Annotated in this window: 37 protein-coding genes and 1 pseudogene; 9 read left to right on the top strand and 29 right to left on the bottom strand. The window is 71.1% G+C overall.

Annotated features, from left to right (window positions below):
• Positions 1–166: 166 nt before the first annotated feature.
• Complete coding sequence (locus tag AB0D66_RS29490; protein ID WP_362309988.1) at positions 167–1,087, bottom strand: LysR family transcriptional regulator; 921 nt, start codon at positions 1,085–1,087, stop codon at positions 167–169.
• Positions 1,088–1,157: 70 nt separating this feature from the next.
• Here AB0D66_RS29490 and AB0D66_RS29495 point away from each other — a divergent pair, with 70 nt between their 5' ends.
• Positions 1,158–2,279 (top strand): TDT family transporter, encoded by a 1,122-nt coding sequence (locus AB0D66_RS29495; RefSeq protein WP_362309990.1) that lies wholly within the window; start codon positions 1,158–1,160, stop codon positions 2,277–2,279.
• Positions 2,280–2,299: 20 nt separating this feature from the next.
• Here AB0D66_RS29495 and AB0D66_RS29500 read toward each other — a convergent pair whose 3' ends face one another.
• Both AB0D66_RS29500 and AB0D66_RS29505 read right to left on the bottom strand, forming a co-directional pair.
• Positions 2,300–3,019 (bottom strand): helical backbone metal receptor, encoded by a 720-nt coding sequence (locus tag AB0D66_RS29500; protein WP_362309993.1) that lies wholly within the window; start codon positions 3,017–3,019, stop codon positions 2,300–2,302.
• A gap of 5 nt (positions 3,020–3,024) precedes the next feature.
• Entirely contained in the window at positions 3,025–3,627 is a 603-nt protein-coding gene (locus AB0D66_RS29505; RefSeq protein WP_362310067.1) for an XRE family transcriptional regulator, read from the bottom strand.
• A gap of 231 nt (positions 3,628–3,858) precedes the next feature.
• On the opposite strand from AB0D66_RS29505, the gene AB0D66_RS29510 reads away from it, so the two are divergent.
• From AB0D66_RS29510 to AB0D66_RS29525, 4 genes are all read left to right on the top strand, one after another.
• Complete coding sequence (locus AB0D66_RS29510) at positions 3,859–4,764, top strand: 5'-3' exonuclease (RefSeq protein ID WP_362310070.1); 906 nt, start codon at positions 3,859–3,861, stop codon at positions 4,762–4,764.
• Between the two features lie 53 nt (positions 4,765–4,817).
• A complete protein-coding gene (locus AB0D66_RS29515) occupies positions 4,818–5,657 on the top strand; it encodes a siderophore-interacting protein (RefSeq protein WP_362309995.1) in 840 nt (279 codons plus the stop codon).
• Between the two features lie 274 nt (positions 5,658–5,931).
• The gene (locus AB0D66_RS29520; RefSeq protein ID WP_362309998.1) at positions 5,932–7,479 is read left to right on the top strand and encodes a serine hydrolase; all 1,548 of its coding nucleotides are present in this window, start codon (positions 5,932–5,934) and stop codon (positions 7,477–7,479) included.
• A 24-nt stretch (positions 7,480–7,503) separates the two neighbouring features.
• A complete protein-coding gene (locus tag AB0D66_RS29525; protein WP_362310000.1) occupies positions 7,504–8,484 on the top strand; it encodes an RluA family pseudouridine synthase in 981 nt (326 codons plus the stop codon).
• On the opposite strand, the gene AB0D66_RS29530 is transcribed toward AB0D66_RS29525, so the two are convergent.
• The 13 genes from AB0D66_RS29530 to AB0D66_RS29590 form a co-directional block, all read right to left on the bottom strand.
• Entirely contained in the window at positions 8,481–9,158 is a 678-nt protein-coding gene (locus tag AB0D66_RS29530) for a helix-turn-helix domain-containing protein (protein WP_362310003.1), read from the bottom strand. The genes AB0D66_RS29525 and AB0D66_RS29530 overlap by 4 nt on opposite strands.
• A 90-nt stretch (positions 9,159–9,248) precedes the next feature.
• A complete protein-coding gene (locus AB0D66_RS29535; RefSeq protein WP_362310006.1) occupies positions 9,249–12,089 on the bottom strand; it encodes a DEAD/DEAH box helicase in 2,841 nt (946 codons plus the stop codon).
• Between the two features lie 46 nt (positions 12,090–12,135).
• Positions 12,136–13,023, bottom strand: a complete 888-nt coding sequence (locus tag AB0D66_RS29540; protein WP_362310073.1) for a diacylglycerol kinase — start codon at positions 13,021–13,023, stop codon at positions 12,136–12,138.
• Positions 13,024–13,067: 44 nt separating this feature from the next.
• Positions 13,068–14,033: a twin-arginine translocase subunit TatC gene (gene tatC / locus AB0D66_RS29545; protein WP_362310009.1), complete on the bottom strand. Its 966-nt coding sequence runs from the start codon at positions 14,031–14,033 to the stop codon at positions 13,068–13,070.
• A gap of 47 nt (positions 14,034–14,080) precedes the next feature.
• Positions 14,081–14,377 carry a Sec-independent protein translocase subunit TatA gene (gene tatA / locus AB0D66_RS29550; protein ID WP_362310012.1) on the bottom strand — a complete coding sequence of 99 codons (297 nt, stop codon included), beginning with the start codon at positions 14,375–14,377 and terminating at the stop codon, positions 14,081–14,083.
• A 183-nt stretch (positions 14,378–14,560) separates the two neighbouring features.
• Positions 14,561–14,761 (bottom strand): hypothetical protein, encoded by a 201-nt coding sequence (locus tag AB0D66_RS29555; protein WP_362310016.1) that lies wholly within the window; start codon positions 14,759–14,761, stop codon positions 14,561–14,563.
• Between the two features lie 26 nt (positions 14,762–14,787).
• Positions 14,788–15,042 (bottom strand): hypothetical protein, encoded by a 255-nt coding sequence (locus tag AB0D66_RS29560; RefSeq protein WP_362310019.1) that lies wholly within the window; start codon positions 15,040–15,042, stop codon positions 14,788–14,790.
• A gap of 15 nt (positions 15,043–15,057) precedes the next feature.
• On the bottom strand, positions 15,058–16,026 hold the full coding sequence (locus AB0D66_RS29565) for a WYL domain-containing protein (protein WP_215140786.1): 969 nt from the start codon (positions 16,024–16,026) through the stop codon (positions 15,058–15,060).
• A 43-nt stretch (positions 16,027–16,069) separates the two neighbouring features.
• Positions 16,070–17,026, bottom strand: coding sequence for a WYL domain-containing protein (locus AB0D66_RS29570; protein ID WP_069919563.1), 957 nt, complete (start codon positions 17,024–17,026; stop codon positions 16,070–16,072).
• A 126-nt stretch (positions 17,027–17,152) separates the two neighbouring features.
• A complete protein-coding gene (locus tag AB0D66_RS29575; RefSeq protein WP_362310024.1) occupies positions 17,153–17,545 on the bottom strand; it encodes an FKBP-type peptidyl-prolyl cis-trans isomerase in 393 nt (130 codons plus the stop codon).
• A 31-nt stretch (positions 17,546–17,576) separates the two neighbouring features.
• A complete protein-coding gene (locus AB0D66_RS29580) occupies positions 17,577–18,518 on the bottom strand; it encodes an FKBP-type peptidyl-prolyl cis-trans isomerase (protein WP_362310027.1) in 942 nt (313 codons plus the stop codon).
• A 117-nt stretch (positions 18,519–18,635) separates the two neighbouring features.
• Positions 18,636–19,997: a Pup--protein ligase gene (pafA, locus tag AB0D66_RS29585; RefSeq protein ID WP_030655944.1), complete on the bottom strand. Its 1,362-nt coding sequence runs from the start codon at positions 19,995–19,997 to the stop codon at positions 18,636–18,638.
• A gap of 117 nt (positions 19,998–20,114) precedes the next feature.
• Positions 20,115–21,377 (bottom strand): MFS transporter, encoded by a 1,263-nt coding sequence (locus AB0D66_RS29590; protein WP_362310030.1) that lies wholly within the window; start codon positions 21,375–21,377, stop codon positions 20,115–20,117.
• Positions 21,378–21,532: 155 nt separating this feature from the next.
• On the opposite strand from AB0D66_RS29590, the gene AB0D66_RS29595 reads away from it, so the two are divergent.
• Positions 21,533–22,537, top strand: coding sequence for a LacI family DNA-binding transcriptional regulator (locus AB0D66_RS29595; protein ID WP_362310033.1), 1,005 nt, complete (start codon positions 21,533–21,535; stop codon positions 22,535–22,537).
• A gap of 63 nt (positions 22,538–22,600) precedes the next feature.
• On the opposite strand, the gene prcA is transcribed toward AB0D66_RS29595, so the two are convergent.
• The 6 genes and pseudogenes from prcA to arc form a co-directional block, all read right to left on the bottom strand.
• Positions 22,601–23,365 (bottom strand): proteasome subunit alpha, encoded by a 765-nt coding sequence (gene prcA, locus AB0D66_RS29600; protein WP_362310036.1) that lies wholly within the window; start codon positions 23,363–23,365, stop codon positions 22,601–22,603.
• Positions 23,366–23,411: 46 nt separating this feature from the next.
• Entirely contained in the window at positions 23,412–24,251 is an 840-nt protein-coding gene (gene prcB, locus AB0D66_RS29605) for a proteasome subunit beta (protein WP_150256696.1), read from the bottom strand.
• Positions 24,203–24,378: pseudogene (locus tag AB0D66_RS29610) on the bottom strand (endonuclease domain-containing protein); the annotation flags it as partial. The gene prcB and the pseudogene AB0D66_RS29610, both read right to left, overlap by 49 nt.
• A 160-nt stretch (positions 24,379–24,538) precedes the next feature.
• Positions 24,539–24,751 carry a ubiquitin-like protein Pup gene (locus AB0D66_RS29615; protein ID WP_030016348.1) on the bottom strand — a complete coding sequence of 71 codons (213 nt, stop codon included), beginning with the start codon at positions 24,749–24,751 and terminating at the stop codon, positions 24,539–24,541.
• Positions 24,752–24,926: 175 nt separating this feature from the next.
• Positions 24,927–26,438 (bottom strand): depupylase/deamidase Dop, encoded by a 1,512-nt coding sequence (gene dop, locus AB0D66_RS29620; protein WP_362310039.1) that lies wholly within the window; start codon positions 26,436–26,438, stop codon positions 24,927–24,929.
• Positions 26,439–26,690: 252 nt separating this feature from the next.
• Positions 26,691–28,457: a proteasome ATPase gene (gene arc / locus AB0D66_RS29625; RefSeq protein ID WP_362310041.1), complete on the bottom strand. Its 1,767-nt coding sequence runs from the start codon at positions 28,455–28,457 to the stop codon at positions 26,691–26,693.
• 264 nt (positions 28,458–28,721) lie between these two features.
• Here arc and AB0D66_RS29630 point away from each other — a divergent pair, with 264 nt between their 5' ends.
• Entirely contained in the window at positions 28,722–29,042 is a 321-nt protein-coding gene (locus tag AB0D66_RS29630; RefSeq protein WP_362310044.1) for a ferredoxin, read from the top strand.
• Between the two features lie 4 nt (positions 29,043–29,046).
• Here the strand turns inward: AB0D66_RS29630 and AB0D66_RS29635 are convergent, their stop codons facing one another.
• From AB0D66_RS29635 to AB0D66_RS29645, 3 genes are all read right to left on the bottom strand, one after another.
• Entirely contained in the window at positions 29,047–29,565 is a 519-nt protein-coding gene (locus tag AB0D66_RS29635; RefSeq protein ID WP_362310076.1) for a hypothetical protein, read from the bottom strand.
• A 286-nt stretch (positions 29,566–29,851) separates the two neighbouring features.
• Complete coding sequence (locus AB0D66_RS29640; protein WP_030016358.1) at positions 29,852–30,748, bottom strand: tRNA (adenine-N1)-methyltransferase; 897 nt, start codon at positions 30,746–30,748, stop codon at positions 29,852–29,854.
• Between the two features lie 18 nt (positions 30,749–30,766).
• A complete protein-coding gene (locus AB0D66_RS29645; RefSeq protein ID WP_362310048.1) occupies positions 30,767–32,221 on the bottom strand; it encodes a site-2 protease family protein in 1,455 nt (484 codons plus the stop codon).
• Between AB0D66_RS29645 and AB0D66_RS29650 the strand changes: the two genes are divergently transcribed.
• Together AB0D66_RS29650 and AB0D66_RS29655 are read left to right on the top strand one after the other, a co-directional pair.
• A complete protein-coding gene (locus tag AB0D66_RS29650; RefSeq protein WP_362310051.1) occupies positions 32,130–33,044 on the top strand; it encodes a RecB family exonuclease in 915 nt (304 codons plus the stop codon). The genes AB0D66_RS29645 and AB0D66_RS29650 overlap by 92 nt on opposite strands.
• Before the next feature lie 64 nt (positions 33,045–33,108).
• Entirely contained in the window at positions 33,109–33,780 is a 672-nt protein-coding gene (locus AB0D66_RS29655; RefSeq protein ID WP_362310054.1) for a response regulator transcription factor, read from the top strand.
• Between the two features lie 74 nt (positions 33,781–33,854).
• Here AB0D66_RS29655 and AB0D66_RS29660 read toward each other — a convergent pair whose 3' ends face one another.
• The 4 genes from AB0D66_RS29660 to AB0D66_RS29675 form a co-directional block, all read right to left on the bottom strand.
• Positions 33,855–35,438 carry an ABC transporter substrate-binding protein gene (locus tag AB0D66_RS29660; RefSeq protein ID WP_362310057.1) on the bottom strand — a complete coding sequence of 528 codons (1,584 nt, stop codon included), beginning with the start codon at positions 35,436–35,438 and terminating at the stop codon, positions 33,855–33,857.
• A gap of 70 nt (positions 35,439–35,508) precedes the next feature.
• A complete protein-coding gene (locus tag AB0D66_RS29665; RefSeq protein WP_362310059.1) occupies positions 35,509–37,113 on the bottom strand; it encodes an ABC transporter substrate-binding protein in 1,605 nt (534 codons plus the stop codon).
• A 516-nt stretch (positions 37,114–37,629) separates the two neighbouring features.
• Positions 37,630–38,331 (bottom strand): HAD family phosphatase, encoded by a 702-nt coding sequence (locus tag AB0D66_RS29670; RefSeq protein WP_362310062.1) that lies wholly within the window; start codon positions 38,329–38,331, stop codon positions 37,630–37,632.
• Positions 38,332–38,443: 112 nt separating this feature from the next.
• The coding region (locus tag AB0D66_RS29675; RefSeq protein WP_362310065.1) for a vitamin B12 dependent-methionine synthase activation domain-containing protein at positions 38,444–40,626 on the bottom strand (2,183 nt) is incomplete at its 5' end.

Here is a 40,626-nt window from a genome sequence, read left to right on the forward strand (position 1 = left end):
CACCGCTCAAGTTCGGCCTGGCCCTGCTGCTGACCGGCGCCTCCTTCGTGCCCCGCCGGCGATTGAGGCGCGGGGCCCGGGGCAGAGCCCCGGCAACGGCGCCGCACGCACCCCCCGGACCCCGACGCCCCCGATCCGGCCCCGCCCGCGGCAGCGACCGGCGGCCCTAGTTTCGGCGGGTCAGCGACAGCAAGTCGCGGGCCGGCCCCGCAGGCCGCGCCCCGGCGGGCCACACGGCCCGCAAGGCACGTCCCAGCGCGGCCCCCGCCACCGGCACCTCCACCAGCCGCCGCGCCGCCAGCTCGTCCCCCACGGCCAGCTCCGACAGGACGCACGGCCCGGCCCCGCTCAGCGCCGCCGCCTTGACCGCGGTGGTCGACGCCAGCTCCAGCAGCGGCGCGGCCAGCCCCCCGCACCCCGCCAGCGCGGCGTCCAGCACCTGCCGGGTCCCCGACCCCCGCTCCCGCAGGATCAGCGGCGCCGAGGCCAGCTCCGCCACCTCCACCCCCTTCGAGCGCCGCGCCCACGCGTGCCCCGGCGCCACCGCCACCACCAGCCGGTCCTGCGCGATCACCGCCGAGTCCAGCCCCTCGGGAACCGTCAGCCCCTCCACGAAGCCGAGGTCCGCCTCGTGCGCGAGGACCCGCTGCGCGACCACCGCCGAGTTCCCCGCGTGCAGCGACACCGCGGTGTCCGGCCGCTGCCCGCGCAGCGCGATCAGCCATCCCGGCAGCAGGTACTCCGCGATCGTCATGCTGGCGGCCACCCGCAGCCGCGAGTCCCGCCGCCCCCGCAGCGCCTGCGCCCCCGCGTCGAAGGCCTCCGCCGCCTCCACCACCCGCCGGGCCCAGTCCGTGACCAGCGCGCCTTCCGCCGTCAGCGTGGAGCCCCGCGGCGAGCGGTCCACCAGGGCCACCCCGAGCCGCGCCTCCATCGCCCGGATCCGGCTGCTCGCCGCGGGCTGGGTGATCCCCAGCCGCCTCGCCGCACCGCTCAGGCTCCCCACGCGCGCCACCGCGAGCAGCAGCTCCAGCGCCCCCAGGTCCGGCACCCGGTGCGCCAGCGGCACCCACTCCTCATTACCCATAACATCAGTTTATGGCCCTATAGCGAGAAGGCCTCTGCCGCCCGCTCCCACCGGCCACGACGCTGGATCCATGGCCACCACCCTCGTGCGACCCCGCACCACCGCCACCACCCCCGAGACCGCTCCCCGCGCCCACAAGGCCCTGCGGCAGCTCGGTCCCAACTGGTACGCCTCGATCATGGGCACGGCGATCGTCGCCAACGCCGGCGCCACCCTCCCGTACCAGGTCCCCGGCCAGCGCGTGGCCTGCCAGCTCGTCTGGGCGCTGTCCGCCTTCGCACTCGCCGTGCTGCTCACCGCCCGCGCCGGGCACTGGATCCACCACCGCGACCAGGCCCGCGCCCATCTCCTGGACCCCGCCGTCGCCCCCTTCTACGGCTGCCTGTCGATGGCGCTGCTGGCCGTCGGCGGCGGCACCCTCATCGTCGGCAAGGACCTGATCGGTACCGGCGCAGCCGTGGCCGTCGACGCCGTGCTGTTCACCGCCGGCACCGCGATCGGCCTGGCCATGGCCGTGGTGGTGCCCTACCTGATGGTGGTCCGCCACAAGGTCGAGGCCGGCCAGGCGACTCCCGTCTGGCTGCTCCCCCTGGTCGCCCCCATGGTCTCCGCCGCCCTCGGCCCCCTGCTGATACCCCACCTGCCCGCCGGCCAGCCCCGCGAGGCCATGCTGCTCGCCTGCTACGCCATGTTCGGCATCAGCCTGCTGGCCACCCTGCTGATGCTCCCCCTGGTCTTCGGCCGGCTGATCGTGGGCGGTCCCCTCCCCCTGGCCCTGACCCCCACGCTCTTCCTGGTCCTCGGCCCCCTCGGCCAGTCCACCACCGCCGTGAACCAGCTCGCCGACATGGCCCCCCAGTCGATCGGCGCCCCCTACGCCGGGGCCCTCGGCGCCTTCGCGGTCGTCTACGGGGTCCCCGTGATGGGCTTCGCCCTGCTGTGGGCGGCCCTCGCCACCGCCATGCTGGTACGGGCCGCCCGCGACGGCATGGGCTTCGCCATGACCTGGTGGGCCCTGACCTTCCCCGTCGGCACCTGCGTCACCGGCGCCGCGGGCCTGGCCCGCCACACCGGCCTGACCGCCTTCGCCTGGCTCGCGGCGGCCCTCTTCCTCGCCCTGCTGACCGCCTGGCTGCTCGCCGCCACCCACACCCTGCGCGGCCTGTTCTCAGGCCGCCTGCTCGCCGCCTAGGAGGCCGGAGGGCACGACGCTCAGCGCGCCGCGCGCAGGGCCTTCGCCAGTACTCCGGGCGCCTCGGCCAGCGAGGGTCCGTACCAGGTCAGGTGGCGCCCGCTGACCAGGGCGGCGGGCAGGCCCGGGAAGGCCTCCGGGCCGTCCTGCGCGGTGAAGCGGTACGGCTCGTCCGGGAGCACCGCCAGATCGCAGCCCGCGGCCGCGAGCTCCTCGACCGGGATCCTCGGATACCGCTCCGGATGCCCGGCGTAGACGTTGCGCACCCCCAGCCGGGCGAGCAGGTCGCCCGCGAAGGTGTCCCGGCCCAGCACCATCCACGGCCGGCGCCACACCGGCACGAAGGCCGTGCGCTCGGCGGCCGGCTCCACCCGGGCCCACGCGGCCTCGGCGTCCGCCAGCCACCCCGGCCTCGCCAGCCCCAGCACTCCCACCAGCAGCCGGTCCAGCTCGCGCAGGGCCTGGGGCAGCTCGCGTACCTCGGTGACCAGCACCTCCAGCCCGGCCGCCCGCAGCGCCGCCAGGTCCGGGGCCCGGTTCTCCTCCTCGTTGGCGATCACCAGGTCCGGGCGCAGCTCCGCGATCGCGCGGACGTCCGGGTTCTTCGTCCCCCCGATCCGCACCGCGCCGCCGAGGTCCGCGGGGTGGGTGCACCAGTCGGTGACCCCGACGAGCAGCCCGGGCGCGCTCACGGCCACGGCCTCGGTCAGGGAGGGCACCAGCGAGACGATCCGCCGCACGCCGCTCAGTGCCCCGGGGACGGCGGCTCGGAGGTCGCGTGGATGTGGTCGCCCACCGCCACCACCATGATCCGGGTGTCCTCGGTGACGGCCCGCCAGCGGTGCCGCACGCCTCCCGACAGGAACAGGGCGTCGCCGCTCTCCAGCCGGTAGGCCCGCCCCTCCGCCTCGACCTGGCAGGCGCCCGCGACCACGTACATCAGCTCGTCGTTGCGGTGCTGGTACTCGCGCCCCGCGTCCTGGTCCCCGGTGAACTCCATGGCGTGCAGCTGGTGGTGCCCGCGGACGAGGGGGCGTACGCCCGGCACCGGCGTGAGCCCGGATGCGTCACCGGCCCGTACGAGGTCCACCGTGCGCGCGGTGTCGGACGCGGCGAGCAGCTCGACGGCCGTGGTCTCCAGCGCGTCGGCGACCCGTTCCAGGGACCGCATGCTGGGCCGGGCCCGCTCGTTCTCTATCTGGCTGAGGAACGGGACCGACAGCCCGCTGCGCGCGGACACGGCGGCCAGGGTCAGGTGGAGGGCGCGGCGCCGCTTGCGCACGGCGACGCCCACCCGGAGCGGCTCCTTGCCGTCCTTGTCCTTTTCCTTGTCCCTGTCCGTGGCCATGCCCTGGGGGCTCTTGTCGTCCAGGCCGTCCGTGCCGTCCCTGTCGTTCATTTCGGGGCTGCCCTCCCCTTGTCCGTCGCACATCGGTGTGCTGTAAGCACCTTACGCAGCAACCGCCTCCCGTTTCGCGTGCACGGGTGTTCCCGTACCGGATCGCTCACCGTCCGTGGCCGCCCGGCGGGCCGTCGACCGCGTTGCGGCATCATCGTCTGCGTGACGACACGACGCCTGATGCTCCTGGACACCGCCTCCCTCTACTACCGGGCCTACTTCGGCGTCCCGGACTCCGTGAGGGCCCCCGACGGCACTCCGGTGAACGCCGTGCGCGGGCTGCTCGACTTCATCGGCCGGCTGGTCCAGGACCACCGTCCGGACGACCTCGTCGCCTGCATGGACGCGGACTGGCGGCCGCACTGGCGGGTGGAGCTGATCCCCTCGTACAAGGCCCACCGGGTGGCGGTGGAGACCGAGACCGGACCGGACGTGGAGGAGACCCCCGACACCCTGGCCCCGCAGGTCCCGATCATCGAGGCGGCGCTGGACGCCTTCGGCATCGCCCGTGTGGGAGTGGCCGGCTACGAGGCGGACGACGTCATCGGCACCCTCACGGCCCGCGCGAGCGGCCCGGTGGACATCGTCACGGGCGACCGCGACCTGTACCAGCTGGTGGACGACGCCAGGCAGCGGCGGGTGCTCTACCCCCTCAAGGGCGTGGGCACCCTCCAGGTGACGGACGAGGCGTGGCTGCGCGAGAAGTACGGGGTCGACGGCCCGGGGTACGCGGACCTGGCACTGCTGCGCGGGGACCCGAGCGACGGCCTGCCGGGCGTCCCCGGGATCGGGGAGAAGACGGCGGCGAAGCTCCTCGACGCCTACGGCTCGCTCGCCGGGATCATCGCGGCGGTCGACGACCCGAAGTCGAAGCTGACACCCACCCAGCGCAAGCGGCTGGACGAATCCCGCCCCTATCTGGCGGTGGCCCCGAAGGTGGTCCAGGTGGCCGCCGACGTCCCGCTCCCCCCGTTCGACGCGGCCCTCCCGGCCGCCCCGGCACAGCCCGAACTCGTCGACGCCCTCGCCCATCGGTGGGGTTTGGGTGGAGCCGTGTCGCGTCTCAGCAGCGCACTCCGGCCTTGAGGTGCTAACTTAGGTAATCCTAAGCTTGGTTCAGGGGAGTCAGGGGAGACACCGTGGCAGAAGGACGCGCCCGTTCCGTCGGCACCGCCGTCGTCGTTCGCACCGAGCGGCTCACACCGCACATGGTGCGCATCGTGCTGGGCGGTGACGGGCTGGCCGGATTCGGCGCGGGCGAGTTCACCGACCACTACATCAAGATCCTCTTCCCGCCGCAGGGGGTCACGTACCCCGAGCCGTGGGACCTGGAGGGGATCCGCGCCCACTTCCCGCGGGCGCAGTGGCCGAGGCAGCGCGCGTACACCGTACGGAACTGGGACGCGGCGCACCGCGAGCTGACGCTCGACTTCGTCGTCCACGGCGACGAGGGCCTGGCCGGCCCGTGGGCGGCGCGGGTCCAGCCGGGTGAGGTCGTACGGTTCCTCGGCCCGGGCGGGGCCTACGCCCCGGACCCGGCGGCCGAATGGCACCTGCTGGTCGGCGACGAGAGCGCACTGCCGGCGATCGCGGCGGCGATGGAGCGGATGCCGGCGGGTGCGCGGGTCCACGCCTTCGTGGAGATCGAGGGCCCGTCGGCCGAGCTGAAGGTGGCCACCCCGGACGGGGTCGTCCCGGTCTGGCTCCACCGCGGCGACCGCCCGATCGGCGAGGCGCTGGTGGAGGCGGTCATGGCCCTGGAGTTCCCCTCCACGGACGTCCACGCCTTCGTCCACGGCGAGGCGGGCTTCGTGAAGGACCTCCGCCGCCACCTGCGCCTGGAACGCGGCATCGCCCGCGAACGCCTGTCGATCTCCGGCTACTGGCGCCTGGGCGAGACGGACGAGGGCTGGCGCGCGATCAAGCGCGACTGGAACGCGGCGGTAGAGGCCGAACAGGACCACGCCACAGCCGCGTAGCCGCCTGCGGCGAAGCCCGGCCGACCCCGCGCCCGCAGCGGGGCCCGGCCGCAGTCCCGCCGCCGCACCAGCCACGACGACCCCGCGGAAGGCAACGGCGCCGAGCCACATCCAGCCCCGCCGGCGCTTGAGGCGCGGGAGCCCGGGGGCAGCGCCCCCGGCAACGGCACCGCACCCGAGCCCCACCCCGCCGCCACGGGCCCGGCTCCGCACCCCAGGCCGGCACGGGCGGAGCCGACGCGCGCATTCACCCGCACGGCGGGACAATCAGCTCATGCGCACGCGCACAGCAGCCGCCGGGGCAGCCCTGGCAGCCGCGGTGGCGAGCAGCCTGCTGGCCACCGCGGCGACCACGGCCCCGAGCCCCCCGCCCGCGCCACAGCCCGCCCTCACCGACGAGGCCGTGGCCAAGGCCGTGGACCGCCTGGACCGCACCATCGAGGACCTGATGCGCCGCACCGGCGTCCCCGGCGTCTCCGTGGCCGTCGTCCACGACGACGAGGTCGTCCACCTCAAGGGCTTCGGCGTCCGCCGCACCGGCGAACGCGCGGCCGTCGGCCCCGACACCGTCTTCCAGCTCGCCTCGGTCTCCAAGCCGGTGTCCTCCAGCGTCGTGGCCGGCGCTTTCACCGACCCCGCCGAGTGGGACCGCCACATCACGGTCCCCGGGTTCTCCCTGAAGGACCCCTGGGTCACCGGGCACGTCACGGCCGCCGACCTGTTCTCCCACCGCAGCGGCCTCCCCGACCACGCCGGCGACCTCCTCGAGGACCTCGGCTACGACCAGTCGTACATCTTCGACCACCTGCGCCTGGAACCGCTCACCCCGTTCCGCGCGAGCTACGCGTACACCAACTTCGGCCTCACCGCCGCCGCCGAGGCCATCGCCCGCGCCAAGGGCACCACCTGGCAGAAGCTCTGCGCCGACACCCTCTTCAAGCCCGCCGGCATGACCCGTACGAGCACCGAGTTCTCCGCCTACGCGAAGGCCCCCGACCGCGCCTCCACCCACGTCAAGAACCCGGACGGCACCTGGAGCCCCCGCTTCGTCCGCAACGCGGACGCCCAGGCCCCGGCCGGCGGCGTCAGTTCCACCGCCCGCGACATGTCCCGCTGGCTGCGCCTCCAGCTCGCCGGCGGCACGCTCGACGGAAAGCGGATCATCCCCGCCGACACCCTGGCCCGCACGTACGTCCCCGAGATCGTCTCGCAGCCGCCCGCGAACCCCACCGCCCGCACCGGCTTCTACGGCCTCGGCTGGAACGTCTCCTACGACGCCGCCGGCCGACTGCGCCTGAGCCACTCCGGAGGCTTCGAGCTCGGCGCCAACACCAACGTCACCATGCTCCCGCTGGAGCGGCTCGGCATCGTCGTCCTGACCAACGGCGCACCGGTCGGCCTGGCCGACGCCGTCGCGCTCGACTTCTTCGACTCGGTCGAATACGGCAAGGCCACCGCCGACTGGCTGGGCCTGACCGGCTCCGTCTACCAGCAGATGCGGGATGCGACCCGCTCCCCCACCGACTACTCCGACCCGCCCGCCTCCGTCCGGCCCGCCCAGGACAGCGCCGCGTACACCGGCACCTACGTCAGCCCCTACTACGGCAAGGCCACCGTCACCGCGGACGCCAAGGGCGCGCTCACCCTGTCCCTCGGGCCGAAGCCGCTGCGCTTCCCGCTCGCCCACTACGACGGCGACACCTTCAGCTTCGAGACCACGGGCGAGTACGCGACCGGCCGCACCGGGGTGACCTTCACCGACGGCACGCTGCGCGTCGAATACCTCGATGCCGACCACCTGGGCACCTTCACCGAGCAGTAGCCCGCTCCGCATAGCCTGTCCCCGATGAGACGCAGAGCCCAGCCACCCCCTTCCCCCCTCCCCCAGCGCGCCGGCATCGACCCGGTCCGGCTGCGCCTGCCCCCGGATCCGGACGGCGCCTGGCCGGACCTCGGGAGCTACCTGGTCGCGCACTACGCGGGCGGCCCCGGCGCCGGGGCCGTCGCCCGGCTGCTGGACGCCGGCCGGATCCTCGGCCCCGGCGGCCGCGTCCTGCACGCGCGGGACCCGTACGAGCCGGGCGGCTACCTGTGGTTCCACCGCGACCTGCCGGCCGAGGCGCCCGTCCCCTTCGCGGTCCGCGTCGTGTACCGCGACGCGCACCTCCTGGTCGTGGACAAGCCGCACTTCCTCGCGACCACCCCGCGCGGCAGCCACGTCACCCAGACCGCCCTCGCCCGGCTCCGCGCGGAGCTGGACCTGCCCTCCCTCAGCCCGGCGCACCGGCTGGACCGGCTGACGGCGGGGCTGGTGCTGTTCAGCGTCCGGCCCGAGGACCGCGGGGCGTACCAGCTCCTGTTCCAGCAGCGGCGCGTGTACAAGGAGTACGAGGCGCTCGCGCCCCACGACCCGGCGCTCGCCTTCCCCCGCACGGTCCGCAGCCGCATCGAGAAGGCCCGCGGGGTCATCGCGGCGGCCGAGGTCCCCGGCGGGGAGCCCAACGCGGAGAGCCTGGTGGAACTCACCGGGGCCTCGGGCGGACTGGGCCGCTACCGGCTGACCCCGCACACCGGCCGCACCCACCAGCTGCGGGTGCACATGAACAGCCTCGGCCTGCCCATCCTGGGCGACCCGGTGTACCCGCGGGTCACCGACCCCGCGCCGGACGACTACCGGCGGCCGCTGCAACTGCTGGCCCGCGTACTGGAGTTCACCGACCCGGTCACCGGCATCGGCCACCGCTTCGAGAGCGGCCGCACCCTTCGGGCCTGGCACGACCGCGCCGCCTGGGAGACGGGCCCCGGCGAGGACGACTGGGCCGGCTAGGGGGTGTCGGGCCGGCCGGCCGCCCCCGCGATGCGCAGCGCCGCGTCGGCGGTGGCCTCCGCGAAGACGGTGACCGGCCGCTGCGGGTCGGCGCGGTGGATCAGCATGACGCCCTCGATCAGCCCGAAGACGAGGTCGTTGCGCAGCGCCAGGGCGGAGCCGTCCCCGGCCAGTTCGGCGCGCGCACCGGTCCCGTCGAGCAACATGCGGTAGGCGTCCTTGAGTTCGCCGCGCATCCGGCGGAACCGCCCGAAGCGCGCGCCCGCCACCTCGGGCAGCAGGTAGAGCGCCCCCAGGTCGTACGGGCCCCCGCACAGGAGCAGCACGTCGGAGCGGCACAGCTCCCACAGCCGCCGTGCGGCGGGGCGGCCGGTGTCGGCGAGCAGCCGTCGGGCCAGTACCAGAGAGGGGGCGACGGTGGACTCCAGCAGTTCGGCGAGGAGGTCCTCCTTGCCGCCGAAGTAGTGGTACATCGTGGCCTGGCGCATTCCGGCCCGTTCGGCGACCGCCCGCGTAGTCGTCGCCGCATAGCCGTGGGCGGTGAACAACTCGGCCGCCGCGCAGAGGAGTTCCTCGCGCGGCGGCCGGTCGCTCCGCGGTCTCAGCCGGTCGGCTCGTGGCCGGCCGACCCGTATCGGTATCGGTATCGGCCCTTCGCCCGCTCCCGCACTCATGGACCGATCGTCGCACAGAGCACGCCGATTCGATCATGGCAAGAGATCAGACCACGCCGCCCCCGCCCTCGGAGGAAGCCCCAAGGGCCCCTAGCCGACGGAGCTGTAGGCCACGACACCCCGCAACAGCGCGTCGACGGCCTTGCGGGCGTTCTTGGCCACCGTGCTCCCGCTGTCGCCCGAGGCCGACGGTGCGGCCGCGGCGACCTGCCCCAGCACGTCGATGACCTGCTTGCACCAGCGCACGAAGTCCCCGGCCGGCATCTCCGCCTCGCGCAGCACCTCGTCCAGGCTCTTGTCGGAGGCCCACTGGTAGGCCGCCCACGCGAAGCCGAGGTCCGGCTCGCGCTGGCCCACGCCCTCCGCCTGGTTGATCCGGTGCTCCTCCTCCAGGGCGTCGAGCCGGCCCCAGATGCGGACCATCTCACCGAGGGCGGCCTTCGCCGCGCCGCCCGGCACCTTCGGCGCGACCGCGTCGTCGGACTGCCGTGCCTCGAAGACCAGCGCCGAGACGCAGGCGGCCAGTTCGGCCGGGCTCAGGCCCTCCCAGATGCCCGCGCGCAGGCACTCGGAGGCCAGCAGGTCCAGCTCGCCGTACAGCCGGGCGAGCCGCTTGCCGTGCACGGTGACCTCGTCCTCGCGCAGGTAGTCCAGCTCGGTCAGGAGCGCGTGGATCCGGTCGAAGGTGCGGGCGATGGTGTTCGTCCGGCCCTCGATCCGCCGCTCCAGCTGCTGGGTGTCCCGCTTGAGCCGGTGGTAGCGCTCCGCCCAGCGGGCGTGGTCCTCGCGCTCGTCGCAGCCGTGGCAGGGGTGCGCCCGCAGCTCCGCCCGGAGCCGGGCGATCTCGCGGTCGTCGGCCGCCGCGGCCCGGCCGCGGCCACGCCGTTCCGGCGTGAGGTGCCCGGCCTTGGAACGCAGTTGGGAGGCCAGGTCCCGACGGGACTGCGGGGAGCGGGCGTTGAAGGTCTTGGGGATCCGCATCCGGTCGAGGGCCTCCACCGGCACCGGGAAGTCGATCGCGGCGAGCCGCTTGACCTGCCGCTCGGCTGTGAGCACGAGCGGGCGCGGGCCCTCCGCGTACTCGTACCCGCGGTGCCCGTTGACCCGCCCGGCCGGCACGCCCGGGTCCAGGACCAGCGCGAGCCCGGCGAACTTGCCCGTGGGCACGTGGATGATGTCGCCCGGCTTGAGCTTCTCCAGCGAACTGGCCGCCTGGACCCGCCGCTGCGCCGCGCCCTGCTTGGCCAGCTCGGTCTCGCGGTCCTTGAGGTCCCGGCGCAGCTGCGCGTACTCCTCGAAGTCGCCGAGGTGGCAGGTCATGCCCTCCCGGTAGCCCTCCAGGCCCTCCTCGTTGCGCTGCACCTGCCGGGAGATCCCGACGACCGAGCGGTCGGCCTGGAACTGCGCGAAGGAGGTCTCGAGCAGCTCGCGCGAGCGGTGCCGCCCGAACTGGCTGACCAGGTTCACGGCCATGTTGTAGGAGGGCTTGAAGCTGGAGCGCAGCGGATACGTACGGGTGCCCGCGAGCCCGGCGAGCGCCGCCGGGTCCATGCCCCGCTGCCACAGCACCACCGCGTGGCCCTCGACGTCGATCCCGCGCCGCCCGGCCCGGCCGGTCAGCTGCGTGTACTCGCCGGGGGTGATGTCGGCGTGCTGCTCGCCGTTCCACTTGACCAGTTTCTCCAGGATGACCGTGCGCGCGGGCATGTTGATGCCCAGCGCCAGGGTCTCGGTGGCGAAGACGGCCTTGACCAGGCCCCGTACGAAGAGCTCCTCCACGACCTCCTTGAAGGTGGGCAGCATGCCCGCGTGGTGCGCGGCGATGCCCCGCTCCAGGCCTTCGAGCCACTCGTAGTAGCCCAGGACGTGCAGGTCCTCGTCGGGGATGGAGGCGGTCCGCGCCTCGACGATCTCGCGGACCCTGAGGCGCGCGGAATCGTCGTTGAGCCGCAGGCCCGCGTAGAGGCACTGCTGGACGGCGGCCTCGCAGCCGGCCCGGCTGAAGATGAAGTTGATGGCGGGCAGCAGCCCGTCCCCGTCGAGGCGGGCGATGACCTCGGGCCGGGAGGGGGTCCAGATCCGGCCGCGGGAGCGCCGCTCGCGCTCGCGGTCCGCCTCGCGGACCATCTTCCCGCGCCGCCGGTCCTTGGGGCTGTAGGTGCGGCTGTTCTCCTCGCGCGCCATCCGCAGCAGGTCGGGATTGACCTCGCGGCGGGCGGAGCCGCGGCCTCCGTGGTCGGACTCCTCCTCGAAGAGGTCGAAGATGCGGCGGCCGGCCATGACGTGCTGCCACAGCGGTACGGGCCGCTCCTCGGAGACGATCACCTCGGTGTCCCCGCGCACGGTGTCCAGCCAGTCGCCGAACTCCTCCGCGTTGGACACCGTCGCCGACAGCGACACCAGGGTCACCGACTCGGGGAGGTGGATGATCACTTCCTCCCACACGGCTCCGCGGAATCGGTCGGAGAGGTAGTGCACCTCGTCCATCACCACGTACCCGAGGCCGCGCAGCGACTGGGAGCCCGCATACAGCATGTTGCGGAGCACCTCGGTGGTCATCACGACCACCGGCGCCTCGGAGTTGACGCTGTTGTCGCCGGTGAGCAGGCCCACCTTGTCGGCGCCGTAGCGCTTGACGAGGTCGGCGTACTTCTGGTTCGACAGGGCCTTGATGGGCGTCGTGTAGAAGCACTTGCGGCCCTGCTGGAGGGCCAGGTGCACGGCGAACTCGCCGACGATCGTCTTGCCCGAGCCGGTCGGGGCGGCCACCAGGACGCCCTTGCCCGCCTCCAGTGCCTTACAGGCCTCGACCTGGTACGGGTCCAGGTCGAATGCGTACATCTCGCGGAAGGGCGCCAGCGCGCTGGCCTCTTCGGCGGCGCGGATCCGGGCAGCGGCGTACCGCTCGGCCGGTGAGAGTTCTTCGGTCATCTTGAGATCGAGCCTACCCGCCCCCTCTGACAACAGTCGCGATCATTTAAGTGAGCAGCCGCAGGGCCCGGGGGACGCACTCGGCGGCCACCGGCAGCGGTCCGACCGGCTCCCCGTCGGCGTAGGCGGTGAGCCCGGCGGCCTCCAGGGTGACCGTCCGGGCCCGGTGGACGGTCACCTTCGGGTGGCTGAGGTGGGTCCCCTTGTAGACCTGCGGGAACACGGTGAGCAGGGTGGTGCGGCTGCAGTCGCCGACCACGGTGACGTCGAAGAGCCCGTCGTCGGGGACGGCGTCCGCGCAGATGCGCATGCCGCCGCCGTAGGAGGAGCCGTTCCCCACGGCGACGAGGGTGGCCTCGGTCTCGATGGCCGGACCGCCGTCGAGCGTGATCCGGTAGGGGAACGGCCGGAACGCGGCCAGCTCCGCGATCATCGCCAGGTCGTACTTGAACCGGCCGGCCGGCAGCCGCATCCGGTTGCCCCGGTCGTTGACCTTGGAATCGAAGCCGGAGCAGAGCACGGTCCCGTACCAGGTGTCCGCCACCCGCCCGAGGTCGATCTCGCGGATCCGGCCCTCCTTGAGGGCTCCGGCGGCCAGCCGCCCCGCCCGCTGGGGCTCCCGCACGGGCAGCCCCAGCGCCCGCGCGAAGTCGTTCCCGGTGCCGACGGCGACCACCCCGAGGGGTACGTCCGTACCCGCCAGCGCCTGGAGGGCCAGCGAGACCATGCCGTCGCCGCCCACCGCGATCACCGCGCCGGTGCCCGCGCGGACGGCGGAGCGCAGCCGGGCCAGAGCGTCCGGCGCGTCGGTGCCGACGACGGTCCGTACCGAGAAGCCCGCCGCCCGCAACGCGGAAGCGGCCGGCTGCGCGGCGTGCGCGCCCCGGCCGCGTCCCGCGGTGGGATTGACGAACAGCGTGATCTCAGAGCTCAGCACTGGGGCCCCTCCCGGCGGTCGCTGGGAGAGAAATCTACCTGTCAGGTCGCGTCGTCGTAACCGTTGATCCGCCGGCGTCCGCCGTCCGTCTGGCCGGGCAGCTCGGTGGGAGCGGGGACCGCCTCCATCTCGCCGATCGGCGCCGGGGCGAGGTCCAGCGCGGAGGCCTCGTCGTCGTCGAGCCCGGCGTCGGGGTCGTTGCGCCGGCGCCTGCGGTCGTTGACCAGGCAGATGCCGAGCGCGATGAAGTACAGGGCCACGATCGGGGCGGCCAGCGACAGCATGGTGAGAGGGTCGCCGGTGGGCGTCGCGAAGGCGGCGAAGACCGTGATGCCGAGGACCATGGCGCGCCACCAGCTCGCCAGGCGCTTGGCCGTCAGCACTCCGGTGAAGTTCAGCAGGATCAGCAGCAGCGGCAGCTCGAAGGCCAAGCCGAAGACGATCACCATGCGGGCGACCAGGTCGAGGTAGTCGTCGACCGGCAGCAGGTTGCGCGCGTGGTCCGGCGTGAACTCGAGCAGGATCGTCGCGGTCTGCGGGAGGATCTTGTACGCGAGGACCGCGCCGGCCATGAAGAGCGGAGCGCCGACCGCGACGAAGGCGCGCGCGTACTTCTTCTCGTGGTTGTGCAGCCCGGGCGCGGTGAACGCCCACAGCTGGTAGAGCCACACCGGCGTGGACAGCACCACACCGGCCATCAGCGAGACCTTCAGGGCGATCGAGAACGCCGAGATCAGGCCGTTCACGGTCATGTCGGCGCAGGGGCGGCCGTTGCGCTGGGTCACCACCCCGTTGGTGCAGCCGACGGAATCCAGCATCGGCTTCAACAGGAAGTTGATGATGTCCCGGTAGAAGACGGCGGCGACGGCCGTGATCACCAGGATCGCCAGGACCGACTTCAGCAGGCGGTTTCTCAGCTCACGCAGGTGCTCGACGAGAGGCATGCGCCCTTCGGCGTCCTTGGCCTGTCGTCCCTTTTTCTCCTGCTTGCGGGCAGACTTGAGCAACCCACGTCCCTTGTCTCGTTGCAGATGACTGGCGTGTCCGGCTTGGGTCAGCCCTGGGTGGTGCGGTTCGGCTCGTTGACGGGCCGGGAGCTGGTGACGTCACCGGGCGCCGCCTGGATGGTGCGCGGGGCGACGGGCTGCTGCGGGGCCTGGTCGGCGGCCGGGGCCGCGGCGGCCGCGTCCTCCGCCTCGCCGTCCTTCTTCATGGCCTTGGCCTCGCTCTTGAGGATACGGGCCGACTTGCCGAGGGAACGGGCCATCTCGGGGAGCTTCTTGGCGCCGAACAGCAGCACGATGACAGCGATGATCAGAAGGATCTCAAGGGGCTTCAGATTGCCGATCATGTGTGTCTTCCTTCTCACCGAAACGGCTGGTTGTGGTGGCTGTGGACGGCTCGGACACGGATCCGGTAACCGCTCAGGCAAGGATCGTAACCCCCGGGGGTTAACGCCCGGCAATCCCCCGGGGTATCCCCGCTTGCACGCGGGACCCGAGTTCACGCCCCGTTCACACCGGTTCGTCCCGCTTCACGGCCGCACTCCACGGCCCGCCCGGGCAAGATCGGCCGCGGCCCGCTCGAGGTCCTCCGTCGCGTCCGCGATCCGGCGGCTGGCCGCCGCGACCTGCCCGGAGAGTCTGCGGACCTCCACGAAGACCCGTACCGCGGGCACGGCGAGGACGGCGATCCCGAGGAAGCCCAGGGCAATTGCGAACATCGGCCACAGCATGGGACGAGCCTAGGCCACCGGGCGGCTCAGACGCTCCGCAGGGTGCTCACGCCTCCGCCGGTCAGCAGTTCCACGATGCGCTCGCCCGCGGGCTTGCGGACGGACGCACCGCACTGCGGGCAGGTGAAGGAGTAGAAGGTGGTCCGCCGGCTGCCGCCGATGACCAGCCGCAGGGCCGCCGCGTCCAGCTCGAAGCGGGCCCGGCAGTCGGGACACGCCGCCTTGAAGGCCACGCACCCCGTTGAAGCCGAAGAAACTGACGTACCCGACACAGGCGACATCGACCGCTGCTCCCCTCAGACCTGCTCGCCGTACCCCGCGAGTGCTTCCCGGGCCGCGCTGCGCGCGCTGTCCGCCAGCTCCACGGGGGCCACGATCCGCCCCTCGCGGCCCAGCCGCAGCGCGAGCCTGCGCAGCGAGGCCGGATCGGGGCTGCGCAGCGTGATCCGCAGGCCGCCCCCGGCCAGTTCCTCCGCGCTGTCGTGCGGGTAGTACTCCGCCACCCAGCGCCCGCCGGGCCCGACCTCGACGACCACCTCCGGGTCCTCGGCGGCCGGCTGCACCAGCCCCTCGGACAGGTCCCGCGGCTCGATGGCGGGCGGCTCGGCCCGCTCGTCCAGCAGCCGGATCTCGGCGACCCGGTCGAGGCGGAAGGTGCGCCGGGCCTCGGAGAGGTGGCACCAGCCCTCCATGTAGGTGTGCCCGACGGCGAAGAGCCGGATCGGGTCGACCTTGCGCTCGGTGAGCTCGTCGCGGGCCGGCGAGTAGTACCGCAGCCACAGCCGGCGCCGCTCGGCGATCGCCCGGTCGACGTCCGCGAAGACCCCGCCCTCCGATTCGAAGGTCACCGACAGCCGGGAGCTGGCCCCGGCGGCCTCGCCCGCCGCGGCCTCCAGCTTGGCGGTGGCCCGCAGCAGCGCGTCCCGGTCGCCCTCGCGCAGCCCGGGCAGGGTGGCCACCGCGCGGGCGGCGACCAGCAGCGCGGTCGCCTCGTCGGCGGCCAGCCGCAGCGGCTCGGCGGTGGACTCCCCCGAGGCGTCGGGATTGCGCCACCAGATGCGCTCCCCGTCGGTGTCGATGTCGAGCAGGTCCCCGCCGCGGAAGCTGGTCCCGCACATGGGCAGCACGTCGAGGTCCGAGATCAGCTCGTCCTCGGTGATCCCGAAGGCACGCGCGACGTCGGCGACGTGCGCGCCCGGGCGCTCGCGCAGGTACGTCACCAGGGACAGCATCCGGCGGGTCTGGTCGATGGCGTTGGCAGCCATGCTGGTACGTCTCCCCCTCAGGGCGTAGCTACAGGTGTTCGGGTCAGCCCTGGGCGACGGCGCGCAGCCGGTCCACCACGTCCGCCCGCAGGTCGGCGGGCTCCACGACCACCACGTCCGGGCCGAACTCCACGAGCCAGGCGTCCAGCCCGTGCCCGTAGGGGATCTCCAGCTCGTCCCAGCCGTCCCCGCCCTCGCGCACGGCGGTGGCCTTGGCGCGCAGCGGGTAGCCCGCCCCGGCGCGCAGCCGGATCAGCGCGGAGCGTTCCGCGCTCTCCCCGGCCCAGCTCGCCACGGTCTCCCGCACGGTCACCACGTCCGGCACCTCGGCGGTGTACCTGCCGGCGCGGGAGCGCACCTTGCCGGTGATCCGGGAGAGCCGGAACACCCGCTCCGCCCCTCGGTCGCGGTCGAATCCGGCCAGGTACCAGTGGCCGCGCCAGCACTCCAGCGCCCAGGGCTCCACCTGCCGGGTCCCGGGTGTGGCGGCGGTGGACTTGCGGTAGTCGAAGACGACCGGCCGGCGGTCGCGGCAGGCCAGCATCAGCGGCTCGAAGGCCGCCTCGTGGACCGGGATGCGCGGCTCGATGGCGCTGTGCTGCCCCTCGTACGGGTCGCCCGCCTCCGGCATCCCGCCGGCCCGCAGCTTCTGCAGGGCGCCGCTGGCGGCCCCGGCGAGGCGGGCCTGCTGCCAGACCTTCGCCGCGAGGCCCAGGGCCGCGGCCTCCTCGGCGTCCAGGGAGACGGGAGGCAGCCGGTTGCTGTCCCGGCGGGCGAGGTATCCGGTCTCGCCCTCCAGGTTCTCCACCGTCTCGATGACCAGGCCGAGTTCGCGCAGGTCGTCCTTGTCCCGCTCGAACATGCGGTTGAACGACTCGTCGTTGCCGGCCTCCATGTAGGCCTCGATGGAACCGCGCAACTCCCGCTTGCTCAGCGGCCGTCGGGTACCCAGCAGGCACAGCGCCAGGTTCATCAGCCGCTCGGCCTTGGCAATCGCCATCGACGCCGTTCCCCCGTTCTCGACACACACACTCGTGAGCGCTGACCGTACCGTCCCGGCGGTCCCGGACAAAAGCGAGGGCCCCCGCCTCACGGCGGGGGCCCTCGGCTTGCGCGTCCTCGCGGATCAGACGGCGACCAGGTCGCAGACGAAGATCAGCGTCTCGCCCGGGGCGATCGCGCCGCCCGCGCCGCGGTCGCCGTAGGCGAGGTGCGCGGGGATGACGAGCTGGCGGCGGCCGCCGACCTTCATGCCCTGGATGCCACGGTCCCAGCCCTCGATGACCTGGCCGGCGCCCAGCTTGAAGTCCAGCGGTGCACCGCGGTTCCAGGAGGCGTCGAACTCCTCGCCGGTGGAGAGGGCCACACCCACGTAGTGGACCTTGACGAAGTCACCGGCCTTGGCCTCGGCGCCGTCGCCCTCCCAGATCTCCTTGATCACCAGGTCGGCCGGAACGCCGCCCTCGTAGAAGTCGATCTCGGGCTTCTCGAGCTTGTCGCTCACGGAACTGCTCCTCATACGTACGAACGGGGGCCCAACCGGAACAGTCTTACATCACGGCGAGGATGTCGAGGCTGAACACCAGCGTCGACTTGGCCGGGATGGTGCCCTGCTCCTTGTCGCCGAAGGCCAGGTCCGGCGGGATGACCAGCAGGATGCGGCTGCCGACCTTCTTGCCGAGGAGGCCCTCCTTCAGGCCCTTGACCGACAGCTGCTCCATCGGCCAGGTGACCGTCGTGTCGCTGGTGTACGTGCTCTCGAAGGTCTTGTCGTCCTTCCACGTCTTCCCGTTGAACTTGACGACGACGTTGTCGGTGTCCTTCACCACGGCGCCGTCGCCCTCGAGGACGTAGTTCGAGACCAGCTTGCCGGGCTCGGCGGTGTCCTTCGGGACGGTCACGGCAACTTCCTTGCCGTCCGTGTTCGTGCCGACCTTGGGCAGGTCCTTGTTGTCCTGGGCGACCTCCTTGCCCGTGGCCGAGGCCGGGACGGAGGTGCCCTTGACGATGTCCACGACGAAGACCAGCGTGGCGTTCGGCTTGATCTTGTCGCCCGAGCCCTGCTCGCCGTAACCCAGCGCCGGCGGGATGACCAGCTCGACGCGGCTGCCGACCTTCTGGCCCTCGAGGCCCTGGTCCCAGCCCTTGATGACCATGCCCGCGCCGATGGTCACGTCGAACGGCTTGCCCTTGCCGAAGCTGGCGTCGAACGGCTCCTTGCCGTCCCACACCTGGCCGAGGTAGTTGACCTGGGCGATGTCGCCCTTCTTCAGCGCCGGGCCGTCGCCCTCGCTGACGGTCTCCACCTTCAGGTCCTTGGGCGGCTCGCCCTTGCCCTGCGACAGGGTGGGCGTCTCCCCGAACTTGGCGCCCTTGGTGATCGCGGGCACCCCGTTCTTCATCTGGGCGGAGTCGGAGCCGCTGTCGTCGCCACACGCCGCTGTCGACAGCAGCAGCAGGGGTACGACAAGCAGGCCGGCAAGTCGGCGCACGTGTTCCTCAGATCTCAGACGGCAAGGCGGTCGCCCGCCACTCTAAGCCGTGAGCAGGGCCCCGTACGAGACCGCACGGGGCCCTGCCCAAGATCGGTGCTATGTCACACCACGCACTTACATGCCGGCGATCAGCTTCTCCACCCGGTCGTCCACCGACCGGAACGGGTCCTTGCACAGCACCGTCCGCTGCGCCTGGTCGTTCAGCTTCAGATGGACCCAGTCCACCGTGAAGTCCCGCCGCTGCTCCTGCGCCCGGCGGATGAAGTCACCGCGCAGCCGCGCCCGCGTCGTCTGCGGGGGCACCGACTTGCCCTCGAAGATCTTCAGGTCGTTGCAGATCCGCGCCGCCTGCCCCTTGCGCTCCAGCAGGTAGTACAGCCCGCGCCGGCGGTGGATGTCGTGGTACGCGAGGTCTATCTGGGCCACCCGCGGATTCGACATGGTCATGTTGTGCTTGCCCCGGTACCGCTCGATCAGCTGGTACTTCATGACCCAGTCGATCTCGGTCCCGATCCGGTCCAGGTCCTCCGCCTCGATCGCGTCGAGCGTCCGGCCCCACAGCTCCAGCACCTGGTCCACCACGCCGGTACGGATGCCCCGCCGCTCGGCGAAGTCCACCGCCTTGTCGTAGTACTCCCGCTGGATCTCCAGCGCCGAGGCCTCCCGGCCGCTCGCCAGGCGCACCTTGCGCTGACCGGTGATGTCGTGGCTGACCTCGCGGATCGCCCGGATCGGGTTCTCCAGGGTCAGGTCCCGCATCACCGTGCCCGCCTCGATCATGCGCAGCACCAGGTCGGTGGCCCCGACCTTGAGCAGCATGGTCGTCTCGGACATGTTCGAGTCGCCCACGATCACGTGCAGCCTGCGGTAGCGCTCGGCATCCGCGTGCGGCTCGTCCCTGGTGTTGATGATCGGCCGCGAACGGGTCGTCGCGGAGCTGACGCCCTCCCAGATGTGCTCGGCCCGCTGGCTCACGCAGTAGACCGCGCCCCGAGGGGTCTGGAGCACCTTGCCCGCACCGCAGATCAGCTGCCGCGTGACGAGGAAGGGAATGAGAATGTCCGCCAGGCGGGAGAATTCCCCGTGCCGGGCCACCAGGTAGTTCTCGTGGCAGCCGTACGAGTTGCCCGCCGAGTCGGTGTTGTTCTTGAAGAGATAGACGTCGCCCGCGATTCCCTCCTCGTGCAGGCGGCGTTCGGCGTCGACGAGCAGTCCTTCGAGAATGCGCTCGCCCGCCTTGTCGTGCGTGACCAGTTCGGTCACGTTGTCGCATTCGGGAGTTGCATATTCCGGATGCGAACCCACGTCAAGGTACAGACGGGCGCCGTTCCGCAGGAAGACATTGCTGCTGCGGCCCCATGACACAACACGGCGGAAGAGGTAGCGCGCCACTTCGTCAGGAGACAGTCGGCGCTGTCCCCTGAACGTGCACGTGACGCCGTACTCGTTCTCCAGCCCGAAAATGCGGCGGTCCATGACTGAACATTACGCCTTCTGCCCTCTTCTGAAACCGGGTTCGAGAGCGCCATTTCGATCAGTTTCCGCCGACGGCCCCGCCACACCCGGCCGTCCGGCCCCCCGCCCGGCCCCCGATCAGCCCTGCGCGCGCACCCCGGACCCCGCCTCGACGGCCCCTTCCGACGCCCCCTCAGCCGACCCGGCCACCGCCCGGCCCGGGCCCGCAGTTGCCAGCACCCGCTGAGTGGCCATCAGCACCAGCAGCGCCGCGAAACCCGCCACGCCCGCCACACCGAACCCCGCCGCCGTACCGCCCAGCTCCACCGCCGGCCCCGCCGCCGCCGTGCCGATCGCCGCCCCCACGCCGAAGAACGTCACCAGCCACGAGAACGCCTCCGTCACCGTCCCCGCCGGCGCGTGCCGGTCCACCACGATGAACGCGCACGCCAGCGCCGGCGCCAGGAACACCCCCGCCAGCGCCGCCAGCAGCGTCATCGCCACCGGCCCCGGCGTCAGCACCAGCGGCAGGTAGCACACCGCCAGCAGCGCCACCAGCATCCGCAGCCGCCGCTCCGGCGCACCCGCCCACTCGCGGGACCCGTAGAACACACCGCCGATCAGCGCACCCAGCCCCAGTGCGGCCATCAGCCACCCGTACACCGCCTGGTCCCCGTGATCGTCCGCGTACGCCACACCCGCCACGGTGATCGACCCCAGAGCCGTCCCCACGAAGAAGAACGCACCCAGCAGGGCCAGCAGGCCCCGCGAGCGCAGCGCCCCCAGCCAGTGCGCCTCGCGCGGCGCCGAACGCCAGGTGCGCGAGGGCTCGCTCACCACCACCGACAGCGCGCCCAGCACCCCGATCGCGTTCAGCGCGAGCAGCGCCACCGCCGGCGACCACACCGACACGAAGAGCGTCACGAGCAGCGGTCCGACCGTGAACATGACCTCCTGGGCCACCGCGTCCATCGCGTACGCGGCGTGCACCCGCTCCTCCTTGCCGCCCAGCACCCCCGGCCACAGCGCCCGCAGCCCGCCCTCCAGCGGCGGCGTGAACAGCCCCGCGACGACCACCGCGGCGTACGCGGCCGCCACCGGCGCGGTACCCGCCGCGGCCAGCCACACCATGCCCAGCGCCGACAGCAGCGCGGCCGGCAGCTGGACGCGCGGCTGACCGTACAGGTCCACCGCCCGCCCGAGCAGCGGCTGGCCCACGGCGTTCGCCACCCCGTACGCGGCGGCCAGCGCCCCCGCCAGGCTGTAGCTGCCGCCCTCGGCCCGCGTGAACAGCACGATCGCGATCGGCGCCGTGGCATTCGGCAGCCGGCCTATGAGCGTGCCCACCAGCAGCCTCGCGGCATGCCGGGTCCTGAGCAGCTCCGCGTATCCCGCGGCCATGAGCGCCCCCTTCTGCCCGGATCGAGCCGGGGAATAACCAAGTAATACGTATAACCTAACTCGTCATACGTACCATGGCCACAGCTCGCGGGTCCACCCAGCCAAACCCGCGACCACCCCGCCGCCCCCGCCGACCCCGCACTCCAGGAGCCCGTGTGACGAGACCCACCAGCCGGGACGTCGCCAGCGCCGCAGGGGTCTCCCAAGCCACCGTCTCCCTCGTCCTCGGCGAGAAGTGGCGCGGCCGCGTCTCCCCGCGCACCGCCGACCACGTCCGCGAGACGGCCGCCCGCGTCGGCTACCGCCCCAACCTCGCCGCCCGCAACCTCCGCCTCGGCACCACCCGCACCGCACTCCTCGTCGTCCCCGCCCTCACCAACGAATTCTTCGCCCGCGTCTACACCGGCGCCGCCCGCATCGCCGCCGAACACGGCTTCGGCGTCGTCCTCTACCCCTCCCCCGACGGCACCGGCCCCGCCCGCGACCCCTTCGCCTCAGCCCGCGCCGCCCTCGACGGCGTCATCGCCTCCTCCATGGCCGCCCACGCCCTCGACGCCCTCGGCGGCAACGGCCTCCCCCTCGTCATGCTCGACAGCGACCCCACCGCCACAACCGCCGCCGCCCACGTCAACCTCGCCATGGCCGACGGCATGCGCCAGGTCACCGAACACCTCCTCGCCCACGGCCACCGCCGTTTCCTCCACCTCGCCTCCGCCGTCGACTCCTGGACCTTCGACATCCGCGCCGAAGCCCTCAGCGCCCGCCTGCGCCCCCACGCCGAGCTGCGCACCGTACGGGCCGAGCTCAGCGTGGACGGCGCCCGTAGGGCCATGGAGGCGGCCCTCACGGCCCCCGGGGGCCGGCCCACCGCCGTCGTCTGCGACGACGACATCCTCGCCGCCGGCGCCTGCAAGGCCGCCCGCCGCCTCGGCCTGCACGTCCCCACCGACCTCTCCGTCACCGGCTTCGACGACCTCGCCCTGGCCACCGCCGTCGACCCCGAACTCACCACCGTCCACCTCCCCGCCGAACGCGTCGGAGAACAGGGCATGAACGCCCTCCTCGCCGTCCTCGACGGCACCCCCTGGACCGCCCCCGACCTCCCCGTCGAACTGGTCGTCCGCGACTCCTCCGGCCCCGCCCCCACCGCCGCCCCCTGAACACGACGAAGCCCCGGCCCGCCCACACAGGGCGAACCGGGGCCTCACACGAACCGGCGGCTACTACTCCGCCTCGTCCTCCGGAGCCTCGTCGTTCGACACGGCATCGGCCTGCGCCGCCGCCGGGACGTCCGCCTCCAGCAGCCGCGCCAACTGCCGGCCCCGGATCCGCTTGAACTTCCGCTGCTGCGCACGCGTCCGGTCCAGCACCGCGACCTCCAGCCGCTCCGCCGGAATCGCCTTGTCGGCGCCGTTGGCCTGGCTGGACAGCGCCTGCACCGCCAGCTTCAGCGCCTCCGACAGCGTCATCCCGTCCTGGTGCCGCTGATCCAGGAAGGTGCTGATCTGCTCCGCGTTGCCGCCGACCGCGACCGAACCGTGCTCGTCCACGATCGAACCGTCGTGCGGAAGCCGGTAGATCTGGTCCCCGGCCGCGGTCGCACCGACCTCGGCCACCACCAGCTCCACCTCGTACGGCTTCTCCCCGGCACTGGAGAAGATCGTGCCGAGCGTCTGCGCGTACACGTTCGCCAGCCCACGGGCCGTCACATCGTCACGGTCGTAGGTGTAACCGCGCAGATCCGCGTAGCGCACACCGCCGATCCGCAGGTTCTCGTACTCGTTGTACTTGCCGGCGGCCGCGAAGCCGATCCGGTCGTAGATCTCGCTGAACTTGTGCAGCGCACGGGACGGGTTCTCGCCGACGAACACGATGCCGTCGGCATACTGCAGCACGACGAGGCTGCGGCCGCGGGCGATGCCCTTCCGGGCGTATTCCGCCCGGTCGGCCATGGCCTGCTGGGGTGACACATAGAACGGAGTCGACACCGGCTGTCCGTCCCTTTCTTCTGGGCTCCTACAGGGAGACGGATGGTCAGAGCAGGGCGGCGCGCGGGCCGTCGGGCTGCTCGAGACGGCGGTTGGTGACCGTACGGGCGAGTTCCTGCGACTCCTCGTCCGTCAGCCTGCGGAATCCCTCGTCCGTGATGACGGTGACGATCGGATAGATGTGGCGGTACAGGTCCGGCCCACCGGTCGCCGAGTCGTCGTCGGCGGCGTCGTACAGCGCCTGCACCACCAGCGTGGTGGCCTGCTCCTCCGTCAGGTCGGGGCGGAAGAGCTTCTTCATCGAACCGCGGGCGAAGATCGATCCCGATCCGGTGGCGGCGTAGCCGTGCTCCTCGGAGCGGCCGCCGGTCACGTCGTAGGAGAAGATCCGGCCCTTCTCCTTGGCCTCGTCGTACCCGGCGAAGAGCGGGACGACGGCCAGCCCCTGCATCGCCATGCCCAGATTGCTCCGGATCATGGTGGACAGGCGGTTCGCCTTGCCCTCCAGCGAGAGGGTCGTCCCCTCCACCTTCTCGAAGTGCTCCAGCTCCAGCTGGAACAGCTTCACCATCTCCACGGCCAGGCCGGCCGTACCGGCGATGCCGACGGCGGAGTACTCGTCGGCCGGGAACACCTTCTCGATGTCCCGCTGCGCGATCATGTTCCCCATGGTCGCGCGCCGGTCACCGGCGAGGACGACCCCGCCGGGGAAGGTGGCGGCCACGATGGTCGTCCCGTGCGGCGCCTCGACGACACCCTCCGGCAGCTTGCGGTTGCCGGGCAGCATCTCGGGCGAGTGCGCGCCCAGGAAGTCCATGAAGGACGACGACCCCGGCGTCAGGAAGGCTGCCGGTAGACGCCCTGTGCTACGAGTGTTGGGTTCCACAGGTTTCCTTCCACGTAAGCGGCTGCACGCCGTATGACGTCCGGCCGATCCTTGAACTGCCCCAAGGCTGCGTTACAGCTGAAGCACAGTCGCCTCGGACCCTACCCGTCTGATGATCGTGAACCACCTGCCCGGCGGAGCGGGCGATGCGGCGGACGACGCCCGGGAACGCGGGCCTCCGGCCTGCCCGCCGGGCGGATCGTGCCGACCCGGCGTCTACGCGACGACGCCGACCCGGCACGACTCCACCTCGGCGGTTGACCTTCGATTTCGAAGGTTGGAGAGCCTTACTGGCCACCCTTTTGAACGAAGGACCTCACGAAATCCTCGGCATTCTCCTCGAGGACATCGTCAATCTCGTCAAGTACGGAGTCGACGTCGTCGGAGAGCTTTTCCTGGCGCTCCTTGAGGTCGGTCGATTCCTCGACCGCCGCCTCCTCGACCTCCTCGGTCGAGCGCGTCGCCTTCTGCTGTCCGCCGCCGGTGTCCTTGGTCGCCATGTCTACCTCACCCCGCTCGGTTCGCACGCTCACGTCGAGGGACCCCGGGAATTCGGGATCCCTCAAGATCAGACCCTACGTCCGACCCTACAAGGAGGGTCCGACATTCGTCCTCGTACTTTCACAACGTCCGGCTGTCTTCATGATTCCCGGCCCGGAGGCCTTTCAGGCCCGCTCAGCGCCCCGAAAGCACCCGCACCAGATCCTCCGCCGTACGGCACCGGTCCAGGAGCTCCTTCACGTGCGCCCGGGTGCCCCGCAGGGGCTCCAGCGTCGGGACCCGCTGGAGCGAGTCGTGCCCCGGCAGGTCGAAGATCACCGAGTCCCAGGAGGCCGCGGCCACGTCGTCCGCGTACTGCTCCAGGCACCGGCCGCGGAAGTACGCCCGGGTGTCCTCCGGCGGCTTGCTCCGGGCCCGCTCCACGTCCTGCTCGGTCACCAGCCGCTGCATCTTGCCGCGGGCCACCAGGCGGTTGTACAGGCCCTTCTCCGGCCGTACGTCCGAGTACTGGAGGTCCACCAGGTGCAGCCTCGCCGCGTCCCAGCCCAGGCCGTCCCGGCGCCGGTAGCCCTCCAGGATCTCTCGTTTGGCGATCCAGTCGAGCTCCCCCGACAGGCTCATCGGGTCGGTCTCCAGCCGGCCCAGCACGTCCTCCCAGCGGGTCAGCACGTCCGCGGTCTGCTCGTCCACGTCCGAGCCGAACCGCTCCTCCACGTACTTCCTGGCCAGCTCGAAGTACTCCATCTGGAGCTGTACGGCGGTCAGCGTCCGGCCGCTGCGCAGGGTGATCAGGTGCTTGAGGTCGGGGTCGTGCGAGACCTGGTGCAGGGTGCGCACCGGCTGGTCGATCGCGAGGTCGACGTTGATGAACCCGTCCTCGATCATGGACAGGACCAGCGCCGTGGTGCCGAGCTTGAGGTACGTGGAGATCTCGGACAGGTTCGCGTCGCCGATGATCACGTGCAGGCGGCGGTACTTCTCGGCGTCCGAGTGCGGTTCGTCCCGGGTGTTGATGATGGGCCGCTTCAGGGTGGTCTCCAGGCCGACCTCGACCTCGAAGTAGTCGGCGCGCTGGCTGATCTGGAAGCCGTGTTCGCGGCCGTCCTGGCCGATGCCCACGCGTCCCGCGCCGGTCACGACCTGGCGGGAGACGAAGAACGGGGTCAGGTGGCGGACGATCTCCGAGAAGGGGGTCTCCCGCTTCATCAGGTAGTTCTCGTGGGTGCCGTAGGAGGCGCCCTTGTTGTCGGTGTTGTTCTTGTAGAGGTGGATCGGCTGCGCGCCGGGGAGCTGGGCGGCCCGGACGGCGGCCTCGGCCATGATCCGTTCGCCGGCCTTGTCCCAGAGCACGGCGTCGAGCGGGTTGGTGATCTCCGGCGAGCTGTACTCGGGGTGCGCGTGGTCGACGTAGAGGCGTGCGCCGTTCGTGAGGATCACGTTGGCGAGGCCGATGTCCTCGTCGGTGAGCTGGCTGGTGTCGGCGGCCTCGCGGGCGAGGTCGAAGCCGCGGGCGTCCCGCAGCGGATTCTCTTCCTCGAAGTCCCAGCGGGCGCGGCGCGCCCGGTGCATCGCCGCCGCGTAGGCGTTGACGATCTGGGACGAGGTGAGCATGGCATTGGCGTTCGGGTGCCCCGGGACGGAGATCCCGTACTCCGTCTCGATCCCCATTACTCGCCGTACGGTCATGCGGCCCTCCTTGCCCGGCGGCGTTCCCCTTCGGGAGCGGCGCTCAAGTACCGCTGGTGCTCCGTTGCGTGTGCTTGTGCGGTGCCCGTCCCCGCACTGCGCGTCCGGCGGTACGGATGAGCCTAGAACCAGTCCGCGCTCGTGGGGAGATCATTTCCGTCATTGGATGCGCCTCGTCACCGGCTGAAAATCGGCCGGTAAAGCAGTCGGCTGCGGATGCCCGGGGAGGGCATCCGCAGCCGCTCCGCTCGATCAGAGGTACTGACCGGTGTTTGCCACCGTGTCGATGGAGCGTCCGGTGTCGGCGCCCTGCTTTCCGGTGACGAGTGTGCGGATGAATACGATCCGCTCGCCCTTCTTTCCGGAGATGCGGGCCCAGTCGTCCGGGTTGGTGGTGTTGGGCAGGTCCTCGTTCTCCTTGAACTCGTCCACGCATGCCTGGAGGAGGTGGGAGACGCGCAGGCCCTTCTGGTTGTGCTCGAGGAAGGCCTTGATGGCCATCTTCTTCGCACGGTCCACGATGTTCTGGATCATCGCGCCCGAGTTGAAGTCCTTGAAGTAGAGGACTTCCTTGTCGCCGTTGGCGTACGTGACCTCGAGGAAGCGGTTCTCCTCGGTTTCGGCGTACATCTGCTCGACGACGGTCTGGATCATGCTGTGGACGGTGCCGGCCGTGGAGCCCTGGTGTTCGGACAGGTCGTCCGTGTGCAGGGGCAGCGAGGCCTTGAGGTACTTGGCGAAGATGTCCTTCGCGGCCTCGGCGTCCGGGCGCTCGATCTTGATCTTCACGTCGAGTCGTCCGGGGCGCAGGATGGCCGGGTCGATCATGTCCTCGCGGTTGGAGGCGCCGATGACGATGACGTTCTCCAGGCCTTCCACACCGTCGATCTCGGCGAGCAGCTGCGGGACGATGGTGTTCTCCACGTCCGAGCTGACGCCGGATCCGCGGGTGCGGAAGAGGGATTCCATCTCGTCGAAGAAGACGATGACGGGGGTGCCCTCGCTGGCCTTCTCGCGGGCACGCTGGAAGACGAGGCGGATGTGCCGCTCGGTCTCGCCGACGTACTTGTTGAGGAGCTCGGGTCCCTTGATGTTCAGGAAGTAGGACTTCCCGGCTGCCTGTCCGGTCACTTCGGCGACCTTCTTGGCAAGGGAGTTGGCGACGGCCTTGGCGATGAGCGTCTTGCCGCAGCCGGGCGGGCCGTAGAGCAGGATGCCCTTCGGGGGCCGCAGTTCGTGTTCCTTGAAGAGGTCCGGGTAGAGGTACGGGAGCTCGACCGCGTCGCGGATCAGCTCGATCTGGTCGCCCAGGCCGCCGATCTTCTCGTAGTCGATGTCGGGGACCTCTTCGAGGACGAGGTCTTCGACCTCGCTCTTGGGGACGACCTCGTAGACGTAGCCGGAGCGGGGTTCGAGCAGCAGGGCGTCGCCGGGGCGGATGGTGATGTCCAGGAGCGGCTCGGCGAGCCTCACCACCCTTTCCTCGTCGGTGTGCCCGACGACCAGGGCGCGCTCGCCGTCCTCGAGGATCTCCTTGAGGGTGACGATGTCCCCGGCCCGCTCGTACTCCATGGCCTCGACCACGTTGAGCGCTTCGTTGAGCATGACCTCCTGGCCGCGCCGGAGGTCTTCCGGCTCGACGCTGGGGCTGACGTTCACGCGGAGCTTTCGGCCTCCGGTGAAGATGTCGACGGTGCCGTCCTCGTTCGCCTGCAGGAAGACACCGAAGCCGGCCGGCGGCTGTGCGAGCCGGTCGACTTCCTCTTTGAGGGCCACGATCTGGTCGCGGGCCTCACGGAGGGTGTTTGCGAGTCGTTCGTTTTGTGCGGAGACGCCGGCCAGATTCGTCTGGAGCTCGATGATCCGCTCTTCGAGAATCCTCGTGTGACGCGGAGAGTCGGCGAGCTTGCGTCGCAGGACGGCGATTTCCTGCTCGAGATAGGCAACCTGGCCGGCGGGGTCCTCAGACCCTCGCCCGGGCCGGATGCCGCGGTTGATGTCGTCGTCGTGGGCTGCCACGGTCCTCACCTCCTCCAAGGGGAGCTGGACGCTTCCTGACCCTACCTGGGCTGGTGGTGATTGAAACCCCTAGATCACAAAGACGGTAGGGGTGTGTCCGATCTTCACCCTTGCGTACTCCCTCTCGCCAAGGAAATACCCACCCATGAACATCTGAAAGCGGCCGGTTGTAAGGTCGAAGTGTTCAACACCCGTCAGAGCTCGCGCGACTTGCTGCGAGGAGTGACCGGGATGGATCACTGAGCGCAGGGAACGGCAGGAGATATGACCGTGCAGCAGGAGGCTCCGACGGGCGGCACCGGCGAGGCCGGGGAGCCGCTGGAGGTCTGGATCGACCAGGACCTCTGCACCGGGGACGGGATCTGCGCGCAGTACGCGCCGGAGGTGTTCGAGCTGGACATCGATGGTCTGGCGTACGTGAAGAGCCCGGAGGACGAGCTGCTGCAGGAGGCCGGGGCGAGCACTCCGGTCCCGCTGACGCTGCTCCAGGACGTGGTGGACTCGGCGAAGGAATGCCCGGGGGACTGCATTCACGTAAGGCGTGTTTCGGACAGGGTGGAAGTGTTCGGCCCCGACGCCGAGTGACGCTCTAAACACTCCCGGCGGTCGAGTCCGTCAGCTCCTGGCGGAATTTTCCGCCGGTCCAGCGCCACTTGGCGAGCTTCTTGACGTCGGGGCTGTAGCGCGGGACCTCGGGCGAGGAGTAGCCGAGGAGGGTGGCGGTGACGATGCCGTCGCGGACGGTGAGGTCGGTGGCGCTCTGGCGCTGCGGGGTGTCGACGAGGGTGGCGACGACCCGGGCTCCGGCGCTCCCGGTGGCTTGTTCGCCGGGGGCCGCCTGGGTGAGCACGTAGATCGCGTGGGGCGGGGTGCCGGAGCCGGCCTGGCAGCGGACGGCCGCGACGGTCTCGGGACGGCCGTCGCCGTCGAGGTCGCCGTGGGCGGTGGCGGTGACGGCCTGGGGGGCGCCCTTGCAGTCGAGCGGGTAGGTGACCGCGGCGGCGTCGGGGGCGGTGGCCTGCGGGCCGTTCGGGGCGGGGTCCGCGGCGGCGGCCGGGCTGCCGGTGGCCGGCTGGACGAGTCCCGCGGTGGCTATGACGGCGGCCATGGCGGTGGCCGTGGCGAGCCAGTGGACGGGCCTGGCGTGGCTGTGCGCCAGGGATTCCGGGGTCGGCTCCAGCTCTGCGGGGCTGTGCAGCACGCGGGGTGTCTCCTGTGCGAAGGGTGACGGGGAGCCAGCATCGTGCCACACCTCACACTGGGGTGGAACGGGCGGGTCCGGTGACGGTACCCGGAACAACGAAAAGGCGCTGTGGCGCAGTTCCCGGACGGTCGGGGGAACTGCGCCACAGCGCCTTCGTGTTGGGCCGGCCGCGCCGGCGTCGACGGGTCCGCTAGGCGGAGCGGTCGCTGCCGGGGCCGTCGTAGTCCTCGCCGTAGGCGCCCTTGGCGGGGCGGCGGCGGCGCATGGGGGGCTCGACGCCGTCCGCGAGGCGGCGGGCGGTCACGAGGAAGCCGGTGTGGCCGATCATCCGGTGGTCGGGGCGGACGGCGAGGCCCTCGACGTGCCAGTTGCGGATCATCGATTCCCACGGCTGCGGCTCGGCGAAGCAGCCGATCTCGCGGATGGACTCGACGGTCTTGGACAGCTGGGTGGTGGTGGCCACGTAGCAGCAGAGGATGCCGCCGGGGACCAGTGCCTTGGAGACGGCCTCGAGGCACTCCCAGGGGGCGAGCATGTCGAGGATGACGCGGTCGACGTCGGTGTCGGACAGGTTGTCCTGGAGGTCGCCCACGGTCAGCTGCCACGCGGGGTGCGGGCCGCCGAAGTAGCGCTCGACGTTGGCGGTGGCGATCTCGGCGAAGTCCGCGCGGCGCTCGTAGCTGTGGAGCATGCCCTGGTCGCCGATGGCGCGCAGCAGGAAGCTGCTCAGGGAGCCGGAGCCCACACCTGCTTCCACGACGCGGGCGCCGGGGAAGATGTCGGCGAAGGCCAGGATCTGGCCCGCGTCCTTGGGGTAGACCACGGCGGCGCCGCGGGGCATGGACAGGACATAGTCGGGGAGCAGGGGGCGCAGCGCGAGGTACGCGACGTTCCCCGTGGTGCGGACAACACTGCCTTCGGGAGCACCGATCAGCTCGTCGTGCGGGAAGGAACCCTTGTGGGTGTGGAAATTCTTCCCTGCTTCGAGCGTGAACGTGTAGTGGCGGCCCTTGGGGTCGGTGAGCTGTACCTGGTCCCCGACCTCGAAGGGCCCGCGTCGGCGGGCGGCACCGGTCGGTTCGGACATGTGACCAGTGTATTGGCTTCAGGACTGGGGCCGCGCCATGGCCTTCACGAAGGCCCTTTCGACGTCGGTGGTGGAGAGGACGCCGTAGATGTGGCCGGTGGGTTCGACGACGAGGTACTCGGTGGCGGGGGTGGTGCGCAGGTGCTCGAGGAGTGCTTCGCCGGTGAGGTCCGCGGAAACCTTCATGCCGTCGGTGAGGTCTTGGGCGAGGCCGCTGACGGCGACCCAGGGGCGGCGGTGTTCGGGGACGGAGGCGATGGCGCTCTCGCGGACGATCGCGGTGGGGTCGCCGTGGCCGTCGACGACGACGAGGGCGCGGGCGCCCGCTTCGGTGGCGCGGCGCAGGGCCTCGGAGAGGGGGGTGGCGCTCTCGACGGGGATGGCCCGGCGGGTGAGGGTGCGGGCGCGCAGGCCCGGGAGGTGTTCGCGCAGGCGGGCCATGCGCAGGCTGTTGCCGGCGCCGGTCCAGATGATGGCGGCGAGGATGGCGGCGAGCAGGGCGTCCATGACGGTCTCGACGCCGCCGATGTCGGCGGTGCGGTTGCCGACGATCCCGGTGTGCGTGAGGAGCGGGAGGCCGAGGAGGACGGCGACGGCGAGGGCCCGGCCGACCCACGCGGCGGCGATGGTGCCGGCCATGGGTTTGCCGGTGATGCCCCAGATGACGGCGCGGAGCATGCGGCCGCCGTCGAGGGGGAGGCCGGGGAGCAGGTTGAAGGCGGCGACGAGCAGGTTGGAGATCATCAGGCCGGCGAGGAGCACGCCGGGGACGGTGGCGGGGTCGACGGCCTTCATGCCGAGGTAGAAGGCTCCGGCGAGGAGGAGGGAGAGCAGGGGGCCGACGAAGGCGAGGACGAATTCGCGGCCGGGGGTCTCGGATTCCTTCTCGATCTCGGAGACTCCACCGAAGAACTGGAGCTGGATGCGGCGCACGGGGAGTTTGAAGCGGAGCGCGGCGACGGTGTGGGCCAGTTCGTGGACGAGGACGGAGGCGTAGAAGGCGACCGCGAAGAAGAGGGAGACGAGGTAGCGGACGGGGCCGAGGTCGGGGAGGATGCGGTCGAGCTGGTCGCCGAAGACCCAGGTGATGAGGGCGGCGACGAGGAACCAGCTGGGCGAGACGTAGACGGGTACGCCGAAGGGGCGGCCCATGAGGAGTCCGCCGCCCGGGCCGGAGCGCCGTCCAGCGCGCTCGCCGGTTTCGTCGGTGTCTGCCACGTCTGTCCTTCGTTCTGGGGGCCTCGGAGCGGGTCCGGGGATGTGTTTGCGGGCGGCTCGCGTCGTGCTGTGGCGCGGTGTGATGCCTCGATCATGCAGTGCGAGGGGCCTTTGCGTCGATGGTATGCGCGTGCTGTCCGTGGTGGGTCGTAGGGTTTTGTGCATGACGACGAGCTCCGGTGACGGTCCGGTCGAGGTGGCGCCCGGCGCCGCTCGGCCCGCTTCGCTCTCCCCTTCGCGGGCGAGCGATTTCATGCAGTGCCCGCTGCTGTACCGGTTCCGGGTGATCGACAAGCTGCCGGAGAAGCCGAGTGCGGCGGCTACCCGCGGGACGCTGGTTCATGCGGTGCTGGAGCGGCTTTTCGACCATCCGGCGCAGGAGCGGACGGCGCCGCGGGCGAAGGCGCTGATCCCGGGGCAGTGGGATCGGCTGCTGGAGGCGAGGCCGGAGCTGGGGGAGCTGTTCCCGGAGGGCGACGAGGGGGCATCGCTCGCGCGGTGGCTGACGGAGGCCGAGGCGCTGGTGGACCGGTGGTTCACGCTGGAGGACCCGACGCGGCTGGAGCCGGTGGAGCGGGAGTTCTTCGTGGAGACGGAGCTGGATTCGGGGCTGCGGCTGCGCGGGATCATCGACCGGGTGGATGTCGCGCCGACGGGTGAGGTGCGGATCGTCGACTACAAGACGGGCAAGGCGCCGCGGCCCCAGTACGCGGAGGGCGCCCTGTTCCAGATGAAGTTCTACGCGCTGGTGGTGTGGCGGCTGAAGCAGGTGGTGCCGCGTCGGCTGCAGCTGGTGTACCTGGGCAGTGGGGACGTGCTGACGTACGACCCGGTGGTCGCGGATCTGGAGCGGGTGGAGCGCAAGCTGCTCGCGCTGTGGGACGCGATCCGGGAGGCGACGGAGACGGGCGAGTGGCGGCCGCGGCCGACGAAGCTGTGCGGCTGGTGTGATCATCGGGCGGTGTGTCCGGAGTTCGGGGGGACTCCCCCGGTCTATCCGTTGGCGGTCTCCCCCGGCTCCCGCCGGGAGGTGCCGGCGCAGCAGGCCGGGGCGGAGGTCCGCCCGGCGGATTCCTGATCGTTCCCTCAGGGCACAATGGGCGGGGTCCGCCGAAGCCGTCCGACGAATAGAGGTAGACCTCGTGGCGATCCGCGTCCTGCTGGTCGACGACCAGCCCCTGCTGCGTACCGGTTTCCGGATGATCCTGGAGGCCGAGGGGGACCTGGCGGTGGTCGGCGAGGCCGGGGACGGTCTGCAGGCGCTGGACCAGGTGCGCGCGCTGCAGCCGGACGTGGTGCTGATGGACATCCGGATGCCGCGGATGGACGGGGTGGAGGCGACCCGGCAGATCACCGGTCCGGGCCGGGACGGTCCGGCGAAGGTGCTGGTGCTGACCACGTTCGACCTGGACGAGTACGTGGTGGAGGCGCTGCGGGCGGGGGCCAGTGGTTTCCTGCTGAAGGACGCGCCCGCCAACGAGCTGGTGCAGGCGATCCGGGTGGTGGCGGCGGGCGAGGCGATGCTCGCGCCGAGCATCACGCGCCGGCTGCTGGACAAGTACGCGGGGCACCTGCCCTCCGGTGAGGAGAGCCTGCCGAACTCGCTGGGGACGCTGACCGAGCGCGAGGTGGAGGTCTTGAAGCTGGTGGCGCGGGGGCTGTCGAACGCGGAGATCGCGGCGGACCTGTTCGTGAGCGAGACGACGGTCAAGACGCACGTGGGGCACGTGCTGACGAAGCTGGGTCTGCGCGACCGGGTCCAGGCGGCGGTGTACGCGTACGAGAGCGGGCTGGTGCGCCCCGGCGCGCAGTAGGCGGAGGGCTTGCGCGAACGGGCCGGCGACCGCGTGTGCGGTGGCCGGCCCGTCGTGCGTGGCCCGGGGGCGCGTCAGCCCTTGCTGATCTCCCAGAAGCGGAAGACGGTCGAGGCGTCGAGGGACCACTGGAGGCCCGTCACGTTCTGGCGGGTGACGGCGTACTGCTTGCCCTGCCAGAGCGGGAGGATCGGGATCTCGTCGGCGACGATGTCCTGGAGCCGGTCGTAGTCCGTGTTGGCCGCGGTGCGGTCGGACTTCGCGGAGGTCGACGGGAGGATCGTCCCGCTGATCTCCTTGTTGTCGTAGTTGTTGCCGAGGACGTTGCCGGGGCCGAAGAACGGCTGGGTGAAGTTGTCGGCGTCCGGGTAGTCCGGCACCCAGCCCTTCACGTAGATGCCGTACTTGCCGTCGTGGATGTCCTTCTCGTACTGCTCGTACTCGACGGACTTCATCTCGGCCTCGAACAGGCCGCTGTCGTTGAGCTGCTTGGCGATGACCTCGAACTGCTGGTCGGTGGAGGGACCGTAGCGGGACGGGGTGGAGTAGAGGGTGACCTTCACCTTGCCGTTGATGCCGGCGGCCTTGAGGACGGCCTTGGCCTTCTCGGGCTGCGGGCTGCCGCCGTAGCGGTCGAAGAACGGCGTGGTGTGTCCGGCGATGCCGGCCGGGACGATGGAGTACAGCGGCGTGGCGGTGCCCGCGTACACGTCCCTGACGAGCGCCTCGCGGTCCACGAGGTAGGCGATGGCCTTGCGCACGGGCAGCTTGCCGACGACGGGGTCGTTGACGTTGAAGACCATGTGCTCGACCTCGGCGCCGGCGCCCTGGACGACGTCGATCTTGTTGTCGCCGGTCTTGACCGAGGCGAGGGCGGCGACGTCCTTGGCGGCCAGGCCGCGGAAGGCGAAGTCCACGTCGCCGCTCTCCAGGACCGACTTGAGGCCGGCCTGGTCGCCGTTGAAGAACTTCAGGGTGACGCCGGTGTTCTTGGCCTTGGCCTTGCCGGTGTACTTCTCGTTGACGGAGAAGCTCGCGCTCTTGTCGCTGTACGAGTCCAGCTTGTAGACGCCGGAGCCGACGGCCTTGTTGTCCGTGCGCAGCTTGTCGGCCGGGTACTCGCTGTGGTCGACGATGGAGCCGGCGCCGGAGGCGATCTTGCTGGGGAAGGTCGCGTCGGAGGTCTTGAGGCGGAAGACGACGGTGCGGTCGTCGGGCGCGTCGATGCCGGCGATCGAGGAGAGGAGCACGGCCGGGCCGTTCTCGTCGTTGATCTTCAGGGTGCGCTCGAAGGAGAACTTGACGTCCTTCGAGGTGAGGGCGTGGCCGTTGCTGAACTTCAGGCCGGGGCGCAGGACGCACTTGTAGAGCTTGCTGTCGCCGCCCTCGAAACCGCAGCTCTCGGCGGCGTCGGGCTCGGGGGTGGTGCCGCCCTTGGGGAAGCTCAGCAGCGACTGGAAGACGTTGTTGAAGAGCAGCCAGGAGCCCGGGTCGTAGCCCGAGGCGGGGTCGGTGGACTTCACCTTGTCGGATATGCCCATGACCACGCCCTTGCCGCTGCCGGCATTGGAGCCATCGGTCGAACCGCAACCGCTGAGCAGCGCGGCGGCGGTGGCTGCGCCGAGCGGGGCCGCCAGCCACTGGTTACGTCGATTCACGGTACGTCCTTCACAGTCGAACTGTCTCGTTGCTCCGGCCCGCGACACCCGCTGCCGGTCGTTGCCGTTGTCAGCCGCTTACGCCGCGGCCGAGCTCCCACAGCTGGAGGTCGGAGATGGCGTTGACCGACCACTCCACTCCGGTGATCCCGTCGCGTGCGGCGACGTACTGCTTGCCCTGCCACAGGGGCAGGACGGGTACGTCCTCGGCGACGATGTCCTGCATCTCCGTGATCGCGGGGACGGCGACGTTGCGGTCGACGGCGCGCCGGGATTCGGGGATGAGCCTGGTGCGCACCGCGCTGTTGGCGTACGGCGTGCCCAGGAAGTTGTCCTGCTCCAGGAACGGGGCGAGGAAGTTGTCGGCGTCCGGGTAGTCGGGGAACCAGCCGAGCCCGTAGGCGGCGTGGTCGCCGTTCTTCTGCGCGGGGCGGAAGTCGGCCCAGTCGCTGCCCTGGACGGTGATGTCGAACAGCTGGGTGGAGTTCAGCTGGGCCTTGAGGGCCTCGAACTCGGCGGCCGTCCCGTCGCCGTAGTGGTCCTTGGTGTAGTGCAGCGTCAGCTTGACCGGGGTCTTGATGCCGGCGTCCTTCAGCAGGGTGGCGGCCTTGGCGGTGTTGGCCTCGCCGTACTTGCTGAAGAAGGAGTTGACGTGGCCGGTCACGGTGGTGGGGACCAGCGAGTAGAGCGGCTGCGCGGACTTGCCGTAGACCTTGGAGATGACGGCGTTGCGGTCGACGGCGGCGGCGAGCGCCTGGCGCACGGCCTTGTCCTTGACGACCGGGGCCTCGGTGTTGAAGCCGAGGTAGCGGATCTCCAGGCCGGGCATGGGGACGAGCTTGACGCCCTTGGGGGGCTTGGCCGCGAACTCGGTGATCTGGGCCGGCGACAGGGTGCGGGATACCATGTGGATCTTGCCGTCGGTGAGGGCCTTGCCCATGGCGCCGGAGTCGTCAAAGGCCCGCAGCTCGACCTTGTCGTTCTGGAGCTTGAGGTCGCCCTTGTAGTGCGGGTTCTTGCTGAAGACGGCCCGGACGAGGTGGTGGTCCTTGACCTCGGCCTTCATCGTGTACGGGCCGGAGCCGTCGACCTCGAAGCCCTCGCGGAGCTTCTTGGCGTCGTAGTTCTTCTCGCTGACGATGCCGGTGGCCGGGGTGGAGAGCTTGTAGGGGAAGGTCGCGTCCGGGGTCTTCAGGTGGAAGACGACGGTGTCGGCGCTCTTGGCCTCGACGCTGTCGAGGGTGGAGAGCAGCGAGGACGGACCGTTCTCGTCCTTGATGGCGAGGACGCGGTCGATGGAGAACTTGACGTCCTTGGCGGTGAGCGGGTCGCCGCTCGCGAACTTCAGACCGGGGCGCAGGGTGCAGCGGTAGCTCTCGTTGCCGGCGTCGGTGAAGCGGCAGTCGGAGGCTGCTTCGGGGACGGGCTGGCCGCCGCCGCGCGGGGTGTGCATCAGGGTCTGCACGGTCTGGCGCAGGACGTTCCAGGCGCCGGCGTCGTACGCGTACGCGGGGTCGAACGGGGCGGGGGCGAGCTCGGCGGCCTCGAACCGGTCGGTGGTCCCGACGACGATCGCCCCGGATCCCGCTCCCGTCCCGCTGGCGCTGCCGCAAGCGGCGAGCGTGGGCGTGAGCAGTCCGGCCGCGGCCGTCAGCACCATGGTCTTGCGGTTCATGCTGGAAGAACTCCCTGTACCCGGCACTTGGTCAAAGCGGCGTAAAGGGGCAGTTCGCGGCGGTCGCCCGTTCAGGGCGGAACGATCGGGCCGGTGGTATGACGATCGGTCCACTGCGTCCCGGAACAGGGGTGTGTGTCCGGGAGGCCGAGGTGCGGCGCGATGCCCGGCTCGACACTAGTGGCCCGGGACGGGATGGCTGGAACTGGCCGGACTTGGGGCGTAATCGCACGGTGATGGGAGCGGACTGGCTGTCTATGTGGAGGTCCGCGCAGATTCGGTCAGGAGCTGATCAATCCGGACACAAGGGAACCCGCGGAAGCCCCCGGACAGGTGTCTCGGGGGCTAGACGGGTGACAAAGGTCACCCGGGACAACCGGCCCGGAGGGGATGGAATTTCAGCCTCCGGGTCGGTCCACGGAAGATCCTCTCGTGTGACCTTGGTCCCGCGGCGTTCTGTTCGGCACAGAGCGTGTGCGAGGGGTGCCGGTGCGTCAGCCCGGCGAAGTGCCGCGCTCAGTTCAGCGGGCTGATGAGGGACCGCAGGAACGGCAGGTCGACCTCCTCGAGCGAGCGCACGATCGTCCGGCCGGGGGCCGCGTCGATGTGGCCGACCGAGGGGATGGCCACGACCCGGCAGCCGGCCGCCTCGGCGGCGGCCACGCCGGTGGCGGTGTCCTCGATGACGGCGCACCGGGAGGGGTGCGCGCCCAGGGCGCCGGCGGCGAGCAGGTACGGGTCGGGGTGCGGCTTGGTACGGGCCACCTCGTCCCCGGCGACCGTCATCGTGAAGCGGTCCCGGCCGAGGGTGAGCAGGACCCGGTCGATGACGCGCCGGTGCGAGGCGGAGACGAGGGCGGTGGGCACGTTGTGCCGGGCCAGCTCGCTCAGGAGCCGCTCGGCGCCGGGCATCAGCGGGACCTGGTCGGCGATGCGGGCCTCGAAGCGCTCGTTCAGGAGCACGCTGAGCTCGGCCAGGCTGATGGCGGCACCGGTGGCCTCGATCAGGAAGGCGCCGCTGCGGCTCATGGGCCCGCCGACGACCACGTCCCTCCAGGACTCCTCGAGCCGGTGTCCGAGCTCCCTGAAGACCGCTTCCTCGATCTCCCACCAGAACCCCTCGGTGTCGACGAGGGTCCCGTCCATGTCCAGCAGTACCGCCTGAAGGGCGTGCCCGTCGGCCGTATGGACCACGGGGACGGGAACGGTGCTGGTCATGCGCACGCCTCTCTCAGGGGACGAGAAGGCCGGTCACCTCCGCCCGCGGGGACATGCCCTCGGGAACAGGTGACCGGCCTGTATGGGACCGACCAGTGTACGCCGGTCCGCCTCAGCGTGCGTTGAAATACTTCGCTTCGGGGTGGTGGATCACGATCGCGTCGGTGGACTGCTCCGGGTGGAGCTGGAACTCCTCGGACAGGTGCACCCCGATCCGCTCCGGCTGGAGGAGGTCGGCGATCTTCGCGCGGTCCTCGAGGTCGGGGCAGGCGCCGTAGCCGAGGGAGAAGCGGGCACCGCGGTACTTCAGGTCGAACATGTCCTCGACCTTGTCCGGGTCCTCTCCGCCGAATCCGAGCTCGGCGCGGACCCGGGCGTGCCAGTACTCGGCCATGGCCTCGGCCAGCTGGACGGAGAGCCCGTGCAGCTCCAGGTACTCGCGGTAGGAGTCGGACTCGAACAGCCTGGCCGTGGCCTCGCCGATCTTCGAGCCGACGGTGACCACCTGGAGGCCGACGACGTCGGTCTCGCCGGACTCCTCGGGGCGGAAGAAGTCGGCGAGGCACAGGCGCCGGCCCCGGCGCTGGCGCGGGAAGGTGAAGCGGGTCCGCTCGTTGCCCTGGTCATCGAGGATGATCAGGTCCTCGCCCTTGGACACGCACGGGAAGTAGCCGTAGACGACGGCCGCCTCGAGGAGGTTGTCCGTGTGCAGCTTCTCCAGCAGGCCGCGCAGCCGCGGGCGGCCCTCGCTCTCGACGAGCTCCTCGTACGTGGCGCCGCCGGCGCGGGCCTGCTTGAGGCCCCACTGGCCCTTGAACAGGGCGCCCTCGTCGAGCCAGGAGGCGTAGTCCTTGAGCGGGATGCCCTTGACCACGCGGGTGCCCCAGAACGGCGGGGTGGGGACCGGGTTGTCCACGGAGACGTCCGAGCGGCCGCCGGGCTCCTCCGGCTCCTCCACCTGGAGGGCGGGCGTGTCCCGCTTGGGGACGCGGCGCTGCTTGAGCTCGGGGAGGCTGGCGCCCGGCACCCCGCGCTTGACCGCGATGAGGGCGTCCATCAGGCGCAGGCCTTCGAAGGCGTCGCGGGCGTAGCGGACTTCGCCTTCGTAGATCTCGTGGAGGTCTTGTTCGACGTAGGCGCGGGTGAGGGCGGCGCCGCCGAGGATGACCGGGTAGTCGGCGGCCAGCTTGCGCTGGTTGAGCTCCTCCAGGTTCTCCTTCATGATCACCGTCGACTTCACCAGCAGCCCCGACATGCCGATCACATCGGCCTTGTGCTCCTGCGCGGCCTCCAAGATCGCGGAGACCGGCTGCTTGATGCCGATGTTGACCACGTTGTAGCCGTTGTTCGTCAGGATGATGTCGACCAGGTTCTTGCCGATGTCGTGCACGTCCCCGCGGACGGTGGCCAGCACGATGGTGCCCTTGCCCTCGTCGTCCGTCTTCTCCATGTGCGGTTCGAGATACGCCACCGCCGTCTTCATCACCTCGGCCGACTGGAGCACGAACGGCAGCTGCATCTGACCCGAGCCGAACAGCTCACCGACGACCTTCATGCCCTCCAGCAGCGTGTCGTTGACGATCTCCAGAGCGGGACGGGCCGCCAGCGCCTCGTCCAGGTCGGCCTCCAGGCCGTTCTTCTCACCGTCGATGATCCGCCGCTGCAACCGCTCGTCCAGCGGCAGGGCGAGGAGCTCCTCCGCCCGCCCCGCCTTCAAGGACTGGGTGTTGACCCCCTCGAAGAGGGCCATCAGCTTCTGCAGCGGGTCGTAGTCGCCCTCACGTCGGTCGTAGATCAGATCCAGCGCGGTGGTGACCTGCTCCTCGTCGAAACGGGCGATCGGCAGGATCTTCGACGCGTGCACGATCGCCGAATCCAGACCCGCCTTGACGCACTCGTCCAGGAAGACCGAGTTCAGCAGCACGCGGGCGGCCGGGTTCAGACCGAAGGAGATGTTCGACAGACCGAGCGTGGTCTGCACGTCCGGGTGGCGCCGCTTCAGCTCCCGGATCGCCTCGATCGTCGCGATGCCGTCGCCCCGGGATTCCTCCTGGCCGGTGCAGATCGTGAAGGTCAGGGTGTCGATGAGGATGTCCGACTCCCGGATCCCCCAGTTCCCCGTGAGGTCCCCGATCAGCCGCTCCGCGATCGCGACCTTGTGCTCGACGGTGCGGGCCTGGCCCTCCTCGTCGATGGTCAGCGCGATCAGCGCCGCACCGTGCTCCTGCGCCAGCCGCGTCACCAACGCGAACCGCGACTGCGGCCCGTCACCGTCCTCGTAGTTCACCGAGTTGA

The sequence above is a fragment of the Streptomyces sp. NPDC048270 genome (assembly GCF_040652335.1).
GTDB lineage: Bacteria > Actinomycetota > Actinomycetes > Streptomycetales > Streptomycetaceae > Streptomyces.

Bases quoted from the DNA above. Each gene is read 5' to 3' on its own strand.
- AB0D66_RS29490 (WP_362309988.1), bottom strand. From the start codon at position 1,087: ATGGGTAATGAGGAGTGGGTGCCGCTGGCGCACCGGGTGCCGGACCTG.
- AB0D66_RS29495 (WP_362309990.1), top strand. From the start codon at position 1,158: ATGGCCACCACCCTCGTGCGACCCCGCACCACCGCCACCACCCCCGAG.
- AB0D66_RS29505 (WP_362310067.1), bottom strand. From the start codon at position 3,627: ATGGCCACGGACAGGGACAAGGAAAAGGACAAGGACGGCAAGGAGCCG.
- AB0D66_RS29510 (WP_362310070.1), top strand. From the start codon at position 3,859: ATGCTCCTGGACACCGCCTCCCTCTACTACCGGGCCTACTTCGGCGTC.
- AB0D66_RS29520 (WP_362309998.1), top strand. From the start codon at position 5,932: ATGCGCACGCGCACAGCAGCCGCCGGGGCAGCCCTGGCAGCCGCGGTG.
- AB0D66_RS29525 (WP_362310000.1), top strand. From the start codon at position 7,504: ATGAGACGCAGAGCCCAGCCACCCCCTTCCCCCCTCCCCCAGCGCGCC.
- AB0D66_RS29530 (WP_362310003.1), bottom strand. From the start codon at position 9,158: ATGAGTGCGGGAGCGGGCGAAGGGCCGATACCGATACCGATACGGGTC.
- AB0D66_RS29535 (WP_362310006.1), bottom strand. From the start codon at position 12,089: ATGACCGAAGAACTCTCACCGGCCGAGCGGTACGCCGCTGCCCGGATC.
- tatA (WP_362310012.1), bottom strand. From the start codon at position 14,377: ATGATCGGCAATCTGAAGCCCCTTGAGATCCTTCTGATCATCGCTGTC.
- AB0D66_RS29555 (WP_362310016.1), bottom strand. From the start codon at position 14,761: ATGCTGTGGCCGATGTTCGCAATTGCCCTGGGCTTCCTCGGGATCGCC.
- AB0D66_RS29560 (WP_362310019.1), bottom strand. From the start codon at position 15,042: ATGTCGCCTGTGTCGGGTACGTCAGTTTCTTCGGCTTCAACGGGGTGC.
- AB0D66_RS29565 (WP_215140786.1), bottom strand. From the start codon at position 16,026: ATGGCTGCCAACGCCATCGACCAGACCCGCCGGATGCTGTCCCTGGTG.
- AB0D66_RS29570 (WP_069919563.1), bottom strand. From the start codon at position 17,026: ATGGCGATTGCCAAGGCCGAGCGGCTGATGAACCTGGCGCTGTGCCTG.
- AB0D66_RS29575 (WP_362310024.1), bottom strand. From the start codon at position 17,545: ATGAGGAGCAGTTCCGTGAGCGACAAGCTCGAGAAGCCCGAGATCGAC.
- pafA (WP_030655944.1), bottom strand. From the start codon at position 19,997: ATGGACCGCCGCATTTTCGGGCTGGAGAACGAGTACGGCGTCACGTGC.
- AB0D66_RS29590 (WP_362310030.1), bottom strand. From the start codon at position 21,377: ATGGCCGCGGGATACGCGGAGCTGCTCAGGACCCGGCATGCCGCGAGG.
- AB0D66_RS29615 (WP_030016348.1), bottom strand. From the start codon at position 24,751: ATGGCGACCAAGGACACCGGCGGCGGACAGCAGAAGGCGACGCGCTCG.
- dop (WP_362310039.1), bottom strand. From the start codon at position 26,438: ATGACCGTACGGCGAGTAATGGGGATCGAGACGGAGTACGGGATCTCC.
- AB0D66_RS29630 (WP_362310044.1), top strand. From the start codon at position 28,722: ATGACCGTGCAGCAGGAGGCTCCGACGGGCGGCACCGGCGAGGCCGGG.
- AB0D66_RS29635 (WP_362310076.1), bottom strand. From the start codon at position 29,565: ATGGCCGCCGTCATAGCCACCGCGGGACTCGTCCAGCCGGCCACCGGC.
- AB0D66_RS29640 (WP_030016358.1), bottom strand. From the start codon at position 30,748: ATGTCCGAACCGACCGGTGCCGCCCGCCGACGCGGGCCCTTCGAGGTC.
- AB0D66_RS29650 (WP_362310051.1), top strand. From the start codon at position 32,130: ATGACGACGAGCTCCGGTGACGGTCCGGTCGAGGTGGCGCCCGGCGCC.
- AB0D66_RS29645 (WP_362310048.1), bottom strand. From the start codon at position 32,221: ATGAAATCGCTCGCCCGCGAAGGGGAGAGCGAAGCGGGCCGAGCGGCG.
- AB0D66_RS29665 (WP_362310059.1), bottom strand. From the start codon at position 37,113: ATGAACCGCAAGACCATGGTGCTGACGGCCGCGGCCGGACTGCTCACG.
- AB0D66_RS29670 (WP_362310062.1), bottom strand. From the start codon at position 38,331: ATGACCAGCACCGTTCCCGTCCCCGTGGTCCATACGGCCGACGGGCAC.